The sequence below is a fragment of the Vibrio sp. MMG023 genome (assembly GCF_021654215.1).
Taxonomy (GTDB): Bacteria; Pseudomonadota; Gammaproteobacteria; order Enterobacterales; family Vibrionaceae; genus Vibrio; species Vibrio jasicida.
The window spans coordinates 230216-287455 of sequence record NZ_JAKFZP010000007.1; the positions used below are offsets into that span (position 1 = coordinate 230216).

The window sequence follows — 57240 nt, forward strand, 5'->3', positions numbered from 1 at the left end:
AGCGCTTGCTTCTCTGTTGTTTGTGAGAAAATTATGGATAAGACGATCTCCACGTCCCCTGCTGACACGCATCCGAGTGAGCTGTCGGCAGAAGAACTGATTGCCCAAGATGTGGGTGCTCGCCTGCCAACCGGAATCATGGAAAAGCTGATTGCGGGTTTGGCGTTACTTTGGTCTCTGTTTCAACTTTGGATAGCGTCTCCGCTGCCCTTTATTGTTGGCTTCGGTGTGATGAACGACACCGAAACGCGCGCCATTCACCTTGGCTTTGCCTTGTTGCTTGCCTTCTTTGTCTTCCCCGCTTTTAAGCGCTCCCCGCGCGATCGTGTTCCTGCCTTCGACATCATGTTGGGTTTGATTGCTTGTGCGTCTTCGCTGTACTTGTTTGTTATGTACGAAGCATTAGCACAACGTCCGGGCAGCTTAACTACTGAAGACTTTGTTACCGCGTTGATTGGTTTGCCCCTGCTTTTAGAAGCGGCGCGTCGAGTATTGGGCCCAGCATTGCCTGTGATTGCGTTGGTGTTTATCGGCTACAGCTTGGCAGGCCCATACATGCCGGGTTTGTTGTCCCACCGCGGCGTGCAGTTGGATGCGCTAGCTAACCACCAGTGGATTACTACAGAAGGTGTGTTTGGTATTGCACTTGGTGTATCGACCAGCTTTGTATTCTTGTTTGTCCTGTTTGGTGCGTTGTTGGAACGCGCTGGAGCAGGGCACTACTTCATTCAACTGGCATTTAGCATGTTGGGGCACTTGCGTGGTGGCCCTGCAAAAGCGGCCGTCGTTGCCTCTGGCTTAACGGGTTTGATTTCGGGCTCGTCCATCGCCAACGTAGTGACCACGGGTACGTTCACTATTCCTATGATGCGTAAAGTTGGTTTCTCTCCAGAGAAAGCCGGTGCAGTGGAAGTGGCGTCATCGGTGAATGGGCAAATTATGCCACCTGTTATGGGCGCTGCGGCGTTTTTGATGGTGGAATATGTCGGCATTCCTTACGTTGAAATCATTAAGCACGCCTTCTTACCTGCTGCTATTTCTTACATCGCACTGCTTTATATTGTTCATTTAGAAGCGCTCAAATTGGGCATGCAGCCAATTGATGCTGCACGTTCAAAACCTTGGCTAGCGAGACTCACGGGTTTTGCATTTGGTGCGGCGTTGATTTCTGGATTGTCGATGGCGGTCTACTACGGCTTAGGTTGGTTGAAGCCAGTATTGGGCGACTTTGTCCTACCGGGGATGGCGTTGATTCTCGCGGTGGTGTACTTGGCGCTGCTAAAAGTGGCGGCAAGCAATGAGCCGCTACCAGAAGAAGATCCAGATGCTCCGCTAGAACAGCTACCAAATACGCGCGCAGTCTTGTTGTCTGGCTTGCACTACCTGCTGCCTGTGGTGGTTTTGGTGTGGTGTTTGATGATTGAGCGTTTGTCTCCGGGGTTGTCTGCTTTTTGGGGCAGCGTGATTCTGGTGGTGATCGTTCTGACTCAACGTCCTCTGCTGACTTGGATGCGTAAAGACGGCAAACACGATTACGGTAACTTTAAAGACGGTTGTATTGATTTGCGTGAAGGCTTGATTGCTGGCGCGCGTAACATGATCGGCATTGGTATCGCGACCGCGACCGCAGGCGTAATTGTTGGTGCGGTATCGCAAACGGGTGTTGGCTTAGTATTGGCTGATTTGGTTGAGATGTTGTCGATGGGCAACTTGCTATTAATGCTGATGCTTACCGCCGTATTGAGCTTGATTCTAGGTATGGGCTTACCAACGACGGCGAACTACATCGTGGTATCGAGCTTGCTAGCACCTGTTATCGTCACGCTGGGTCAACAACACGGTTTGATTGTGCCGTTAATTGCGGTGCACTTGTTTGTGTTTTACTTCGGTATCATGGCGGATGTAACGCCGCCAGTGGGTCTGGCTTCGTTTGCGGCTGCGGCGGTGTCGAAAGGCGATCCAATCAAGACGGGCTTAACCGCGTTTTACTACAGTCTAAGAACCGCAGCTTTACCGTTCCTATTTATCTTCAATACGGATTTGTTGTTGATTGATGTCGATTGGGCGCACGGCATTGCCATCTTTGTTATCTCTACTATCGCGATGTTGATATTCGCAGCGGCGACGCAAGGTTGGTTCCTGACTCGTAACCGTTGGTACGAAGGCGTTTTGCTTTTGCTAGTGGCCTTTACTCTGTTCCGTCCAGGGTTCTGGATCGACATGGTGGTGGACCCGTACCAATCGAGCAATCCTGCCCAGTTGGCACAAACGCTTGAGCCGCTAGAAGAGGGCAGTGTGCTTAGAATGCGCATCAGCGGTGAAGATGCGGTCGGTAAGATGCGTGAATTCTCGGTGTTGTTGTCGGTTCCTGAAGGGGAAACCGGACAAGATAAGCTGGACGCATTGGGTATCGCTACTTATCAGCAAGGTGAACAAACCCTGATTGATATCGTCAGCTTTGCTAGCCCAGCAGAGGCAGCAGGGTTGCAGTTCGATCAACAAATTGTCGATGTGCGTGTGCCTGTTGAGCGTTATCGCAAAGAGTGGATGTGGATTCCGGCAATGTTGCTGTTTGGTGTTGTGATTTGGCTACAACGCCGAAGAGTAACTGCGCAGTTTGCTGCAGCACATTGATAATTAAAGATAAATAACCATAAAGTCCCGTTAGAGTTAAGATCAACGGGGCTTTTTTCTGTCTGGAATATTCGCCAATGTGATTGTCTAAGTCGCGGAATGATTAGCGTCTTCTATACTTTATGCACACGATGCCCATGTGACTTCAAGATGCAGGATTCAGAGCGTTGTCACTGATTCCCTCTTTACCGAGAGTAAGCAAGGAAAGCAACGAAGCGGAATAGCTAGCTCTTTCCAAGTTGTTTGACGAAGAAATTGCTTCAGTGACACGCTCCCGAAGGGCGAGTTGCCTTGGTTCGAATGCTTTGTTAACAATTTTCGATTTAGAACCACTAGACCTTTAAATTGTTGCCTCGCCTTCAAACCAAGTCATTCTCGCTGAACCAGCATCTCGAGGTTACTTGGGCATCAAAGAGTGTGAATATCTTTGCGCATCATTTGAACAAATTATCAACGCTCAAAATCGGATCTTAACCTTTCAGATCATCTTGTTGTTCGAAAGCGGAAAAATCCTACACTGATCACATAATTGAACACTTGGACAATATAAATGAGCGACGATATCGCGAAGAAATCCTCTTCGAAATCCAAACTGACCAAAATCCTTTTCCTTCTCGTTTGTGCTATCGGCTTCGGTGCGATGTACTGGTCTTGGCAATATTCTGATGGTCACCCAAGTACCGAAGATGCATACGTAAGAGCAAAAATCCTGTCTGTCGCTCCTCAGGTTCAAGGCCAAGTCATCTCAGTAGAAGCCAAAGACTTCCAAGTGGTGAACAAAGGCGATCTGCTATTAAAGATTGATTCTCGTCCTTATCTGCTCGCGGTCAAACAAGCGAAAGCGGCTTACCAATTGGCGGTTCAACAGCATGATGTGGCCGATAAACAGGTCACAGAAGCGGTCGCTGGTTTAGATGCAGCACGCTCAAACCTGACCGAAGCGCAGTTGGAGTACAAACGTACTAACTCGCTAGTGAAACGCAAATTAGCGTCTGACCAAGATTTGGATACTGCGAAGAACAAACTCGCTAATGCTCAAGCAAGCTTAGAACAAGCACGTGCAACGGTAGAAAAAGCAATCGCAAATCGTGGTGAAGAAGGCGCAGAAGCAGCGGTTGTTCAACAAGCGGCGGCGCAACTTGCACAAGCGGAATTGAACCTGAGCTACACCGACATCACTTCTCCTGTCGATGGCATCGCGGGTGAAATCAATACACATACTGGTTCTGTTGTCGGCATTGGCCAAACACTGTTCCCTGTGATTGTAAAAGACAGCTACTGGGTACGCGCAAACTTTAAAGAAACTGACCTAACGCACATCAAAGCAGGCATGCATGCTGAAGTCGTGATCGACATGTACCCAGACGTAGTGTGGGATGCGAAAGTGGAAGAACTGTCGCCAGCAAGTGGAACCTCTTTCTCTTTGATGCCACCAGAAAACGCAACCGGTAACTGGGTGAAAATCAAACAACGTTTCCCTGTGCGTTTGACGCTTGAAGTACCTGAAGGTGCGCCACAATTACGTGTGGGTGCAAGTTCTGAAGTGACTGTTGATCTGAAAAGTAACGCACAATGAGTAACGAGATTACGGCCGACAAACGGGGAATAGCCACCGTCGCCGTGATGCTTTCGGCCATCATGGTGCTGATAGACATGACCGTTGCTAACGTGTCGCTTTCGCACATGATGGGCGCGTTGGGCGCAACGGCAGACCAAATCACATGGGTGCTAACTGGCTACAGCATGGCTGAGGCGATCTTCATTCCGATGACCAGTTTCTGGGTATCGCGATTTGGTGAGCGCAAAGTCATGCTGGTGGCGGTCATCGGCTTTGTGATTGCCAGTGCTTTCTGTGGACAAGCGGGTTCACTCGAAGAGATGGTAGTGTTCCGTATTATCCAAGGTGCGTTTGGTGCTTCGGTTATTCCACTGGCGCAATCTACATTGGTTCAGATTTACCCTTCCGAGCAAAAAGGCAAGGCGATGGCGATCTTCTCCATCGGTATCTTGCTTGGTCCGATTTTAGGCCCGGTAGTGGGCGGTGTGATTACTGACAACATCAACTGGCGTTGGATCTTCTACGTCAACTTGCCATTTGGCTTGGTGTGTACTGCGCTGATTTATCGCTACATCCACATCAGCAACAAATCCAAACCGAACTTCGACTGGTGGATCATTGGTTATATGGCCCTCGGGGTCGGTGCGTTGCAGTTCGTGCTCGACAAAGGTAACGACGAAGACTGGTTCAACTCTCGCATGATCCAAACCGCAGTGCTGCTGGCGATCATGGGTTTGATCATGTGGATCTACCGCAGTTGGAAGACCAAGAGCCCCATCGCGCCTCTGTGGCTCCTCAAGGACAAAAACCTCATGGTCTCGTCCTTAATGATGGCGGTGGTGTCGATGGCCATGTTCGGCTTGACCACTCAACAACCGATGCTGCTCGAAAGCTTATTGAACTACCCAGTGTCCACCACAGGCATGTTAATGGCCCCACGGGGTTTGGCATCTGCCTGTATGCTGATATTGGTGATTGTGATTAACCCGCAATTCGACCCAAGGTTGAAGATTGTCTTTGGCCTAACCTGTATCGGTATTGGTAGTTACCTCATGACCTTGTACTCCATGGAAATCGATACCTTCTGGATCGTGATGCCAAGTATGATTCAGGGTATGGGCTTAGGTTTGACCTTCTCGACCTTATCGACACTGGCGTATATGACATTGCCAAAAGAGCAGTCAGTGGCTGGGGCGAGTATTTTTAACCTGTTCCGCACCATTGGTAGTTCGTTTGGTATCTCGATTGCGACTACATACCAATACCGCGATAGCCAACAGCAATGGCACGCTTTGGGAGAAGGCTTTAACCCTTATAACCCAGTGCTGCATGACTGGGCTGCGAAGCAGGGATTATCGATTACTGATCCTGCGGCACTGGAGCAATATCAGAACATGCTCCATCAGCAATCGCAAATGGTGGCCTTTGTGCACACCTTCCAATTGGTCGGGGTGATGTTCGTTATCATGATGCCGATGCTGATATTTATCCGCTCAAGGTAAACCTCTAAAGCTAAACAAAAGCGCCCTTAACTCAGCCAGTTAAGGGCGCTTTTTTATGTCTGACTTTTCTATCGGTTTTCGAGCAATTAACCGAAGGTCACTTCACTGAAATGCGGATTGTCTTTGAGTGCTCTCATCGCAATCAATTGTTCGGTTGGGAACGAAATGTGCTCACCATCGATATCCAAAAATAAGCACTCTTGTCGTTCAATATCGTAGCCTGTATCAAATGCGCTGCCTTGATGTTTCTCACCGTTTTTGAGGGTGATTTCCACGGTCAGATTAAACATACAGGCGATTTCAATAAAATCGTATTGGCTGCATGTCACCATAACTTTTTCTCCTTCTCTCTTCCTTATCAAGACCGATAAAGGACAGAAATACTTCTCTGAAACCTAATCTTCATCTTACGCGCTATTTTGGTCATGAAAAAGACATACAAGCAGGCTTAACTAAAACCATAGTTTAGTGAACAAGACGTAGATAGGACATGTCTGAAACGACACTTAAAAACACGTACTTGGCTCGTGAGCGCGCAACGCAATCACTGATTACTCCTCACACTTACTACGCGCAGTTGGCGCATCGCATTAACCACTCACCTCAATTTGAACATGGACGCGTCAAAGACAAGATGCCAAATATGCCAAGCCCTCAGTCTTTTTGGCAGGTGTGTTGGGCCTACATGGGCGGACGTTCGCCGCTCAGTCCCGATAACCAGTTGCCTTATTCATCGATAGAGCCAACGCGGTTTAAACAGCGACAACAAGCGATGCGAGTCACTTGGCTAGGGCATTCCACTTTGATGATTGAGACAGATGGCGTGCGCATTCTGACTGACCCTGTATTCGACTATGCGTCGCCGTTGATTGCTAAGGCATGGTTTGAGCGCAATATCCCCAATACAGCCGTACGTGATAACTTGCCGATTCCGGATGTCATCGTGATCTCTCATGATCATTACGATCACCTCGAAGCTTCGACCATACGTTACTATTCTGATAAATCCGTAACATTTTACGTGCCACTCGGTGTCGGTAAGCATCTGATTCGTTGGGGCGTGAGACCTGATAACGTGGTGGAATTTGATTGGTGGGAGAGCGTTCATTACGCCAACGTTGAGTTGATATGCACGCCAGCCAATCACAACTCAGGGCGCACTTATCTGGATAAGAATTCGACCTTATGGGCTTCTTGGGTAGTAAAAGGTCAGCAAGAGACCCTCTATTTCAGCGGCGACAGTGCGTACGATAGTCACTTTGCACAAATCGCCCAGCGTTGCGGTCCGGTTGATATCGCCTGTTTGGAAGTCGCGGCAGATGTGAAAGGCAACCAAGGTTATCCGGTTGAGAATTGGGGACACATGCAAGCGCATCACACCGTACGCGCATTCAAAGATCTGCAAGCGAAGAAGTTGCTACCTGTACACTGGGCAACGTATGAGTTGTTTACGCACAAATGGGATGAACCCATTGAGGACTTGATTGAACATTGCCAAGCTGATCACATTGAGCTGATTACTCCGATGGCGGGAGAGAGTTTTTACGTGGCAAAAGAATATAAAAATAAGCCTTGGTGGCAAGCCAATAAATTATGTGAGCAAGCTAGAAAAATACGGGTATAATATGACGGCGCTTCAATAATACCTCGGTTAATTTAACCAACTTTCTTGCTCCTTATAACAAGATTTTTACTGGTCATCGAATCAATAAATTACCAGTGAGTCACTATTTTTCTGTGATCCCTCACGATAATAAATCTCTGAGTACAACTTTTTGATACTTCTCACCTAATAAAATAACCTTCTGAGAGAAAACTTTTACTAAAAATCTTTGTGAACTTAATTTTACGCATCAAAACAATTATACTCGTCGCCATACTGATAAGGCTTAAAATAGCTGGTCAAAGTGTGAACGCAATGAGTAAAACTTGATCAGTTAACAACAGGTAAAAGTCTCATCATTGAAACCGATTTAATTGATAAAGAATGCTGGTGATAATTGGAACCAGCATCACAAGAGTAGGATTCTCTTGAATATATCATCAGGGATGCTGAAGAAATTAAAACAGGCATTGTTAGATGAATAATTCTGCAACGTATTTACTTGCTGCTCTACGAGAAAAAATTAAAGAGAAAGGGATTTGTTATTCCGATCTCTCTGCCGGAATGGGGATTCCTCTATCAACCATTAAGAGACAGTTACACAACACGTCTTTAGGGTTGGACAAAATACTCTCGTATGCCACTCATTTAGATACTGACTTAGTCGAATTGTCCATGCGTGGTAAACAGCTGCAACAAGAGAACGAGCAGTTTATCACTGACATCAACAGTGAAATATTTCACCAGTATCCGTACTTGTTTGATTTCTTGTATTTATTGCGTCGGAAGGAATGGTCTCCGCAAGATATTGCGAGCAAATACCAATTAACCCATACCTCGATCACCCTTTATTTTCGTGCATTGGAAATGATGGATTACATCGAGCTAAAAGGTGAGGACCAATACCGCTTTAAAGACCAAGGTCGCTTTATTTTCGAAGAAGGCTCTAAGCTCGATACTTTGTTCGCCAAGCGCTTTCGAGATGAAGTGTTCAGCCATGATGTGCGACCACCGATTTGCATGGGACGCATTGCTATTACTGAAGAGCAGGAAGAAAAATTGGCCAACGAGGTGTACAACAAACTGATTGAGTTTGATGTGCAGAACAAGAGCGGGGAATGCAGTAAGCGACTGAGAAATGTCTTGATGACTTACACGCCTGGCAATCAGATATTCCTTTCGGATACGATTCCGAATATTGACGGTGAATTATTAAAAGCCATCTCGATGGCGAATGAAAAATAGTGACTATTTAATCACAAAATAAAGAATTTATATTAAGTGGTTGTGTTTGATAATGAATGCATCAAGGACCCACTATTATCCAAAATTAATGACCTGTTATTTAAATAGGTCAAACGAAGAAGAGACAAATTAACCGATCTCTTCTCACATCCAAAAGTGAAATAAATAAGGCTGAGTCTTCATCATCGAAAATCGGCAGGGCACGTCTCGACCTTTTTTCTCCTGATCAGGACCAAAAGCCAATAAATGAGGGATATAACATGCACTTTAAGACTTCTTTATGTGCGATTGCTGTCGGGGTTGCTCTAACACTTAGTGGATGCAACAGTAGTGATAATGACTCGAATGTGGATGCGCCACTGAAAGCGGCTGAATTCCATAACACCATCGATCGTGCGGGTGTGCCAGTGGCACTGCGTGATCTTCATGGTGGTCACCTTCGCTACATTCCTATGTTCGATAACGGCTCGTGGCATGGTCACACACTAGACACTAAAGGTGGTGAAATCACCTTAGGTGGTACAGCGTTGCTAACGGAAGAATACGTGTCATTCATGGCTGCACGTTTTGACCGTTTGGCACTAACGGTTGATGGTCAACCTATGCCACTCAAATTGACAGAAGCTTACTCACAACCTGGCGCATTGATTCAAAAATACACGGGCGATAACGGCATCGAAGCGGAGCTCGAAATGCGCTTTGTGACAGACCGTACTTCTCTTGTTAAAACCACCATCAAGAACCCGAACAAGCTGGCTATTCAAGGCGAATGGGACGGCGAGTTGATGCAAGATTACCGCGCTGACGATGGTCAACTTTACAAGAACAACGACAGCACTGTTCGCAGTGTTGAAGATGCATACCCTACTTACTCACGTGAAATCGCCGCGACAGAAAACGGCGTAGAAGTGTCTTTTGGTGCGGTTCGTGACTCTTGGTCGTTATTAACTTCGGGCGATTCTAAGTTTGAAGTGACGCGTTCTATCAAACCAGAAACGTCGACCATCGATGATGACAAGAAAGGCTTCGTCCAAACGGCAGAGCTAGGTGATGGCGAAGAAATCACGCTCTACACGGCGTACACGCACGTTCAAAACACTGAAGAACAAACGGCTGAGTTTGCGAAGTTAGACGACGTGATGGCCGATCCAAAAGGCTACATGCATGATTCTGCAATGCGTTGGGAAGAGTACCTAGAAAACGGTCTAACCAACGATGCCGCTTCAAAAGAGCATGAATTCGTTGCTGTAAAAGCGATGGAAACACTGAGCGCAAACTGGCGTGGTGCTGCAGGTGCCATTGACCACGACACAGTAACGCCTTCGGTTACGGCGCCTTACTTCTCGGGCAACATGACATGGCCGTGGGATACGTGGAAACAAGCTTATGCGATGTCTCACTTCAACCCAGATGTGGCGATGGAAAACATTCGTACTGTATTCCAATACCAAGTGCAGTCTGACGATCCGGTTCGCCCTTGGGACGAAGGTTACTTGCTTGATGTAGTTACCTACAACTTGCCGGCAGAACGTTGGGAAGGCATGTCTGCGGAATACAAAAAAGTGTTCCCTCAAGCGACGGATGGTCTGAACTGGAATGAGCGTAATACCAAGCCATCACTTGCTGCTTGGGCGGTATGGGAAGTGTATACCGCACTGAAAGATGAGCATAACCGTCCAGAAGAAGCGCAAAAATGGTTAGAAGAAATGTATCCGAAGCTGGTTGCGTTCCACGACTGGTGGTTACGTGCTCGTGATACGAATAAGAACGGTATCCCAGAATACGGTGCAGCGAAAGATCCAATCCACACGGTTTTCGAAGGTGACGTGAATGACGGTTCTTGGGGACCAGATGCGTCTGTCGATGACATGAAGTTCCAATACAAAGACGAAGCGAATGGCGACAAGTGGATCAAAGAAACGGGCATCGAGAAATACAACGAATTGTTGACTTCTGGTGACTACACGGCAATGAGCATCCCTGCAAAAGTCGCAGCGGGTTGGGAGTCAGGTCGTGATAACGCAGGCGTGTTTGGCTTCATTGATACGATTGACAATCTACAAGGTATGGCTGAGCAACCAACGCAAGAAGAAGCGGAAGTGATTGACCAAATGGGGCGATACGCTCATAACACCAACGGCTTCGACAACACTTACGATATGATGATGAGTGAAGACGGTTCTGTCGTGACTTACCGTAATGATTCGGTTGAGAACATGGACAAGCTGGCTCAAGCGAAGAAAGACTGGGAAGTGAAGTTCAACGAGAACACCGACGACTCAAACAACCTGTCTGGTTACTCACTCATGCAAGAGTCAGTAGACCAAGCATCGTACTGGTATTCAGACAACCTGTACCTATCGCAAATTGCTGATGTATTGGGTAAAGCTGACAAAGCGGTAGAGTTCGCAGCGAAAGCCGCTGATACCAAAGAGTACATCAACCGTTGTATGTACGACGACACAACTGGCTTCTATTACGATATTGAAGTGGTACCAAATGGCCTTAGCAATCAGTGTGCAGGTCCAATGTTGGTGAAGCGCGGTATGGGGCCGGAAGGTTGGTCTCCACTATTTAACAACGCAGCAACGCAAGAACACGCGGACAAAGTGGTGAAAAACATGCTTGATACCAGCAAGTTTAACTCACCGAAGATCCCACTTGGCACGGCGTCGATGGACAACCCTGCTTACGGACCAGACATTTACTGGCGTGGCCGTGTATGGCTGGATCAGTTCTACTTCGGCGTTCGTGGCATGGACAACTACGGTTACGGTGTAGAAGCGCGTCAAATGGTTGATAAGCTGTTCCAAAATGCACAAGGTCTAACGGAAACGACGCCAATTCAGGAAAACTACAACCCTGAAACTGGGGCGGTACAGGGCGCAAACAACTTCTCTTGGAGTGCTGCGCACCTATACATGCTGTACAACGGCTTTGTGGGCAAGTAACACCTGTTGGTGAGTCACTAACACGGTCAAATATTAAGCGTTGCAGATGACCCCCCTAGCATCTGCAATCGCTTAATCTTCTTCAAATTAGGCTCAATAATATCAAGCCGGGTAGTGAAAATTGTCCGGTTTTTATAGAGTTATCACACTACTTTTCTGTAATTTCCTAAAATTGGTATGCAGGGCAAAATGCGCGACAACGCTGATTTTCCTTATAAAACAATCATTAATAACACCGCATTTCGTTCTGTCTATTTTCAATACATAACATTTATAAAATGATCATTTAGCTGTTTTGTAACAAAATATATGCTTCATAAATCAATGAGGTCGTTAAATATTCATACGAAAGCATTAAGAGTTGTCCTAACCTCGCCGCTGGCCAGCCGCTCCGAGCCGAAATCAATCCCAAACTCTACTCTTCCGCTTGAAGCCACCTCATTCCAAGGAGCGTATTGATAAATACCTCACTTTCTTAGTAGTCAGCATGACGTGTTGCGATGCAGCACCATCAAGGAAGGTGACATGAACTGTTTACAGACCAGCCTTTATAACTTGCTAGAAGACAATAACTTTGTACCCTCTAAAGAGTACAAAGCCTCGATTGCAAGCTACCTACATTCCGATTCCTCACTCACACCTCAAGCGATGGGAGCACTCACTGGCGAAATATTTCAGAGCAAGCAAACTATGGCGTATTACTTGTTACACAATGCCATTAATGAAGAAGAGGGCGCAGAGCGACTCAAAATGATCGCCACTCGTTACGCGCAAGGGGAAATGAAGCAGCAAATCATGCATCACTGCCAAAACGACAGAAACCACTCGGCCATGTACGCCAGCTTGATCCCTCTAACGGGCTACCAAACTGAGGTGTATCAGGAAGAGAAGTCGAGCGATTTCAGCAATGTCAGCCACTTTTACGACGACATTAAAATCCACCTTTTCCGAGCTCACTCTGTAGAACTTCGCTCTTGGTGTTTATTGGTCTCTCAATTGAGTTTTATCGACCAATCGGATATCCCGTATCTGAAAGAGATGCGACCGACCATTCAGCAGATTTTAGATGATGAGGTGAGGCAGGTTTCCTACACGGCGCAACACGTCAGCCAGTGGTTGGAAGAAGATCCGTCACTGTGCCAAGCCTTCACGCAATGCATGAGCCACACCTACCGAGAAACGTGGGATTACCTTGCCTCTATGGCGGAGTTCATGAGAGACAGTGCGCCTTACTTTATGGTCTAGGCACAGAACACTTGAGTTTAAAGGTTTGGCCGAGAGGCTCAACGTTGTTTGTACTGCGTTGGGCAATAGCCTCTGTTCACGTCTGGTGAGCGCAGTTTTAAGTGTTTGGTGTTGCGTCCAGATACACGTTGTCGCCAAAGCTTGAAACTGCGGGGTTTGAGGTGGCGACGCATCAGGCTGATAACACCATTTTCGCTCAAGCCGAATTGATGCTCAATGGCTTCAAACGGGGTTCGGTCTTCCCATGCCATTTCTATGATTCTGGATAGTGCGTCGTCGTTGAGGGTCATGGTGTGTTCCTAATCAGGGTTGCCTATTTAAGCTTAGGAACACACATACGTAATCAACGGCGAAACGGTTTAATTGGAAGCCGCTTTTAACCGATAAAATGAGGAAATAAAGTTAGGAATAGCAACGAGTTATTTCTGTGGTTTCAGCTCGACCACATTGCCTTCTGGATCTTCTAAATACACAGAGCGACCAAAGCCCTGTGCGCCATATCGTTCGGCAAACTCTTCAACGTGGACATTATGTTGATGAAGATATTTAAGCAACTCAGACTCTTCAAAAGGCGCAATTTGCAGACAGAAATGGTCGAGGTTACGGCCATCTTGGCTTGGCGATTTACCGCCTAACTTGCCGAGTTCACTTTCAAGCGTCACCAAATCAATGATGGCTGTGCCAGCACGTAACTGCGTCAGCCCTAAGTCGGGCAACTCCCGCTCGATAGGACACCCCAATAGATCTCGATAGAAACGGAGCATCGAATCGAGATTATCCGTTCTTAATACCACATGGTCGAGGGCTTTGATTTCAATGGGGTTGCGCAGGTTTGCCATGACGAGTTCCTTTTTCGAGCACTGAGAAAAGTATATGCACTAAACCAGCAAGCTGATCGCCAGAGCCAGCATGACAAAGCCAATAATGAACTCAAGTACCTGCCAAGAGCGTGCATGCTTAAAGATGGGGATCAATAACTTAGCGCCATAGCCAAGGCTGAAAAAGAACACGAAGGAAGCCGATACCGCACCCACTGCAAACTGCCATTTGTGTGGTTCATATTGAGTAGAAATTGATCCTAACAGCACGACGGTATCAAGGTAAACATGCGGGTTTAACCAAGTGAATGCCAAGCAGATCAGAGCCGTTTGCCATGCACTTTTGGAGGCATCACCTTCAGGATTCATCACGTGCTTTTGCGTCAATGCCGAGCGTAAACTGCTGAGACCATACCAAGTTAGGAATGCAGCACCAGCATATCGTGCGATGGTTTCAATCAAGGGAAACTGCTTCACTAAGTAGCCAAAACCCGCCACACCAAGGGAAATCAAGATCGCATCTGACAGTGCACAAATAAAGCACACCAGAAAGACATGATGCTGTTTGATGCCTTGTTTCAGCACAAAGGCGTTTTGCGCTCCGATAGCAAGAATCAGTGATATGCCAAGCGTAAAGCCAGCAAGGTAGGTGGTCATTCTCTCTTCCTTGAACATCGACCAAATATGGCTTCAAACCATAACTTTGTTGAAAATAGTCTGCAAGGGTTGCGGAGAAGCCTTGCTAGAATTACCTGATAAGATATTGACGTCGTAATTGTGAGAGTAGACCTCAATTTAAACCGTACTTTCACAATAAGTTGGCGTTCCCCATTACAATATGCCCATCCATATGAAAAAGGAAAAAACGATGAAAGCAGTTTGGTTGGCCGCAGGTGCATTAGCACTGAGCGGATGTTCGACAATGAACTCAGCAAATGATGTATCTCGCCCATCGGCAGAGATGTTCCCAGAGATGGAGAACATGACGAAGCACGTTTTCTATGTAGACCCAGCAAGCAACGAAGCAGATAAGCGCGTTGAGCTTGTGGTAGGCAAAATGATGGAAACAGACTGTAACCGCGTTTCTCTGGGTGGCAGTGTGAGCGAGCATTCGCTTGAAGGTTGGGGTTACACTTACTACCAAGTTGACGCTTCTCCAGCAGGCGGCATCTCTACACTAATGGCTTGTCCTGAAGACATGGAGAAGGTAGAAACTTTCGTTCAAATGCCAACACGCGACCTTTACCGTTACAACAGCAAGCTGCCTGTTGTGGTTTACGCGCCAGCGGATTTGGACGTGAACATTCGCGTTTGGGCACCTGAAGAATGATAGCTAAGCAGGCAAAAATTGCACTGACATTAGGTGGTTTGCTTGCGCTTGGTGGCTGTGCATCTACCGCGCCTGAGTATCAATACCAGTGTGACGACGGCCATCAGTTTGCAGCTAGCTTTGATCAGGAAAAAGCGCTGATCACCGTTGATGACGAGAGAGAGATTGAACTCAAACAAGTTCGCTCAGCCTCTGGCGCAAAATATATGTCTGATGACCAAATGCTAGTTTTGCACACCAAAGGTGACGAAGCGATTTTGATCGTCAACGAGATATCCCAAAGTGCATGTCGCGTGACGAAGTAATCGTTAAATTCAAAAGGCTTGGTTGATACCAAGCCTTTTTTTTCACGCTTTGTATGGTGGTCATATGTTTTCTGTGGCAATACGGTTGCAGCTTCCCTTTCTGGGTCAATCCACATCGAACAAATCCGCCTCTAGCACCCTCTTTTCTTCTTCGTAAAAACTACTTCGAAAGTTTAGGTCAAGTTACCTTATCGTAAGTTTAGGTGAGAGATTGTCTTATTTTATAAAATTTTAATATTCAATGTGTTACTAAGTAAACTCATCGAATAACTATTTGTTTCATTTATCATTTAAAGACTATGTAATTAATCAGGTTTATTTTTATTTTTGTCCAACCTTCGAAAACCTTTCCAATATCTGGCTTTCTATATTTGTTGTCTTAGCTTCTAAAATTCTCTGTTTAGTATTAATTTTGTTTATTCAAGGTGCTGATAATTATTAAGTTTATCTTTTATTTAGCATTTTTGGACTATGGCGTATTTCTTACAAAATTAAAATCCTTAAGCCAATAGTCGTAAGTGCGGAGTTGATATACATTCTCGTTTGGGAACATTCCCGCTATAAATATAAAAATGGAGAAATTATAATGAAAAACGTTCTTGGCTTCGTGACCCTTCTTGCTGCTTCTTTTGTTCACGCTGAAGACGCGATTACTTTCCCAACCGAGCAAGCTGCTGGAGGAAATGACGCGATTGTCTTTCCTACTGTGCAGAATCCCATTGTGTTGGTTGGTGGGTACGAAGTAGAAAATGGTGTTTTGCGTTCTCGCACTTACGACTGTGGGATTAATATCAGTGACTTAAACCTCTCTGCCCAGCTTGTGTGGGAAGGAGCGACACCTAAAGTGATGATTGTGGGTGACGATCTGATTATGTGTCGTTCACTGGCGAATAGTCCATTTGAGCTCGACATCAGTACGGTGTTAAATCAACTTCCGAACCACGATCTATATCGATTAGAGATCGCGAATCATGTCAACTTTCATCGATAGTTCGAGGAGAGAACATGACTTTTTACTCTTCGAATAAAAGGGGGGAGAAGGCCTGTGCTTGCACGGGCTCTTCGCGTCCCAAAGTGGCGATTTTCGGTGCTGGAATTTCTGGCTTAACTGTGGCTCATAACTGCATAAAACGAGGTTTTGAGGTTTCTGTTTACGACAAGGAGCTATACACCGGAGGAAAGTGTATCGGAACGGTAGATGAAGGGGGGAGGGTTCATGAACTTACTCATCGGCAGTTCTTCGCAAAAAACCACAACCTCATTAATTTTCTTAAAGAAATTCCTTCAGGGGCTGGCTCCTGTTTAGACTCGCTTTACCCTCAGAATATCGTGCAATTTTCTTGGGCACAAAGTAGCAAAACCATACAGTTTCAGCGTGGTTATTTTACGCGTTTAGAAAAACTGTGGGATGACGCAAAGTCCGCCTATTCAATGCATTATGCTCAAGTTCCTCTAACGGATACGTTTTGGTTTAAGCAACGATTGCAGCAAACGTATTCTACAGAGGAATTACTCGGTGTTTCCGTTAGAGATTTCTTCTGCTACGACTCAAGGCCACACCTTGCCGCTTTCCTTCGTTCAGTCTTGCTAGGTTGGATTGGAGCGACTGATGATACGCCAGCATTGGCGATTTTGGATTTACTCAACAATAAAGAAGGCGAGTTGCATACTTTGGCACCAGACGCCTACAGCTTGGGAATGCGCAAACCCATTAGTGACGCGCTTATTAACCCGTTGACTCACCATCTCCAAAAGCAGGGTGTTCAGTTTCACTTAGGCTACAAAGCGAAGGCCATCTATCCCAACAAAGCACGGACCCGAGTCGATGGTGTGCGACTACACAATGACTGTACCGTTCTCGCCGATTATTATGTCTTTGCGCTTCCGGCCCATGTTACTCACTCTTTACTTTCAGAAACCAGTTCAGCATTAAGTTATGATTACGTCTTGAGCCACGGTTTTCAGTTTTATTTTTCTCGAATCCCTGCTGAACTCAAAAATAGAACGGTTGGCTTAGTCCTCGATTCTCCCTGGGGATTGAGCTATCACGTGACCACCAGAAACACATCTCGAGGTGAGGTGGCGTGCTTATCGGTAACCGCGACTAAGCTTGATGATGCACTTGGGCTTTTGTATCAAAAGCCAATGCTATCTTGTACTGAAGAGCAAGTAAAAGATGAATTATTGTTTCAGCTTTTTGGGCAACTGGACCTACTCGAACATTCGGCTTACAAAGGATTTAGAGTTGGCCTTGGGGCAAAAATAGTCACACCTCAAGAGCTAGACACTTTGTACTCAGAGTACTTTCATGGTGATGTTTTTATCAATGAGCGTGGGCAGCCTCGACAGTGGGTTTTGCAACACGCCCTCACTCAACCTACCACTCAGAATACGCTCACAACAACAGTGAAAAACTTTTCTAACGTCTTTTTAAGCGGTGAGTATTTATCGGATCCCCGCCAAACTTGGCGAGTACCGGTTACGTTGGAGCGATGTATAGAAACCGCTAATTTATGCTCGGCGGATTTAGCCGAGTATGCAGACTCTGAACATGAGATGTGCCAATGAAGTCCCGAATTTATTCACCCTTGTCATCGGGGCTCTTTCTGTTGCTGTGTTTGGTGTACAGCAGTGGTTTTTATCTACTAGTGCAAAGTTCGATTTGGCTCGCGTTAGCATTGACAGTGCTGTTACCTGTGGTGTTCTGGCCGTTAACGCAACCGGTCGAAAATTCAGGAGAGATAAAGCGAATCCTCTGTTTGGAAACTGGCTTTAACGTGTTGTGTTTTTTAGCGGTGAGTAAATGGGTCAGCATCGAACATGTCGATAAGGGTTTGGTCGTATTTTTCGTTCTCCAGTCCGCGGGATTTTTATTGGTGCAGTTGAAAAAGCGGGCTTATTTGTCGATGTTTATTTCGATGGTACTGGCTGCGGCGATCGCCTACTGGGTACATTCAGGGATGCAAACCACACTGCAAGGAGAGGGGAGGATCGTCTTATTTGGAGAGCCTGTTCCTTGGCAATTAAAAGTGATTTACGGTTTGTGGCTGGCGCAATTACTGCTTGTCGAATATCGCTCTGTGTTGCCAAAACTGACGTTGGCTATCTGCCACATTGCGTCTTTTGTTATTGCGATTGGTGCGGAGGATTTCTTCCACGCCCGCATCGTGACAGCCAGTCACCTTCTTTTTCTCAGTCTGTGTTTCAACTTAAAGAGTTTAGATTGGGGCGGAAGTGAATTCGCAATATCGAATCGATTGAGCCGTTTCATTCAATTGCCAATCGTTAGAGAGCCATTTTCTGAGTTTTTACTTGGCGTTGTTGCTATCACTTATCTTGGGATTTTTCTAATGTAGTGCACTTGGGGTTATGTGTTTCTCACTAGCAACCCCCTCCAACTCCCCCTTGTATTGACATGGTTTGCTCAGCATTTGCATTTCTTGTCCAAGGGGGAGGGCTGTCCTTTGGTGCATTATCCTATTGCGTTCCAAGCTTTTGGTGTGATTTCGACGAGCCTAGGCTACATCAAGAATCTCGTTTTAACACGCTCCGACAGTTCCTCCCCTTTGCTCTCGATGTATTTTGATCGCCGAAGCTGAGACCAAGGGGAGGTTAGGTGGGGTTGTTTCATCAAAACTAACCAAAACAAAAAAGGGTTGGCACTAGGCCAACCCTTTCTGATTCTTAAGCATTCAATTATTCGTAATCAGACGCGTAAGTGTCTTCGTAAGAGTGTGAGTAGAACTCAAATAGGTTGCCAAACGGGTCTTCTAGGTAAACCATTTGTGCTTGCTTTAGCTCGTCTTCTGGGTGGTAGCGCATGATATCCATACGTACTTTACCGCCGAATTCTTCTACACGCTCGATTGCTGAAGCAAACTGCTCTTTTGGTAGTTGTAGACAGAAATGGAAGATACCTAGACGAGAAAAATCAACGTTATGACGCTCTTCACGGTCAACCATTTCGAACAGCTCAACGCCGATGCCGTCAGATGTTACTAGGTGAGCGATGTTGAAGCCTTTGAAGCCTTCACCGAATACGGCGATACACATACGACCGATTGCTGATTCGCGCTCTTCGATAACTTTTGTGTTGTTCATTACGATGCGAAGACCAAGCGCTTTAGTGTAGAACTCTACTGCTTTGTCCATATCGCCAACCATGATGCCTACGTGATTCATTTTCATAATTCTGCTCCAAAAAACTGTGATGTTTAATTCGTGTTTCGTTTCGATGGAGGTGAGTATATGGAGAAATTTTGATTACATGAAATTATCAATAATTTTTAAGATCATAATTTTTTGTTATTAAATGGTGGGGAGAAGGTCAAACAAGCGTATCCTGCATGCTTATCAAATAGTTATCTTATAAATTTCTTTGTGTTTTGAGCTGTTTTATATCGATCGTGAATGGTTTGGTGAGGTAAACTTCTGGCCGAAGTTGCTGCTAGTCATCTGTTTTTATTGATATTAACTAGTTGTGTTTGAACGTTGGTAGTTAGGGTTTTAGGCGAGCCTTTAATCTGAGCTCACATAAAAAGGAATAATAATTTGTACATTTGGAAAACATCAAAGCTGTCTGAGGAACTTAAAGACAACAAAGTGCCAGACAGTGATTGGATTAAATACGCTTTAATATTCTTAATCTTTTATACGGTGACACCGTACTTGATGTTCTTGGCGCCGTATGTAAGCAATGAAGTTATGATAACCGAGGCTATTGGTATCTTAGTCGTGTCCATTTTAGGTGTAGTTGTCACGTATAGAACGAACAATAGAGATGGTAAAACCTACATTCTTCGCTCTATCGCTCTATCTATCCCTTTGTCGTTTAGATTTGTCGCTTTATCTGTGCTTGTTGGGATGGCTATCGTCTCTTTCGACTTTGGCGCTCAACATTACTTTATTGTTGAATTACTTTCGACATTCTCTGTTATCGCTTTGCAAGCACTCTACTTTTGGCGCTTGAATGTTCATTTAAAGTACATCAACTCATAGCTTTGTACTTTCTACACTGGTTACAGGCTTTGTGATTAGGCATAAGACTGACTGACGATGAGCTCTCTTAACCATTTATGGCTTGGGTCATTGTCGAGTTGCTTGTTCCAAAGTAGAAAGAACCCACCAGGTTCCATTTTTATCGGGAGCGGTTTGATCACAATGTCTGATTTACCTTCGAACTCGCGGATGCTTTTGTAAGGGTAAGTCAGTATCAAGTCGCTCTTCTCACACAGTTTCACCGCGCTAGAAATGTCGGACATATTGACGGCGTTGTCGATGCGCAAGCGTTGCGTGTCGAGCACCTCATGTAATAGCCAGCTAGACACACCGCCAGTGATGACTTGGATATGGCGGTACTTCAGGAATGCGTCGAGATTCCATTCTTCCTCTAATGCTGGGTGTCCTTTTCTCAAGATACACGCCGAGGTGTCACGCATCAGTTCCGCATAATTTAGAGTGTCGGGGATGGTATCGACATGGGTTTTAGAACGATCATCAAACTCAAAGATACCCACACCGAAGTCAATCTCTCTTCTTTGTAATCGAGTAATGCTGCTGTTACTCCAATCTGCACTTTTGATGGTTATCTTTGGCGCACTAGACAACGCTTGAGGCAGAAAACGTGGGTAAATGGTGGAGTAGGCGGTTTCAATAAGATCGATACTGAAAACACGAGTCGATCGTTCTGGGTCAAACTCTTCTGGTTCACGAAGCTGATCAATTTGCATCAGAATTTGTTGCAGTTTGCTCTCCAATGCCAACGCTTTCGGGGTCGGCAATAAACCTTTGGATTCTCGCTCGAATAAGGGGTCATCAAACTCTTGGCGTAATTTAGTAAGCTGTTTACTGACGGCCGATTGAGATAAGAACAGTTTCTCTGCGGTTCTGCTCACGCTGCGTTCTTGCAGTAAGACGTACAGACAAATCAGCAGGTTCATATCATTTTTGATTAAGTGGGATAAATTTATCATGATATTCCTATCATTCAACTTACAAATTGAAGGGTATGAATAGAAACTATATCACTTAATTGAATTGAGCCAGAAATAGTGACTCGTTGCTCCACTTAAACAATCAAACTGTTGAGGTATTGACTAAGCTCTTTCCTAATCTCTAGCTCTGCTTCTGATAGGTATTTGGGTCTATGTGCACTAACCTCGGCAATGTTTTGTTCGCGAACTTGATGGGTATCGCCGATGGCGTCAAATACGCTGCGCAGCAAGTTCATTGAGTGCGACATCAAGGCTTCGCTTTCTTGTTGTGAGAGTAAAGGCTCCGCGTCAAAACCAAGCGCGTAGAGAATGTCGTTAAAGTGCATCGCATAACCTGAGCCAGAGACATCAAATGTGGTGCTTTTGATGCCATTTGGGCTTCTCTCCCACAGATACGGAGGATGCTTGAGTGTGCCAAAACCAATTGCAATGACGCGCTCTGAATAGTGCAGTTCCAACCTTCTATCCCAGATATCCCCCGCCTTTCCTGCATCAATCACTACTTCAATATTGCCCTCGGTCGATGTGAGTTCGCCTTCGACATAGAGATGAGTTTCAGCGCCTTGTGTGTACTCTAATTGCGATTCGTTAATACGTTCGGCACGGACTTGTTTAAGTTCAATCTGTGAGTCTTCTATGCCGAATTTCTGCAGGTAGCGAACTAACCCAGCAAGCGCATGAATGCCCATATCAAAGCCATAACCTCCGCCGCCGCTGGTGGCTAAGTTAAGTAGCTTTCTCGCGTTGAGTAACGCAATTCGGTTTTCAAAACGGAAGTCTTGGATCGCTTCATGATTGTCGATGGGGTTGTCGGCGGCAATCGCGATAATCTTGCGCGGGGCAGAGTCAGGTAGTGCGATAGATGAATCAGCAAAGAGCGCTTCCAACGAAGGAGAAACCAAAGCGGTGTCAATAAAGTAAAACTGTGCTCCGCGACGTTTAAGCTCAGGGCTGACTTGGTTGAATCCTTTGTCGATATCGGCCAAGGAGAAGGACGGTTTCTCAACCACAAACAACAGGTTTTGAATGTCGAGTGCATTACTCACTTGTTCAATAATGGAGAGGTGCGTACCAACCGGTGTTAAAACGAAGACCGCAGCAACATCAGTGTGTGAGTAAGCCTGTAAAAACGCATCAAGATCGGCGTAGCGAGCGGAGTAAGCGAATTGAAACTGCGATGCACAGGACTTGGGATGTTGAACTGCAGGGTCAATGGCGACGACATCGAAGCGAGAGCTTAAGATGTGCAGAAGGTTCTTATACAAACCCACCACAGACGATTTAGCGTTCCCCAATCCACCAAATACCAATACGACCTTGTTCATCACTTCCCCTTATCCCAATTGCACTCACCAACAGGCTAGCAAAAATACGCTCAGGAATAATGGGATAAACCCGGAATTTTAAGTTCTGTATTCGGTGAGTCATACAAAAAAGCCCACGCGATGGTGGGCTTCAATTGGAATGAGAGAGTGATTACAGGGCGATAAACAAGCCTGCTAGCGCTGCACTCATCATGTTGGCAAGGGTCGCAGCAATCACGGCACGGAAGCCAAGTTTTGCCACTTCTTGGCGTCGCTCAGGTGCCATTGCGTTAATCGAACCCAGCTGAATCGCGATAGAGCCGATGTTAGCAAAACCACACAATGCGAAAGTGATGATGATTTGGCTATGTGCTGAAAGGGTTTCTTTCACGTTGACGAAATCAAGGAAGGCCACGAACTCATTCAGAATCGTCTTCTGACCGATCAGTGAGCCAGCGGTTAGGATTTCATTCATCGGGATACCAGCAAAAAATGCCAGTGGAGCGAACAGGTAGCCAAAGATCAATTGCAACGTTACGTCTTCGTAGCCAAACCAGTTGCCCACGGTTTCAAAGCCTGCGTTGACCATCGCGATGACGCTGACAAAAGCAATCAGCATAGTACCCACTGCAACTGCTACTTTCACGCCGTTCATCGCACCAGAAGCTAACGCATCGACGATGTTGGAATCTTCGCTTTTCTCTAGCTGAATTGCGCCTTGATGTGCCGATACTTCACGTTCTGGCACTAAGATCTTCGCCATCAACAAGCCACCCGGAGCCGCCATAAAGCTCGCCGCGATAAGGTATTTCAGTTCAATACCCAGTGCTGCGTATCCGCCTAGTACGGAACCTGCCACAGACGCCATACCGCCAACCATTACTGCGAACAGTTCAGAGCGAGTCATGTTGGCCAAGAACGGACGGACCACCAAAGAGGCTTCACACATGGATAGGAAGATGTTGCTGGTTGCAGCAAGAGATTCGACTTGAGAAGTACCCAGTAGGCGATGGATAGCACCACCGATGACTTTGATAAGAGCTTGCATCACGCCCAAGTAGTAGAGCAATGAAATAATGGCAGAAAGGAAGATGATCAGAGGAAGAACGCGAATTGCGAAGATGAAATTGCCCGTTGCGAGTTCGCCAAAAACAAACCCGATGCCTTCGTCTGCGAATGAGAGGAGCCCGGATACGCCGTTGCTGATGGAGCCTAACATGGATTGCCCGAGAGGGAAGTAGAGCACCAGTGCCGCAAAACCGGCTTGAAGAGAGAATGCGCCGATTACGGTGCGCCAGTTGATGTCGCGACGACTATCAGAAAGTGCGTAAGCACACGCCAACAAGGCCAATACGCCGGCCAAGCTGAAGATGATTTGCATTATGTTACCTTGCTTATGTATCTGTTAATGAGCGAGCTAAGAATTAGGCGCACGCGTGCAGAGGCAACATTGCGGAGAGTGCAAAATGTTGTCTTTACCCGAAGTCGAATTCAAAGCCCGTAAACGCTGACAGTTACGCTGGGCCCTGTTCCGTGGGGCAAGTTTCCATTTTGCAGCCGATTGAAAGCTGGTTCGATTCCTAACTATTTGAGTCGGGAACCTATCTAACCGGCGCGGAGTATACGCACGGTTTTAGATGCTGACAACGGTTATTGGAGCGATTTTTTGTTGTACGAAAGCAAAGGCGCAATTGTTAATCAGCTAAGGCCTCAATCGCTTGTTGGACGGAAGTGAAATGGATTTTGATGATGCAGCGCTGTGCTTGAGCAAACTCGTGTTTTTGAATCAGCTCTGTCACTTGCTGCACGTTCAATGTTTGTGGCAACAGGCCCAATTCTACTGTGTTATGGCTACCCGTTTTTAATGCAAAGCAGTGACCTTGTGTATCAATCACAATATCATCCTGACCCCAAATCAAAGCTTGGCATTCAGCGTTTAACTGCTCTGGCGAAGCTAAGTACACCAGTTCGTCGTCGCCATCAAGTTTGAGTAAACAAGGCCATGTGATCATTGCGTTACCTTAATATTGGAGTGGGTCATTTAAAATCATCTACGCGCTAAATTAGTGGCGTAAGGCAAGTACGATACACAAAGCCTAAAGAGAGCAAAAGGCTTTCTGTCTTGCTATGTATTTAAGAGCTTTAGCTGTGCGTTTCTTTAGCTTTGCGTTTATTGAGAGAGGCTAAGCGTACTTACCAATGATGTGGATTAAGTCGTCTACTTGATGTGCCACATAATCGGGCTGGGCGCTCCAGTGCTCTGGTTGAGCGCCACTGTACGCCGCTGCTACGGCAATCACTTTGCAGCTGCCACCTAAGTGATGCTCGATATTCCGTGCAAACTGCGTGTCTGCCTCGTGGTCACCAATGTACATCAGCAGTTGTTTATCGGAGTGCCCAAAGATGGACTCGATGCATTTGATGCCACCAAAAGGATCCGGTTTTTGATGCCCATTGGACACATCATCTTAGCCCACGACAGCTTTAAACGGTGCATTGATTTGGTTGGCGCTGAGTACGTTACGAATGTTGGATTGCGAGTTCTGAGAGCAGACTCCGTGTGGCAGGTGTTCGAATGCGTTCACCACATCGGTAATGCCACTGAACAGATTCACTGGTGTTTGGTTTTGCTCTTGGTGCTCAGCCCACATGGTGCCCGCGATGAGCATCTCATCATGGGACAGACCATAGTAGTTTACGTACAGATCTTGCCAGTTTTTCGCCGCGTGATTGGCATGATGATAATCCGCTTCACTGCGTAGGTATTTCGGTAAGTTATCCCCGGTCAGGTGCGGCGCTACAACGGACAATATCGCTTTGGTGATGTCGATATTTTTCGGAACAGAATTTACTAGGGTGCCATCGTAATCCCACAATACGGCGTCTAACTTCATGCAAAACCTTTTGATACAGCGAAGGGTGAGTAGCTTTAAATCTTGCCAGTCTTAATGGGGAGATAATCAGATCTTGCTCATGTTTTCATAAGCTTGCTTTGAGTCGCTCGGAAGAGACAATAAGTGAAAGAATAACAAAAAGCCAGCAAGGTGATGGTTGCTGGCTTTCTAGTGCATGCTGCGTTGTACAAGGCGTTAAGCGATGTGCGACATCTCGTTTAGAGTGAAGGTGTCTACCGCGCCTTCAGTTGCTTTCATGTATTGCGCTAGGTGCTCGTTGTCCATGTGCGTGCGCCATAGTTCGCGTGATTCCCAGTTTTCGTAGAAAGTGAAATGCGCTGGGTTTTCGTTATCTTGGTGAAGGTCGTAGTTGATGCAACCTTCTTCGGCACGAGTGACATCAATCAGTTTAAGTAGCTCGGCTTTTACCAATTCTACTTGGTCTGCTTTGGCGATGATGTTAGCGACGATAGTCAATTTAGCCATGATGGAAATCCTCTGTTGATCGTGATGTATCGTGTTGACGAGGTAAAGATTAGTCGCGAATCACTAAATGATAAACAGCACAATGATTGATTTATTATCAAATATAAATTGATAATCGAACTTCAATCTTGTGCTAGCTGTGTTTAAAAACTGGACCCCGGCTGTTGTAAGAATTCCACTTCTTCTGCGGTGCTATCACGGCCTAAAATCGCATTGCGGTGTGGGTAGCGACCAAAGCGATCGATGATCACTTTATGCTTTAGTTCGAACTCGTAGTTCGATTCTCTACCTAGCGCTTTGAACAGCTTCTCTGCCTCTTCATGAATCCGCTTAGATTCACTGTGCATAAATGGCATGTACAGAAAGCTGCGTTCAACGTCGGTCAATTCTTGGTCTAAGCCTAGACGAATTGCCTCTTGTGCCAAAGCAAGCGCGAGAGCATCTTGAGCAAAAGCTTTTGGCGTATTGCGGTAAACGTTGCGAGAGAATTGGTCGAGCACGATGATCTCCGCCAGACGGCCTTGCGCTGTGTCTCGCCAGTCAAACAACTCAGATTGAGCGGCTTGTTCTAAGGTAGTGAGGAAGCGTGTTTCGATTTGTTTATCGACGTCGGCATTACTCACAAACCAGTCTTTTGGTTCCAGTTCTTCAAACCAGAAAGTCAGGATATCTTGGTACATGGTTGCTTCCCTGATAGAAAAAGAGCTAGGAGTATATACCCAAGTGACTTCAAGATGCAGGATTCAGAGCGTTGTCATTGATTCGAGAACAAGGAAAACAACGCAGTGTAATAGCCGCCTCTTTCCAAGTTGTTTGACGCAGCAATCGGGTCAATGACACGCTCCCAAAGGGCGAGTTGCCTTGGCTTGTATACTTTGTTGCCGATTCTTGATTTAGGCCCACTAAACCTTTAAATCGCCGCCGCGTCTACAAACCAAGTCATTCTCGCTGAACCTAGCATCTCGAGGTTACTTGGGTATAACCCCCAGCTCTTGGTTTCGCTTATCGACCGTAAGTCTCTTGGATGTAGCGCTCAAACTGCTCGCACATCTGCTCGTCTGAGAGCGAGTTGCTTGCTAGCTCTTTGCTGCCATCCACCACCTTGATGCTGGCATTTAAAGACGCCACTGGGGCACGTTCACGAGTTTGCAGCGAGGCAATTTTCTGCTGCTGAACTTCCCATGCTTGTTCTGGTGATAGGTTACACACGTCTGCCAGATACTTAGCGTTAAAGCCCTCACCCGTTAGGCTAACGATAGTCTCGTTGTGCGATAGGTGGTTGCCCGCATGCCAGTAATGTTTCGCCAGTAGCGGCCCAATCTCTGGGTTGTCTGTCAGGTAGCCAAACTTGTCGAGGAAATAAGCGCGAGTCTGGTAAACCGCCATGTGTGCTAGCAAGTAGCCGTGGTAGGCACACGCTGCTTCATCAGACAGAAGGTGTGGAATTGCCATCAATGGGCGTGGGCTGCATTCCAAACCAAGAATTTGCTTTTCACAATCGCGTGCCAGCTTAGTGATGCGTTCTGGCGTCAGCTCTTCATCGCTTAATTGGTAAAGCGCACGTTCAAAATACGGCACGACCAAAATGCTGCGTTCTTCGTACGCTTTGAATGGCTGACGGCTGTTGATCATCGCTTGAATGATCTCATCTGGTACTGAATTACCTTCTGCGTCCAACGCGTATTGTTTTAGCCAATCGGCATCGGTCAACAGGCTGTCACAGAACATGGATTGTGTTTCTGCGTATGCCATGGAAGTTGGTGCGAATTCTTGAGAGAAACACGGCGCGTTCATCTTAACGTTAGCGAAGTGCGCAGCGTGACCGCCTTCGTGGAACAGAGTATTGATGCCATCGTAGCCGCTGCCCACTTGGTCTGGTTTCGCGTTACTGGTGAAGTTCACCTGCGCGGCAACCCATTCGCCTTGGTTGTAGAACGATGGGATAGGACCATGGCAGAAACCGTTCGGGTATTTGCCTTTGCGGTCAAGTAGGTCTAGCGTCAGCTCTGCGCCTGAGTATTCGATGTTAAGACGACCGAACGATTCCACCCAGCGACGTAGCGACTTTGAGAACGGTACGTACGGGTCAAGGTCACGCATGACATCACCCGCAAACGAGTACACAAAGTTGTAGCCAGTCAGTGCGCTTTGACCTTTTTGCTTAGCAAGGTTTGCCAAGCTGCTTAGGTGAGCATCGCGCGTGCGCTGTTCAAAGTCATCTAAGATGCTGAACAGTTGCTCTGAGCTCATCTTTTCCGTCTTCTTCACTGAGTAGTCAAAGAAGGTTTCGTAGCCCAAAGAACGTGCGAATTGATTACGCAGTTTGATCAGCTCAATAAAGCCGTTTTGCAGCAACCATTGCTCAAGGTCGAGCAGCGTTTGGTGCGCAGATTGACGCACTTCTTCGTGATTATTGGCGCGAATGGTCGACGACAATACTGGCAAAGAGCCCTCGGTTTGTTCACCGTTTTCATTGGTAAACGTCAGAACGTGGTTTTGCTTTTTCTCGAACAACTCGGCTTCAAATGCAATCAGAGCATTCTTTTGTGCTTGAGCTTGTTCGCCTTCAATTGCATGCGATTCAAACGTTGCCAACCAGCCTTGCAGACCAATTTGCGTTTGCTGTTTCTCTTGTGGGTCTGCAATTGTTTCAGCCGCTTCAAGTTGCGCTTTGATAGCAGAGATTTGCTCGGCGTTGCTTAAGAAATTGGTCCAAGCGGTTTGTGCTTTTGTCGAACCATCGTGGTCGTCGCTGATACCCATGTACGTCTCCCAAAAGAAATCTTCTTTGGTGCGATGGATAGCGAGGTAACGTTGGTTTAGGTCGTTTAGGTATTCCGTTGCAGTCATTTTGATCCTTCAAATGTTTGCTTTATTGAGGTTTTTATCGTCATTGATTATGGCACGCATAAGTAGCAGAAAGGAATGCGAAATCCATTTGCCATGTTTATGGCTTGTAAACAGGAATTTACCGCACTTTTTACATGTGCAGACGTCAGTCACAAAATTTTTCCGTTTTTGATTAGTAATGGCCGTTCTCTATTTATAAAATTCGGTCTTTCGCAGTGGTGCTGAAAGTAAGGAAAACAATAATGAAAACAAGAATCGCAGCTCTAACAATGGGGCTAACCTTGGTGGGATGTTCAGCAACAACACCAACCAATGACCAAGTTTTTAATATCGAGGAAAACTGCGCCGTCATTATGAGTGAAGGAGTGACGCCAGAAGAACGTTGGAGCGCTTACAACAAGCTTATTGAAAGCTATGGCGACCATTATGTATCTGATAAGAACCGCTTGGAATTGGCTCGATGGAACTCATTTCGCCAAAAACTGATTCGCGATGAGAGTCATCAATTACTCAAAGAATTTATTGAAGTGAGTGACTGGGGCTGCGCAAATGGCAATTACCTTGAAGAGATGTACTTATTTGTGAAGGAAACACAAGCGAGCAAATCAGAGTAAGACCTGCGCCTTACTCGTCTTCATCCGATTCTTGATGTTGATTGATCTCTTTACCACACCCTAAACATTGGTTTGAGAGGTCGGTTGGCATCATGATGATCAAACCACAATGAGGGCATAAATCGCCTTGGTCGTATCGTCGCATTGTTCACCTTCTCATTATATGGTCTTTTGTTCTGTAATTTTAAACCAACACCACAGAAATTACGACATCAACAGCAAACTAAACCAATTTGCATATACTCAATGTGTTAGCGAATACAACGGAAGGTGTCATGTTAACTCCTCATAGACTGATTCTTGGTGCTGCGTTGCTGCCTGTATTTAGCGCGTGGGCGAATGCTGCTGAGCAAACCGCAGACGTGGTGTACATCAACGCTGGTATTTATGGTCATCCAAAAGCAGACGCTGTTGCCGTGCATGATGGACGGATTGCTTTTGTTGGCGATAAAGCTAAGGCACAAATGTGGGTTGGTGAAGGCACGGAAGTGGTGGATTTGACTGATACCTACTTGTTGCCGGGTTTTGTCGATAATCACAATCATGTGTTTGAGGCGGCTTCCGAAGCAGGCGGTACGTGCTTGTTGCAAGCTGGCACCTTGTTGGATGAGCAAATCCCACAACTGCAAGATTGTAAAGAGTTTGTCCAAGATGGCGAATGGTTGATGGGGTACGGTTTTACGCTTGATGCGACCTTGTCTGAAGAAAACCAGCGCACACCTCTCGAAGTGATCGATGAAGTCTTTCCTGAAACGCCGGTGGTGTTAATGGAGCAAACCTCTCACTCGATGTGGGTGAACTCTGCTGCGCTGAAAGCGGCGAACATTGATAAAAGCACACCTGATCCGCAAGGCGGCCGTATTCTCAAAGATTCGGATACCGGCGAGTTGAATGGCATCTTACTCGATAACGCTGGTGATTTAGTGATGGAACTGGCTTGGAACAGCATGAGTGCGCAGTTTGCGGTGAGCTACCAAGGTTTGTTGACTGGATTAGAAGAAGCTGCGCTCTACGGCATTACCACAATTGGTGATGGGCGAATGTACTGGAAGCGAGGTTGGTATGAAGTGTGGAAGAAGAGTGAAAAACGGGGTGATCTGACCTCTCGCGTCTCTTTGCGGCCATGGATCTATCCGACTGACAGCATGGACTCTCAACTGTCGTATTTGAAAGGCATTCAGTCCGACGATACTTCTCGCTTGGTGCTGGTGAACCAAGTCAAAATGTACAGTGATGGCATCTTCATCAATGGCACAGCCAAAACCCTTGCGCCTTATCTTGATACTTACCTGCCAGATTCTCCCTATGGTCTGAATTACATCTCGCCACAAGCGATGCCCGACTGGCTAAGCAAGCTTGATAAACTCGGTTACAGCGCTCACATTCATGCTATCGGTGACGGTGGTATTCGTGAATCACTCGATGCAATTGAGAAGGTGCGCAGTCAGGGCAATCAGCGACGTTATACTTTGACGCATGTCGAATTGGTGAACAGCAAAGACGTGCCAAGGTTCGCTAAGTTAGGTGTCACGGCAGACTTTCAAGTTGGTTCCGATTATGTGGCTTATCACGATCACCAATGGGCAGAAGCCTTCTTAGGCGCTACGCGAGCCAGAGCCTTGATGAACCTGCGTGCGCTTTACAATGCCAAAGCTAACGTGACGTTAAGCAGCGATTGGAATGTGCATGATCTGAACCCATTGGTTGGTATCTCCAATAGTTTGGTGATGGGTGAAACCGGATTGCCAAACGTCTCAGCTGCGATCGATGCCTACACAATTCATCCGGCTTACAGCTTGGGTTTAGAAAAGGAAATTGGCTCAATAGATATCGGGAAATCGGCAGACTTTGCTGTATTGGATCAAGACATCACCCAACTGAAAGCGGAAGACATCGCCCAAGCTCGCGTCCTCATGACGGTGTTGAGAGGGGAAGTGGTCTACGAGCAATTGGATGACGAATAAGCCGAGCGATAACTCACTCGGCTGAAAGGTTGTTGTCTTGTTGAAGCGTATTTAGAGACTATTGCTCAGGGTATTCGCCCATACCTTGCGTTTGCCCTTCAGCTTTCCAATGCTCGCCTGGGTCAAAGGCTTCATCGCATAGATCGACGGTGTAGCCCATTTCGGTAATTTCTTTCAGAGTGAGGTTGTCAGCAATTTTGGCAATGTCGCCCGCCTTGTTCCGCAGTTCCATGGTTTCCCTCCGGTCACTGTTTGGTTGTCGGTTCAAGTCGCGCCAAGCATAAAAACTTGGGTGGCTCGGTTATAAGTATAAGCAGTGATGAAGGACTTTTTGGGTTAATAGCCATAATTTATTTAAGGTTAATTGGTCGGTATAACACTTTGGCGTCGATACCAGTTCAATATCATGGCGATAGAAGACAAAGTGTGATTTATTGACGCCTCAATCGTGGAGATTTTAGGAACGGAAATGGTGATTCTCGACCACACACTCGCGCAGCAAATCGTCGATCGCACCATGTCGATCATTGGTCATAACATCAATGTGATGAACGCGGCAGGGACCATTATTGGCAGCGGCGATGCTGAGCGTATTGGTCAAAAGCACGATGGTGCAGTGCTGGCGCTGAATCATGGTGACTCACTAGAGTTGGATGAGCAAAGTTGCCAATCATTGCAAGGCGTGAAACCGGGCATCAATATGCTGCTGCACTTTAAAGGTGAAGTGGTGGGCGTGGTGGGTGTCACTGGCAACCCTAAACACATCCGAGCGTTCGCTCAGTTAGTGAAGATGACAGCGGAACTGACGATTGAACAAGCTTCGCTGGTGGAGCAATTGCAATGGGACCGCCGCCATCAAGAAGAGTTTGTCTCAGCATGGTTGAACCAACAACTTAGTGATTCTGAGCTGCACGATTGGGCGCAGCGCCTTTCCATCGATTTAGCAACACCCCGAGTTGCTGTCGTGATCGAGCTTAAAGCAGAGAATGCGCCTGTTAGTTTGAACAGCGTGCGCGGCCTCGTTGACGTGTTGTATCGCTCTGAAGATAAGCCGTTGGTGGCGATCATGTCGATGAATGAAATTGTCGTTCTCAAGCCTTTACGTTCCTCTTCTTCGAATAGCGACCAAAGTGTGCTTGAGAGTATTCAGCGCCGCTTAACGGCCAATCAGATTGATGATGTCCGTCTCGCGATTGGGCAACGTTTTGATCGCGCACAGCAGCTTCCTCTATCCTACCAAAGTGCCAAGCAGGTGCTTGCTGTCGGTCGTCGCTCTCACCCAGAACAAACCATGCTTAGCTTCTCTGAATATCGCTTACCTGTGTTACTCGCTCCTTTAGCCGATTCTTGGCAAGGTGAACAACTCGCTCAAGCGATGTCAACTTTGGTTTCGGCAGACAAATCTGGACAGTTGATAAAAACCTTAGAGGCGTATTTTCAAGCCAATGGTAACGCCAATGACTGTGCTAAGGCTCTGTATATTCATAGAAATACCTTGAGATATCGTCTGGATAAAATCAGTGAAGTGACGGGCATTTCGACGCAAGATTTTACGGGATTGACCGAGCTGTATATCGCAAGCCAGTTAAGAAAGCTAAATTAGTTAATTGTGCAAATGCACAAAATAATTCAAACATAGTCAGTAGTGTTTGGATGTTTGACTAAAGAATATGCCGAATTTTTAAGTGAGAATAGCCACATTGATGACCTGCGACTTGTCGCTCGCAGCGTGCTGTTTTCAGGAGAATGAAATGAAAGTTGTGATTGCCCCAGATTCGTTTAAAGAGAGCTTGACCGCCAAGCAAGTGAGCGACGCGATCAAGAGCGGTTTGTCTCGTGTTTGGCACGATGCAGAATTCGTCACGGTACCTGTTGCTGACGGCGGTGAAGGGACCGTTCAATCTTTGATTGATGCGACTGAGGGTGAGCAGGTTTTCGTGACCGTAAAAGGCCCACTTGGCAATGATGTGGAGGCGTTTTACGGCATTCTAGGTGACGGTGAAACCGCAGTGATCGAGATGGCAGAGGCAAGTGGTTTGCACCTTGTGCCAAGTGAGCAACGTGACCCGAAAAACACCAGCAGCTTTGGTACTGGTCAGTTAATTCTGAATGCGCTTGATCGCGGTATTAAACGCTTGATCATCGGCTTGGGTGGCAGCGCAACCAATGACGGCGGCACGGGTATGCTAGCGGCCTTGGGTGTTAAGTTTCTGGACAGTGCTGGTCAGCCAATCACACCCAACGGTGGCGGTTTAGTTGAGCTAGCAAGCATTGATGTGTCTGGGCTCGACGCTCGCTTAGCGGACTGCGAAGTGTTGGTGGCATGCGATGTGGACAACCCATTGTGTGGCGAGAAAGGTGCATCCGCGATTTTTGGTCCGCAGAAGGGCGCGACACCGGCGGATGTTGAGCTGCTAGATTCTGCTCTAAGCAAATACGGTGAACTGACTGAGCAAGTGACAGGCAAGCATGTGCTGACTCAAAAAGGCGCGGGCGCTGCCGGTGGTATGGGCGCAGCGTTGCTTGGTTACTTACCAGCACGACTGAAGCCGGGTATTGAGATAGTGCTAGACACCGTAAAGCTCGCAGAGCACGTAGCAGACGCTGATATTGTCTTTACTGGCGAAGGCCGTATTGATCACCAAACAGTGCATGGCAAGACACCAATGGGGGTGGCGAAAGTGGCTAAAGAGTATGGTTTGCCTGTCATTGCCCTAGCAGGCTGCACAGGTGATAACTTCCAAGCAGTCTACGAGTGTGGCATTGACGCGGTATTTGTATGTGTACCACGTGCAATGAGTTTGCCAGAAGCTATGGAAGAAGCCGACGTGAACCTTGCGAACTTGGCCGAAAACGTAGCCAGATTGTGGCAATTACCTCGCTAACACTCTGTGTTTGGTTGAGCAGATAGCTCAGAGAACTCATATCAAAGCCTCCCAATTGCGGAGGCTTTGTTGTTTCTAGTGCTGAATGTTTGGAACGGAATGCTTGGAACGAAATGTCTGGAGCGATTATTTAGCGTGTTGAGCAATCAGTGTTGCCAGCGTTTCCATCGCGGGGAGCCAGTTTTTCTCCGCTCCAAAGTTCGCTACGCTGAGACGAATGCAGTTTTGATACTGTCCCTGAGTGCCAAATACCGAGCCGGGCAGGATACTGATTTTGTGTTCGTTACAGGCTTGATAAAGCGCATAGCTGTCAGTTTTGGGTGGTAAGCGTAACCAAAGCAAGAATGAACCTTGTACTGCATTGATTTGATAGCGATTCTTTAGCTCAAAGTGTGCATCCAAGCATTGATTGAGCATCTGCAAATATCGTCTCACGTTGGCTTGGTAAACACGGCACATACGTGCAGTGTGAGTGCGGTATTTGCCCGAGGTTAGGAAAGTGCCCACCGCCGATTGCATCAAGTTCAAACTGCCCATGTTTTCACATAACAGGTATTGCTCGACTTGAGCGCGATAACGTCCCGCCAACATCCAACCAATACGAAGGCGTGAATCGAGCGTTTTCGACAAGGAGTTGACGTAAATCACTCGTTGCTTCTCGTCCAATTTGCGCAAGCTTGGCAATGGCTGGTCGTAACTCAACGCGCCAAACACGTCATCTTCAATGATTGGAATATCTCCAGAAACCTTAAGCAGTTGCTCACGCCTTTCAAGGGGCATCATTGAACCTGTTGGGTTGGTGAAGTTTGGCGTGACAATAATGACTTTGATCTCCCACGTCGCCATGGCCTTTTCTAGCGCGTCTGGATCCATACCATCACGAGGGCAACTAGGGATCTCGACCACTTGTAAACCGAGAGATTCGAGCATCAACAAGTTGCCGAAATAGCAGGGCGATTCTACCGCCACAATATCTCCAGTCTGTGTTGTTGCTCTAAGGGCAAGACTGATCGCTTGCTGTGCACCATGGGTGACCAAAAGATCATCCACGTTTGCCGGCGTTCCCAGATCTTGGGTGATCTTCGCCAGCTGTTTGACCAATAAATCATCACCCGGTGGCAGTTGGTAATGGCTGGAGATATGGCTTTGTTGGCGACTCTGGCGGCCAATTTCGGCATACAGGCTTTTGATGGCTGGCGCATCAATATTTGGGTGTGCTGAGCCGGTCGGAAGCAGCTCTTGATACTCGGGGTGAGTGAGGATTTGTTTGCACACCGAGAGCAAGTCCACGCGCGTAGGCTTAGCGATCTTGGCTTCATGTCGCTCGGTGGGCTTTACTCGATAACCAGATTTTGGCACCGAATAAACCATGCTTTGTGCTTCTAGTTCCTGATAAGCGCGGATCACCGTGTTCTTGCTTACCTTGAGTTCAGTGCTCAATTGACGGATGGAAGGCAACTTGTCGTTTGGCTGATAAACCCCATTGCTGATCGCTTGTTTGAGATGCTTCTCGACGATCAAATACTTATTGGCATCAAGTGTACTTGCTAAATCTGTACCCATAAAAACACTTCCATCTGTCACTTTTTGAAAACACTGTACCTAACTACATTAGCAACATTCGAGATTAAAAACATTCAAGATTTAAAAGTAAGTAGAGTGAGGGCGAATCATGTTAATCAGAGCCATTCCTTTTGTGTTCGTGATCCTTTGGGCTTCTGGGTTTGTTGGTGCGCGATTTGGTTTGCAATACGCCGAGCCTGCGACCTTGTTGTCGATTCGCATGGCGTTCAATGTCCTGTTGTTTTTGGTGATTGTGGCTTTTCTGCGTCGTCGCATTCCAACGGGAAAAGACTTTTGGCACAGCTGCGTTGTCGGGATATTGATTCACGGCTTTTACCTAGGTGGGACTTACTTCGCCATCAGTTTGGGGATGCCGGCGGGCTTAAGTTCGCTACTAGTCGGGATACAACCTATTTTAACGGCCGTATTGCTGGTGGCGTTCGCTTCTGAGCAGTTCAAACCATCACAGTGGATTGGTTTGTCCTTGGGGTTTGTCGGCATTGCTATGGTGCTCATGGGCAAGATGGAGTGGCAATCCGATTTGCACAAAACCTTAGCCATTGGTGTGTGCTTGTCGTCGTTGTTTGGTATTACGCTTGGCACTTTGTATCAAAAGAAATATTGCCAACAAGTGGATATGGTAGGCGGCGCGACCGTGCAGTATTTAGCGGCGTTGGCCATGTTCTTACCAATCGCGATGCAGTTTGAAACCATGCAGGTGCAATGGACGACGGAATTCATTCTTACCTTAATCTGGCTTGTGGTCGTGCTGTCTTGTGTGGCGATTCTGTTGCTGCTGTACATGGTGAAGAATGGCGCAGCATCGAGTGTTGCTTCTGTGTTCTACCTTGTGCCTCCGACCACGGCGCTTCAAGCTTGGTTTGCCTTCGGTGAGTCGTTTGATTGGATGGGCATTATTGGCTTTGTATTAGCGGCGACGGCGGTCTACTTAGTGGTGAAAAAGCCTGATCTACCAATGTTTAAATCAAAGGTTGCAAAGCAGAAACGTAAAATATACCTAAATTAGGTAGGGACATTTGCGTGCCAGAGAGTACAATCCGGCTCCTTAAATGTTTGTGGAGTCGGATGATGACCGTCAAGCCAGATCGAATGAGCGCGATGCGCAATATCATTGAACAAGTGAAAGCAGAATTGCCGATTTATGAATCGGAGACCTTTGTTTGTGGTCCTGAGGGTAAATGCATTGGTTGCCCTAAAAAACTGTTGGAAATGGTCGATTCTGAACTGAGCTATTGGGAATCTGCAATGGATCGTGGTATCACGCCTCAGTTTGATGAAATCCGTCGATTCGGCAAAATGTGCACCAGCGTACGCCGAGGTTTAATCCGCAATAACGTGCCGTTGCTCAACGCCTAATCAACACTTTTTCGACATCCCCCTCATTACCTTGTCTTCATTGATTAAACGAAGACAAGGGGCTCTCATGCGCAAATTCTTTTTCTCTGCTGTTTTGTTATTACTTGCTTTCAGCTCTGGCTTTGCGGGTTACAAATGGTTCACTGACAACCAATATGGCGAAGCGGATCTTGCTGCGGGTCAGCAGTATTTTGAATCTTACTGTGTCTCTTGTCATGGTGGCAAAGGGTATGGAGATGGATTGGTGGCCAAGGCGACGAACATCAAGCCCGATAATATTTTTGATGAACTGACCAACCCATTCGGAACAAAAGTGGAGTTGATAGGGACGGTATTGGAAGGAGAGAATGGTCAAAGCGGTGCAATGCCACCATTCAAATCTGTGCTGAGTGAAAAGCAAGTAAATGACATTTTTGAATACATCAAAAGTATTAACTGATCTAAATTCTTATTTTAGAAACAGTTACTTATTGTTTTTCTGTGTGCTTCAAGGCTTTGAATTCTGTCGAATTTTTACGTTACTTTAGCCGCTAGTTTCAAGGTAATTTGGCGGTCACTCTCAAGTTCTCGATTCCCTCGTTTTTTCTTATCATTTGCGCGTTTCTCTGCGTAATTTCAACGATATATTGGCTCGATTCTCACATGGATGTGGGAGCGAACCCCCTATCATCTGTCTGAGCGCTGAGAGTCAAAAGTGAAAACAAAAGGATTTACGTTGATGGAAATCACCATCGTCTTAGCAACCTTGGGTTCCATCGCTCTCGCTGCCTTGCCAATTCTGCTCGATATTCACCGTCAAGCTTACGTTTCTATGCTGCACAGTTCGCAGTCTTCTCTGGGGACGTCTCTTAAGTTCTTCCATGCCAAAGTGATGATTGATGATGCGCAGGAGCGCAGACAAATGACGTACATTGATCATCAAGTGAACATGCTCAGTGGGATGCCAGAAGCAAGTGCAAATAGCATACGAGCGTTGTTAGAGATTGGTCTGCCTGCCAAAGGCAACTCACCCATTGATAAGCCATGTAAAGGCAGCGACTTTTGCATTATGGGGAATCAATTCCCAAACAGTGCCTATTTTGTTGCGATTCCTGAGTATGAGTTCGCTGATCGTTCTGGCTTAGATCGTGTGGTGTATATTTGGCCGCAAGGGTACACCTTGGAACGTGAAGCGTGCTATTTCTATTACGTTAATCAAGCGTCGACGCGCTCGGTGGTTAGAGGGCATGTTACAGAAGGTTGCTAGACATCAAGCAAACTGACGCGAGCAAAAAAGTACAAAGCCCTAAGTGCAGAACTCAGGGCTTTGTTTATTCTTGGGTTGGAAAAACTTAGCAAAGCGCTAAATCTCTGCGACCAACTTTTTTAGCAAGCGAAGCATCTCTTTTTGCTCTGCTGGCTCTAGCGGACTCATCAGCTCTTTATTAACAGCCAGTGGGATTGGCACCAAGGTTTCTTTGAGGCTTCGTCCTTCTTCCGTTAGATAAATACGGAACGAGCGGCGGCTGTTTGGATCGGGATGGCGCTCTACCAAACCTAACTTCTCCAACTTGTCTAAGGTACGAGTCGTGGTTGAGTTTTCTACCTTAGATTTCGCTGCGATATCGCGCTGCGTCACGCCTTCTTCTTCCCACAAACACATCATGGTCGGCCAAAGTGCAACGGTAAGTCCGTGCTTTTTGAGCTCGGCTTCAAATCGTTTCGCTGCATCGTGTGCAACGACATTGATCATCCAGCCAAAGCTGTCTTGTCTGTCAAACTGTTCGCTCATTTTCTTACTCTTATGATAAAGCAACGATTGCCATGGTAACCAATGTTGCAGCAACTAGCACCCCTAAAGCACGGCTTTGTGGCGCGAGATAGACAATTTTCTGTTCCGTGATGAGTGCCTGCTTGTTCATTTGGGGTTGTTTACCTGTGATCATCGCTTTCAACAAGGGTTTACCTCTTAGTTTATAGAAAAGGATCGCACCAACATGTAAGACGATCAGTAAAGGCAAAAGATCGGCCAAGGTCAGGTGTAACCACTCAATCCCTACAAATACGTTGTCGTTAAGCCAAACATCGGAATACGGCCACGTATCGAATAAGCCGCCAAGCGCCATTCCTGAGATACATTGAAGCATCAATGTCGTCAGCAGCGCCGCCACCATCCAGCCGCCTGCAGGATTATGACCTACAGTCGCCGCCGATTTACCTTTTAAGTAAGTAATGACACGTTTAGGCGAGCGGAGAAACTGTCGAAACAAACTGGTTTCGCTGCCGATAACTCCCCAAGTCAATCGCCATAACAACAAAGTGAATAACGCTAATCCCAATTGAACATGAGGCCCATTGCCAGACAATCCAGATGCCATCAAAGCCATAAACAGTAGGGCTTGAGCCCAGTGATAAAGTCGCGTTGCTAAATCCCAAATTTTCATAATTACCTCGATCTTTTCTCGGTGTGATGATCTTCTTTACGGTAATTTACACAACAATAGTTGCGTACGCAATGATTGTTGTGTAAATTTATTTGCAACCACACAGCAATAACGAAAAACCAGGAGTATGAAATGAAAAAGACATTGGCACTGATTGCACTTTTACCGACCATCTTTGTATCAACAACAGTGCTTGCCCAAGACTTCAGCGCTCAAATTAAATCGCGTCAGAATGCATTTGAGCAAATAGAGTCCCTGTCGAAACAAGCCGGCAAGACATTGAAAGGCAGCAATACCGATTGGCACGCACTAGAGCAGATTGGTCTTGAACTCACTCGTCATAGCGTACAGCTGCAACAAGCGTTTCCAGAGGGAAGCCAAGCTGAGAGCAAAGCGAAGAAAGAAGTGTGGAGCAAACCAGATAACTTCAATCGCTTGATGCTACAAATGGATGAAGGGTTTGCACAGTTATATCAAGCTGCGCAGAACCAACAAATTTCATCGGCTGAGGCAGGACTTAAGCAGGCTCAGAGCACTTGCCGAAGCTGCCATCGTGCATACCGCAGTCGTTGGTAATCAAGCGATCCACAACATTGAATTTATATTGAAGCAAAAAAGAAAATCGTTAAGTGAAAGGTAACCTTATGAAAAAACTCATTCTATTAAGCACGCTTACTGTGGCTTCTTTCTCTAGCTTTGCTGCTGATTACGGCGTGGAACTGGCTTGGAACACCAATGATTCGGAACAGGTTCTCAAAACATTGCCAGAACAGAAAGTGGCCTTTAGCCAACTGATCCAACAAGGTGATGTGAAAGACATGTTTGTTTTACCAAGCAGTATCGATGGTAAACCAGTACAGATTTTGCGTTTCGTGTTGTCGGCTAATAACGAGGCGGAAGTTGCGACTAAATTGCAGGACTTACCTATGTACCAGCAAGACTTGGTGAAGATCGCGAGCATTCAACCACTAGGCGCCAAATGGTTAGATAACACGCCAGAAAGTGATAACTACAGTGTGACGTTGCGTTGGAAAGAGGGCATTGAAGCGTTAGAAATGGACCGTGTATTGGGTGTCGACTTGCAGCGAGTGATCAGCTTGAACAACTCTGGCTTAGTCACCTCGTCTTACATCAATACCCAAGTGTTGGACAATGGTGTTGAGCGTCCGATTTACTCCGTCGCCGTATTGGCGAAAGATGCCCAACAGGCGCAAAACCTGATGTACTCTTTTGAAGCGGTACAGCTTGGGTATGCGACTTTTGAAATTGAATACTTGGGTAAAAAGTTGGATATGAAAAGCTAACTAAGCCTTTATGTTTAAAGGTCTAGATACAGACGCAGCATGTCTTTGTGCTGGATACCGTTCTCCCAAATTGGTTCTGGGTAGTGGAGTAAGAAGTGATCTTTATCCACGCTCTCTACCCTGAAACCCAAACGTTGATAGTAAGTCAGTTGATAACCAAAGGTTCCTGTGCCCAGCACCAACTTTTCGTATGATTGCATCTTCAGTTCATCAATCACAGTACGCAATAATTGAGTGCCAATCCCTTGCTGTTGATGTGTTGGTTCTACAGATACATTCATGATTTCAGCTTGAATAGAAGATCCAGATAAAGGCAAAACGACACAAGCACCAATGATCTTTTTTCCTTCTAACGCGACAAATCCCAGTGATTCTTCTAGATAATGCTTGACGTTATCTTGGTCTGGATCGGCTTCTAGCAATAAAGCCATTGGAATTTGGTTGGGCGCTAAAGTTTGGAATGTAATCATCATCGGCTCAGTGAAATTGGTCAACTTATTGAGTATAGCGAACGGTTAGATGAAAAAGAATTTTCTGTCAGTCTATGTGCGTTTCAACACCATTTTTTGGCTCATTAGATATTTCCCATTGGGCAGCAGCACTTCACCTAATTCGCCACAATGCCCGAAGCCAAACTTCTCATACAGAGCAATCGCAGGGTGGTTGGTCTTGTAAACATTCAACGCAATAGTGTCATAGCCATATTGCCAACCGCTTTGAATGGCGGTGGTAAGTAGCTTCTTTCCTAACCCTTGGTTTCGATAGTGGCGGTCAATATGGATGCCAAGAATGCCCGTCTTAGCGAATTCTCCTCCTTCATAGCCACACATTTCGGCTGGAAAGATTTCGATGCTGCCAACTAGGCGTTTTCCATCGAAGGCCACAAATTGGGGAATGGATTCTATTTCTACACGAGTGATTACCTCACTCAGCATCGCTTTGTCCGGCGCTGGCGAGCGTAAGTATTCTCCTTCCTCATAAACGCGATTCCAGAGCGAAATAAAGTGGTCAATGTCGTTGACGGTAATCGGTCTAATCTGCATTCATCTTCCTTGATTGGTGCATAAAGTTTAGTGGCTTAGTGTATTTGTGCGTATGTCGGTTAGGTGCTTAGCAACTTGGACAAACAACGTATTTGATTTGGGATGGGTTTGTTTGGCGCTGGGAAGTCTTGAGGATTGAACCAAACGACGTTTAACCCTGCGTCCATTGCTGGGTAAATGTCTTTTTCTGGTAAGTCGCCAACCATGGTGAGTTGGCTCGGCTCAACGCCCAGTTGTTTTGCGACCGTAAGATAAAAATCAGGCTGATTCTTGGCAATCCCAAGGTTAGCAAAGCAAAAGTAGCCAGAAAGGTATTGGTCGAGTCCGACTCGTTGAAAGGCTTTTTGCACATCTTCCATCGCGGAATCTGAAGCGCTAGTCGCGATATAAACTTGGTGATGTTGGGTAAGTTGAGCCAGAGTCTCTTTGGCTTGAGGAACGGTTTCAACGTGTTCCCAATCGCACATTTTTCCTTGTGCGTGAGGAAAATCGACCATCAAGGTGTTTCCCCAATCGAAAAGATAAATCATGTTCGAATCTCCTTTATACCCAAGTAACCTTGAGATGCTTGGTTCAGCGAGAATGACTTGGTTTGTAGACGCGGCGGCGATTTAAAGGTTTGGTGGACCCAAATCAAGAATCGACAACAAAGTATACAAGCCAAGTCCCTTACTATTTGTAAAGAGGGCCCTTCGGGAGCGTGTCATTGACTCGCTTTTTTATTAAACCAATGGTTGCTTCAAACAACTTGGAAAGAGCTAGCTATTACACTGCGTTGTTTTCCTTGACCTCGAATCAATGACAACGCTCTGAATCCTGCATCTTGAAGTCACTTGGGTATATCCGTACATCATATCGTCTTTTCGAAAAGGGAAGGAAAGCGCGAAAGATAAATGCGATTCACGTTAGCTTTAACGCTGAAATTCGCTTAAATGCCGTGATCGTTACAAACACTTCATCATAAGACGGGAGTTGGGAACAAAGCCCAGTTTGTCGTAAAACTGCTGCGCATTGTGGTTAAACTCCATGACTTCCAAGCGGACTTGAGTTGCACCTGACTCGCGTGCCCACTGCTCAACGGCCGTCATTAAGGCTCGGCCAACGCCTTTTGACTTCTGATTTTCATCGACGACGATGGTGCCAATGCGGCAAATCGGGTCTTTGATTAAAAAGCTGATAGTTTCATTTTGGGTAATGGTCGCAGTGATAAAGCCAAGTGCTTGTTGACCTTCTTCGGCTATGAGCACCAATCGAGCATCATCGGCCAGCGCATCTGCGAGAAAGGTTCTGTCTTCTTCAGAAGGTGGTACAAAAGTGTGTGGCGCATGACGAAAGTGAAGTTCGCTAATTTGCGTGTTTAATACAAAGAGTGCGTCGAGATCGTTGGGTGTTGCTGATCTAATTTTCATTACTGTTCCTTAATTTCCGCCAGCTAGATCGATAAACGAACCTGTGACATAAGAAGCTTCATCACTGAGTAGCCACGCGATGGCATTGGCCACTTCATCTACCGTGCCTCCTCGCTTAAGAGGGATTTTTTCACGGAGCCTGTCGACTCGATTCGGCTCGCCGCCATCGGCATGGATATCGGTGTAAATACAGCCGGGGCGAACACCATTTACACGGATGTTATGCTCCGCCAACTCTAGCGATAACCCTTTGGTGAGCGAGTCCATTGCGCCTTTAGAGGCGGCGTAATCAACGTATTCAAATGGTGCACCAGAGCGGGATGCGGCAGAAGAAACATTAACAATCGCATTGCCAGATTCAAATCGTTTTGCTGCTTCTCGGCAACAAAGAAAACAGCTCGTCACATTAGTGTTCATCACAGCTTGGAATCGCTCAAGGCTCATGTCCGCAAGACGAGACTGGGTGAATAAGATGCCCACGTTGTTGACGAGGTGAGTGACCTTTCCGAGTGCTTGTTCGGTTTGTTCAAACAATGAGGGTACCTGTTGCTCATCGGAAACATCCGCTTTGATGGCGATGGCTTTACCGCCAACCTCCTCAATCTCACGAACAACTTGCGCGGCAGCCCCGGCTTGCGAGCGATAGTTAACGCATACAGCATAGCCTTGTTTGGCGAGTAATTTGGCGGTTGCGGCTCCGATGCCTCGGCTTGCGCCTGTGATGATGACTACTTTCTGCAAAACACATCCTTATTTTTTGTCGTGAATATTATTTTTGTAATGAATAGAGCTTATCTGCGTACCTTTTCTCACCTATTTCATAGGCTTCGGGGATGGTCTCGATGAGTTTGAAGCCACATTTTTCCAGCACTCGTTCAGAGCCAATATTGCCCTCTGTGACCGTGGCGGAAAACTGAGAAATCTTGTGCTGCTCAAACGCCCACTCAATCACACAGGTAAGAGATTCCGTACCAAACTGTTGGCCATAAAATTCTGGCAGCAATAAATACCCGACTTCAGCAATACCATCTTGCAATACAAAGCCAGTGATGCCGATTGGTCGTGCGCTTTGTTTTTCATAAATCACCAAACACAACCAATGCTCGCTTTGCGGTGTCCATACAGGTAACCGTGATTCGAACTTTTGGCGTATTTCGTCTTCGGTCGGCGGGTCAAAACAAAGCGCGATGATTTGTGGCTCGCTACTCAAGCGGCGATACAGAACCCAATCACTTTTCGTTAGCGGTTTAAGCTCAGTTCTTGGGGTGGAAATGGGTAGAGATAACACGTTTGAATCGCCTCCATGTGATCGAGTTTTCATATCTCACACAAACATATCAAAAGTGCTTTGATAAACAACATCTATTGTTATTGCGAATAGGTTCGGTCAAGAAAGATTTTTCGGAAATATGGAATATGCCAAGGAGTCTCTCAATAACGAAAAATAAGTCACCACCTAGGGTGTACGTATGACTCAGATCAATTACCAGATACTACTAAAGAGGTAAATATGCGACAAAGCATGTGAATTTGTGAGTATTTATTTCTAATTATGTCAATTAAAAAACGTTATATCGCCGCAATGGTGGCAGTGGGTATTGGTGTGGGCTGGCTAACTTTAGGTGGCACCGCAGCAGTGATGCATTACACATCGGACACTGAGTTCTGTCTCTCTTGTCACTCTATGGAAATCCCTTACAAAGAGTACCAAGGCTCAGTGCACTTCAGTAACGCCAAAGGTATTCGCGCAGAATGTTCGGACTGTCACATTCCGAAAGAGCCAATGGATTACTTGGTCACTAAGATCCGCGCTTCAAAAGACATCTACCATGAGTTTGTAACAGGTAAGATCGACACGCCAGAGAAGTACGAAGCACACCGAACTGAACTTGCAGAGATGGTTTGGGAGCAGTTCCGTGAAAACGATTCGGCAACCTGTCGTTCTTGTCACGACTTCGATGCAATGGAAGAGTTCGAGCAATCACGTGATGCGGCGAAGATGCACGCATACGGCAAAGCGAATGACCAAACGTGTATCGACTGTCACAAAGGCGTAGCGCACTTCGCTCCAGAAGCGGAGCTTGATAGCAAAGCGTTTGAAACACTGATGAGCTTCACAACCAAAACAGCAGCCGATGCGAAAGTGGTTTACCCAGTGACATCTATCAGCATGGGTGATTTTGGTACAGTGAACCCAACAACCAAACTGAACGTTGTGAAAGCGGAAGGTGACAACCGCACCGTTAAGATCAATGCATTCCAAATGAAAGGCGCTGAGCAAGTGCTTTACATGGGTGAAGGTCAACGCGCGATTGTTGCAACACTATCTGAACAAGGCCAACAAGCAGTTGAAGCTGGCGAGTTCAAAGCAGACGTATACGGCAACGAGTGGCGTCCTGTTTCTCTAACGGCAATGATCGATTCTCCAGTGGTTGATACGCTAGAGCCGGTTTGGTCATACGCAGAAGAGTTGGACAACGTTTACTGTGCAACTTGTCACGCGAAAATTCCTTCAAATCACTTTACTGTGAACGCATGGGGTCCTGTAGCGAAGAGTATGGGTGATCGCACTGATATTTCAGCAGAAAACCTAGAAATTTTGACTAAGTTCTTCCAGCACCACGCGAAAGATGTGGTTGGTCACTAATAGAGAAATAGAAGGATAAGATTATGACTAATTTAACTCGTCGCGGATTTCTAAAAGGCACAGGTCTTACTGCTGGTGCTCTGGCTTTCACTTCATTGACGCCAATGAGCGCGCTTGCGTCTGATAAGCGTGGTTCAGGTGTACTTACAGCGGGTCGTATGGGCCCAATGCTGTGTGAAGTAAAAGACGGTAAGCTGATTTCAACCACGAACGCATTGCCACAAACGGTACCAAACAGCCTTCAAAATACGGGCCCTGACCAAGTTCATACGAAAGCTCGTGTTAAGTACCCAATGGTACGTAAAGGCTACTTGGCAAACCCATCAGCGCCAGAAGGCGTGCGTGGTAGTGATGAATTCGTTCGCGTGTCTTGGGATGAAGTTTACAAACTGATTCACGAGCAACACATGCGCATTCGTAAAGAGCACGGTGCTGAATCGGTGTTTGCTGGTTCTTACGGTTGGCGTTCAAGTGGTGTGTTGCACAAAGCACAAACGCTTCTACAACGTTACATGAGCATGGCGGGCGGTTACTCAGGTCACCTTGGTGACTACTCTACGGGTGCTGCGCAGGTGATCATGCCGCACGTGGTAGGTTCTATTGAAGTTTACGAACAGCAAACGACTTACCCTGTGGTTCTTGAGAACAGTGACGTTGTGGTGCTTTGGGGTCTTAACCCAATCAACACACTGAAAATCGCTTGGAGCTCAACAGACTGTGCGGGCCTTGAGTTCTTCCATCAGCTTAAGAAGTCAGGTAAGACGGTTATCGCTATCGACCCAATGCGTTCAGAAACTATCGAGTTCTTCGGTGACAACGCACAGTGGATTGCTCCGCACCCTATGACGGACGTGGCGATGATGATGGGTATCGCGCATACGCTTGTGAAACAAGGTAAGCACGACAAAGAATTCCTAGCAAAATACACCACAGGTTACGACGTATTCGAAGCTTACCTAATGGGTAAAGAAGATGGCGTTGAGAAGTCTGCTGAGTGGGCATCTAAGATCTGTGGCGTGCCAGTTAAGCAACTTGAGCTGCTTGCAGATATCTTCAGCAAAAACCGCACAATGCTAATGGCGGGCTGGGGTATGCAGCGTCAGCAATACGGTGAGCAACGTCACTGGATGCTGGTAACGCTAGCTACCATGCTGGGCCAAGTTGGTCTACCGGGTGGTGGTTTTGGCTTCTCTTACCACTACTCAAACGGCGGTAACCCTTCACGTGATGCGGGTGTACTTCCTGCTATTTCTGCTTCTCTAGGCGGCGGTTCTTCTGCAGGTAACGACTGGGCCGTTTCTGGTTCTGTTAACGCGTTCCCAGTGGCACGTATTGTTGAAGCACTAGAAAATCCAGGCATGAGCTACCACCACAATGGTCATGACTTAACGTTCCCTGAGATCAAGATGATTTGGTGGGCAGGCGGTGCGAACTTTACTCACCACCAAGACACTAACCGTCTGATCAAAGCGTGGCAAAAACCAGAGCTTATCGTTATCTCTGAACCATACTGGACAGCGGCAGCGAAGCACGCGGATATTGTTCTACCTATCACCACATCGTTCGAGCGTAACGATATGACCATGACAGGTGACTACAGTAACCAACACCTAGTGCCAATGAAGCAAGTGGTTGAGCCTCAGGGCGAGGCGCGTAACGACTTTGATGTGTTTGCGGATATGTCAGAACTTCTAGCTCCGGGTGGTCGTGATGTTTACACCGAAGGCAAGACTGAAATGGAATGGTTGTACGGCTTCTACAAAGCGGCGCAACAAGGCGGTCGTGGCCAACGCATCGCAATGCCAAACTTCAGCAAGTTCTGGGAAGATAACCAGTTGATCGAGATGAAGTGGAACGAGAAAAACGCACAGTTCGTTCGTTACGCTGAATTCCGTGAAAACCCAATCATGAACCCACTAGGCACACCAAGTGGTAAGTTTGAGATCTTCTCTCGCACTATCGAAGGTTACCAGTTAGAGGATTGCCCTCCACACCCAACATGGTTAGAGCCAACAGAGTACACGGGTAACGCAACTGATGGTGAACTTCAGCTGATGACAGCACACGCAGCACACCGTCTGCACAGCCAGTTCAACTACGCGAAGATTCGTGAAGAGTACGCAATTGCGGACCGCGAACCGATCTCTATCCACCCTGAAGATGCAAAAGCGCGTGGCATTAAGACTGGCGATCTTGTTCGCGCTTTCAATGGCCGTGGTCAAGTTCTGGTTGGTGCATTGGTGACTGATGGCATCAAGCAAGGCTCTGTGTGTATCCACGAAGGTGGTTGGCCAGATCTAGACCCGAAAACAGGCATCTGTAAAAACGGTGGTTGTAACGTTCTAACGCTCGATATTCCAACCTCTCGCCTTGCGAACGGTTGTGCGGCTAACTCTGCATTGGTTCGTATCGAGAAGTACGAAGGTCCAGTGCTAGAACTAACCGCATTCACACCGCCTAAGAACGGTTAAGCATGGTCTAGAACCTAAGATACAAAACTAAAGAAGCCAGCAACTTGCTGGCTTCTCTTTTATCTATTTTTCAGATCTTTACTTGGTCGTTAAGGCAACGAAAGGCGCTTTTTTAGTAACTTGAAATGCAGGCAGCAAAGTAAACACGACGGAGACAAAAACCACTGAACCAATCAAATCCTCAATCCGGTGCATGCCGAGCCACAAGCGACTGTACGCCACGCCCATTGCCCAAACCCATAGGGTAGCAGCAGAGAAGTAGCACTTGTTCTGCAAAAATAACCCACCAAAGAAGGCTAAACAGATAGAAACGAAAATCGTATGACCAGATGGGAAGGAATAGTCTTTTTCACCTTGCCAGTGACGAGTGCGCCATTCACTGACTTTTTCGGAGATCTCACCAATCACACTCGCTTGCTGAGCGGTTTCTAGTTGATAAAACGCTTCTGGGTGTTCAATTAATTGCTCTGCAGCAAGCAATTCGGTGTAGGGACGTGGGCTTTCTGTCATAAGCTTCAAGCCTGTTTTGCTGGCAAAACCAATTACCAGTAACAATCCCAGCATGGAGAGTTTTTGCATCCAATCAGACGGGCTAGGTTTGTAGCGGTAAAGCGACAACACCAACAGCGTGAGAGTGATCAAAAAGCCTTTACTGCCCGCAGAATCGGTTAGCAGAGTAAAGATAATGCCAGTGCCGTCAGAAACGTGAGAAGTAAGATCGTGATACGAGGCAAACAGCGAAAGTGGGATGATGCCAAGAATGAACAAGGCGAGCATCATCAAACCGTATTTTTTAGTTTTCATGAAAAGTCATACAGCAGTCGAAAATAGGCGGCTATCTTACGACAATCGATGTGAAAAACTTATCAACGCTCTGTCAATTCGGTCTTGTTTATTTTACTTCTGATCTCCATTGGGGAGAGGCCAAAGTTGCGCATCGTGAAACGATTGAGTGAGGATTGAGATTGAAAGCCTAACCGCTCAGACAAAGTAACAAGAGGAATGGAAGTGTAGGACAAGACCTCGTAACACTTCTTTTGTTTGAATTGGTTTAGCAATTCATCAAAAGTTTGCCCTTCTTGTTTGAGTTTGCGGGCAAGCGTCCAGCGAGAGTAACCCATTAGATTGAGTAGCTTGTTCGATGCACGGACCAGAGAATCATGATGATACAGGCGCTCCAATGTCAGCATCACGAGTTCTGTGGTGCTTAAATCATTCAACAGCTCCAATTGAGAAAGAGAGTGTTGTAGTTGACGTTTGAGGTGCTGATCTAACAAGGGGTTGTTGGTGTTGAGTTGGCGCTGAGCAAAGGGAGCTTTCAATATGAGTAAGTTTTGTGGGCCGGTGTAGATAGAGATACCACTCGTTTGTTCAAAGTCTTTGATATTCGGAATAAATTTATTGGACTGAATTCGCATTGAATCAGGCGGAAGAGACAAGTTAGTGAGTGCCTTAGCAATAAAACACAAGTTAAGTATAGGGCCATAAATGTCGATAACCCCTTCATCTTGTACGTAATGGACAACAACATCACCTTGCGGTGTTATCCGATAATACAAGCGGTCACGTGAGCCCATAATCGGCTTGAACTGAACGTGACGGTGAATGGCTTCTGTCGCATTTGGTGCATTGAGGACGTAGGCAAATTCTGGATAAGTGCTCAATAGTTCAGAGATTGAAATATCATGAGCGGGAAGAGGAATTTCATATTTCGCGACAATATAACACAGCTCTTGAAAGTGCTTCTCTGAGACGTGCTGAACCTTATCCAAGCGATGATTTAATTTGGATAATTCATCACTTATCCCTTCAATATGTTTGTGTTGCGCGAGATAAGTGTAGAGCCGAGTGTAAACATGATGGTGGATATATTTCATACAGTTCAATGCAGCATGGCTTGGCGCGTAATTTGATCGCAAGCCATGCTGTGTTTATTGCGTTGCTACCTATTCATGACGTTAGTGTAGCAACGAAAGTTAGTAGCTAAGACCATATCCAAATGGGTATAGCGTGATTGACGGATCTTCTTCATAAGAAGGAACATCTTCTTTACCTTTGGCAACCACCTCATCGGTCGACTTTGGAAGGCCGAAAGGTAACTTACCCTCTGGTTTCAATTTACCGGTGATGACATCAAAAAAGACAGCGTCCGATGTACCGAAGTTCGCCAGAATGATTGGCAACTGATCGTTGATATTACCTAGGGCTGCTGGACGAATCATGAATACATCAAAAATTACTCGCTTACCTGAGTTGATAGCCTGATTAATAACACTATAGACATTGCCACTATTGTAAATACAAGCTCCTAGGTTGTCGGTCAAACCCTCATAACAAAGTTGTGCAGATTCTCCCGGTTCACGGTCAGGTTGCGTTTCGTAAGGACGTAATTGGAAGTCTTCCTGTGCTACAAAACCAAGCTCGCCAGACGGCATAGCGACCCCAAATGGGAACCATGCCGTGGCGAGAGTGGCGGGGGTTTGCGTACGAATAATGATGGTGTCAGCATCTGCCATGTTTTCTGCGACGTTTAAGCCATATTGTTGTGCGTTGTCGACAATGCTTGGTTGCTCTGTACCGCCATAGTTGGCGTAGACATACACTTTACCTAACTCCTCTACTGATAAAGGCAATGCGTTGTTGTCGTTTTTCAACAAGGTAACGGAGCGTCCTTGAGATTCAATACCCAGCTCTTGGAACTCTGTTTTACCGACCACATCATTGACCTTGGCGACATCAACAAATGGGTCTTCAAACAAACCTTGTTTGAACTTATTCGTCAGGATTCGATTTACCGATAAGTCGATGCGCTCTTGGGTCAGACGCCCGCTCTCAATATTCGCAAGCAATAAAGCAGGGTCATCGATACCCCCAAATTGGTCAATACCCGCATCGACAGAAGCAGCGAAACGCTCTGTTGAATCTTCGTCTTCTTTACCCCAAGGCATACCTAAGTAAGTGAACGGATTCTTCTCTGCATCTTCATGTGTGATGATCCCAGTTCGACATGTATCGACACAATCGTTAGCGACTAACCAATCTGATAGCAACACGCCATCGAAGTTTTCTTCGCCTCGAAGAATATCGGTCATGATGTATTTGCTGTAACCAAAGCCAACATTACCTTCACTTTCCGGCAGTTGTTCATAAGGAATTCCGTAATAAGGCATCACGCCCGCAACGCCAGCTTCAAAAGCGCCTTTAAATGGAATGCGGTGGTAGTCAAAGTTGTTGCCCGGATAAACCTGATAGCGGCCAGCGAAGTAGTGTGCATCCGCGCCATTTTCTTGCGGACCACCACCTGCAAAATGTTTTACGACCGCCCAGACTCCATCTTTCGTCAGCTCGGTATTGTTGTGTTGTAAACCTTGGACATAGGCTTTAGTCATTTCTCGTGACAACTCGGCGTTTTCACCAAATGTACTGTTCACTCGCCCCCATCTTGGTTCAGTAGCGAGGTCAGCGGTTGGGTGGAGTGCTTGGTTGATGCCGACGGCTAGGTATTCTTGACGAATGACATCGGCGAAGGTTTTCGTGAACTCAGCATCGCCGATCGCGGCTAGGCCGAGTGCTTCCGACCATTGTGAAAAATCGCCAGAAGAGACTGAAGTTCCTAATGCGGCATTAAAGTGGTTGCGTGGGTCGGTTGAAATAGAAACAGGAATCCCTAAGCGAGTGTGCTCCGCCAATTCTTGAGCATGATTATTATCTTCTGCCATCAGAGTGGCATCGCCTTCTTGGCGAGTTATAAAGGTATTGAGGAAACGTTCTTGAATTAATGTGGTGTTGGTTATGCCATCGCCTTTAAAAACGAGTCTTGAGCTATCGCTGCTGAGTACGAATGTTCCGTGCATCATCAAGCCTGCCTTTTCGGCGTTGCTCATTTGTTGAGTAAGATTCTCTGCGCGTTGTTTTGGGCTCAGTCGCCAATCCTCATAAGCGTCTAATTCGCCATTCTTATTATGATCCTTAAAGGTTAGCCCGTCGACCTTGAGAAGATTGAGCGTTTTGGTTTCCAATATTGGTATGGTGATTTGTTCTGAATCTGATCCACAACCGCTAATGAGTAGGGTAGGCAGCGCAAAGACTAAGAGGTTTTTTCCAGAGGTTTTCATCGTTATTGCCTTTTGTTATCTTGTTTGGCGCAGTATGACTCTGGAGGTGAAGGAAAGTATTTCCTTTAGGGAGCAAGGTTTTGGCGTTCAGGTGCAGAATAGGGAAAGTGTGAGATTCTGTCAGAATGATTAGTGTGATGAATATCTCGGTGCAAGAGAAGAGTCTACTTCTTCTTTGGTTTTCAATCGGTCTTTTAGAGTAGCGAAATACAGAGATCAAAGTGCTCATCCATAAGCGCTTTGTTCTGGAGTGATCAGGGTTAGCGCATCAACCCTAATAAATATTCCGATGCTGCTTTGGGATCTTCCGCGTGGCAAATTGCTGAAACCAAAGCCAAGCCATGAACACCAGTGGCGCTAAGCTGCGGAATGTTACTTTCGTTAATGCCGCCAATGGCAACAATCGGTAGAGAGGTCGTCTCTAACGCCATCTTCAAACCATCAACACCCCAATGTTTTTTTGTGTTGGTTTTGGTCGGCGTCGCGAAGATAGCGCTCAAACCGATGTAATCAATCGGAAGAGAGTCCGCTTCTGCAAGCTGCTCTTCATTTTCGATGGATAAGCCGAGGATTTTGTTTGGTCCAATCAACTCACGAGCGATAGTTGCGGGCATGTCTGATTGCCCGAGGTGAACCCCATCAGCATCGACAGCCAGTGCGACATCTACGCGGTCATTGATGATTAAAGGCACATCGGTATCTTTAAGGATGTCTTTCACGGTTTGAGCACGTTCGATAAACGCACGCACATCGCCGTGTTTTTCGCGGACTTGTACCATGGTCACGCCACCTTCCACGGCTTTTCTCACAACACGCTTTAGTGTGGCTAAATCTTGTTGGTCATCGGTGACCAAATATAAACGATAGGCGTTCATTTTGTTTCCTTTGGGCCTCTCAAGGCCGGTACTTGTTAGAGAAAGCTTAACTCACTTGGAGTTTTAGGCGTTTGGCCAGCGTTTCTTCATCCAACTGGTAAAGCTCATCCAACAGGTTCATTTGCAGGCTACCTGGCCCGCGAGCTTGTTCCGCTGCAATCTCGCCAACAACGCCCAGTACCGCCGCTGCAGCAAGTCCGGTGTTATCACCAACAGCAGCAAAAGCACCTGTAAGAGCCGTTAGCGTACAACCCATTCCGGTTACGTATGGCATCATCTCGTGACCATTGTTCAGTTGCACGGTTTGTTCCTTCGTGACGATGTAATCAGTCTCGCCAGAAATCACCACGCTCGCGCCATACTCTGAGACTAAGAAGTTTGCTGCGCCAAGAGCTGCGTCGCTGCTGTCTAACGCATCGACGCCTTTGCTTTGTGCTTGCTCGCCAGCGAGAGCAATGATTTCTGAAGCGTTACCTCGGATGATGAGTTTATCTGCAAGGCGTGCGATCTCACGTGATGTCTCGGTACGCAGTGAGCTTGCTCCGCAACCGACAGGGTCGAGTACCACGATTTTATCATTGGCATTGGCTTGCTCTACGGCATAGCTCATACGCGGTGTCCAAACGCTGTCTAAGGTACCGATGTTGATAACCAGTGCGCCAGCGAACGACATCATCTCTGCCATTTCCTGCTTGGAGTGCGCCATGATTGGAGAAGCACCAATAGCCAATAGGGCGTTTGCCGTGTTGTTCATCACCACGTAGTTAGTGATGTTGACGACTAATGGCTTTTGCTGGCGTACTGCGGTTAATGCTTGGGTGATTTGTTCAATTAACATGAGACTCCTCCGATTAATCTTGCTGAGCGTTTAGACCTTGTTGCCAGAATGCCACTTCCATACGTGTTGCGGTTTTGAATACCTGAATCAGGTTTTGACCGCGTTGGCTGTTGATATCGATTTCCGCCAATAACTGGTTAAAGTGTTCTGCCCCTTTTGCGACACCAGATTGGAACTCTTCACCACCGTAGAGGTTGATCCAACTTGCGTATGGATTGCCTTCGAGTACTGTCTTTTCATCTTCAATCAGCATCTTACCGATAACGGCATAACCGATAGAGCAAGGAGCAAGTGCTGCGTAAAGATCAACAAGATCACCCGTCATGCCAGCATCCAATACGTAGCGGGTGTAAGCCACAGTGCCGAAATCTTCTGGCTCGTTTTCTAGGTCGGATTCTGTCAGTCCCCATTGCTCACAGTAAGTCACGTGGTGGGCGATTTCAGAATCTAGCAATGCATGTACGCTTGGTAGGGCACGGCGCATGTCATCCAAAGTACGTGCTTTGTAGATCGCTAATGCGTAAGCTCGTGCGTACTGTTTTAGGAAAAGAAAATCCTGCTTTAGGTAATGCAGAAAACAAGGCTGAGCCAGAGTGCCTTGCGCCAATTGCTGCACGAAAGCATGCTCAGTGTATTCTTGCCAATCTTGGCGGCAAGCGTCGATCAAATCTTGGTATTTCATTATGGGTATCTCGTTATCAAAAGACCCTAGGCTGAGATCCTAAGGTCAGTAGAATTAGTCAAAGTTCGGTACGTAATCTTTCGCTTTTGGCAGTGTTTCGATGATTTGTTGTGAATACATAAACTCGGCGTAATCATCGTAGCGTTTCAGATCTACTGCAGATGGACGAAGAGCGAAACGAGTTAGCGTGTCGTTCCAAGCGCGTTGGTTAAGCTCGTTGTTGAGGGTGTCTGGTGAATAAGCCACGAACTCTTTCCACGACTCTTTTGGATGGTTAACGATGTAAGTGGTTGCTTGCTCTAGTGCTTTATTGAATGCCTTGATGGCTTCTTTGTCGTAGGTTTTTGCATTGGCTACGAAGACCAACTCGTCATACGCTGGTACTCCGTGCTCTTCAGGGAAAAAGGCCTTAGCTTTATAACCTTCTAGTGCCAGTTGGTTGGTTTCGAAGTTACGTAGACCGCCCCAAATCGCATCCACCTTGCCAGACGCAAGAGACGAAGATAGCGCCCAACCTACGTTGATGATTTGTACGTCTGAAAACTTCACGTTCTCTTGAGCTAACATAGTACCGATTGTTGCTTCTTCGTTGCCTGCGATCGCAATACCGATCTTCTTGCCTTTCAAGTCGCCAAGGTTTTCATTTTTACCGTTGTCCAACACCATCAACGTGTTGAGTGGCGTAGCAATCAAAGTCGCAGAGCGGATTAGTGGCAAACCAGCCGCGACATCGATAGTTAGGCTTGGTTGGTAAGAAATCGCCATGTCGACTTTACCCGCCGCGACCAACTTAGGTGGTGTGCTTGGATCTGCGGGCTCCTGAATGTTGACCTTCAAACCTTGCTCTTTGAAGTAACCACGCTCTTTGGCAATCACGATAGGACCATGGTTTGGATTGACGAACCAATCCAACATCAGTGTCATTTCTTTTTCAGCGGCAAGCACGTTGGTTGATACCACTGAAGCGAGTAGAGTAGCAGCGCTCATAAGTTTGTTTTTATTCACGGGTTCTTCCTTTTCTTTCCCAATTTTCTTTGGTTATTTTCTGCAATTACTTGCTTTCCCAAGGGATGGCTTTTTTCAATAATTTATCGGTAATGAAGTAGAGTGAGATAGACAGCACGGCGAGGATAAACAGCGCCGCAAACATCTCATCAATGATCATGCGAGCGTTGGCTTGGAGCATCAGATAACCCAAGCCTTCACTTGAACCTACCCACTCACCGACCACTGCTCCAATTGGCGCAATAACGACGGCAACACGAATACCTGAGGCTAACGTTGGTAGTGCGGCTGGCAATTGAATATGACGAAGTAGCTGCCATTTAGACGCGCCCATGGTCTTGGCAAGATCGAGGTAACCTGTTGGTGTATTGCGCAAGCCGTCGTAGCAACATGTCGTGACGGGGAAAAAGATGATGATCGCCGCCATGACGACTTTCGATGCAATGCCGTAACCGAGCCAAAGCATGAGTACTGGCGCGATAGCGAACACAGGGATCGCTTGGCTAGCAATCAGCATGGGCAGTAACCAACGCTTCAGCGGTTCGAACATCAGCATTTGCAATGCGAACAGCAAACCCATAGATAATCCAAGCGCCAAGCCAAGTAAAATCTCTTGCGCGGTAACCCAAGTATGCTTGAGCAGGACATCGTAACGAGTGACCAATCTATCCAGCACTTCAATTGGTGAAGGTAAGATGAAGCTTGGCATATCGAATATCACCACGACCAACTGCCACAATCCCAAGATCACCGCCGTGCTGATCATTAAGCGCAGAGCCGGATGGGTCACGCGTTCTTTTTTACCAATGCGTGCCGAAACGGAGTTGTACTGAGTCATATCACTCATAGTCTTTCTCCAATTGATCCAAAATCGCCTGTTGTAGCGCGGCGCACTCTCCATCGAGAACTCTTGGAGGCTTGGAGTCCGGAACGACCAAGTGCTGAGCTTGTGCAGGTGTGCCTTGCAACACATAGAGTTGGTGAGATAATCGCACCGCTTCTTGTGGGTCGTGGGTAATCAGAACAACCGTCTTATCTTTCAGTAATTCGGCAGACAAGGTTTGCAACTTATGGCGAGTAACCGCATCCAACGCAGAGAAAGGCTCATCCATCAGAACCAGAGGTTTGTCTTGCATCAGAGTGCGAGCAAGGGCAACACGCTGTCTCATGCCGCCAGAGAGCTGAGCTGGCTTAGCATCCGCGTAATCGGCAAGCCCCACTTGTTTGAGTAAAGTCAGTGCTCGTTGTTTATTTTGCTCTGGTGCTTGGTCTTGAGAAAATCGAGAACTGAGGCAGACGTTGTCTAA

The 57240-nt window shown here is 46.6% G+C and carries 57 protein-coding genes and 1 pseudogene (1 of these 58 running past the window's edge); 25 read left to right on the top strand and 33 right to left on the bottom strand.

Annotated elements, in window-relative coordinates; translation table 11 throughout:
• Nucleotides 1-33 precede the first annotated feature (33 nt).
• The 3 genes from L1076_RS22080 to L1076_RS22090 all read left to right on the top strand — a co-directional run bounded on the left by L1076_RS22080 (nt 34) and on the right by L1076_RS22090 (nt 5694).
• Entirely contained in the window at nt 34-2634 is a 2601-nt protein-coding gene (locus L1076_RS22080; protein ID WP_237304478.1) for a TRAP transporter permease, read from the top strand.
• Between the two features lie 550 nt (nt 2635-3184).
• Nucleotides 3185-4210: an HlyD family secretion protein gene (locus L1076_RS22085; protein WP_038869708.1), complete on the top strand. Its 1026-nt coding sequence runs from the start codon at nt 3185-3187 to the stop codon at nt 4208-4210.
• Entirely contained in the window at nt 4207-5694 is a 1488-nt protein-coding gene (locus L1076_RS22090; protein WP_038869705.1) for an MDR family MFS transporter, read from the top strand. The genes L1076_RS22085 and L1076_RS22090 overlap by 4 nt, the downstream gene beginning before the upstream one ends.
• 86 nt (nt 5695-5780) lie before the next feature.
• Here L1076_RS22090 and L1076_RS22095 read toward each other — a convergent pair whose 3' ends face one another.
• Complete coding sequence (locus tag L1076_RS22095) at nt 5781-6026, bottom strand: Rho-binding antiterminator (protein ID WP_038880258.1); 246 nt, start codon at nt 6024-6026, stop codon at nt 5781-5783.
• Between the two features lie 158 nt (nt 6027-6184).
• Here L1076_RS22095 and L1076_RS22100 point away from each other — a divergent pair, with 158 nt between their 5' ends.
• The 4 genes from L1076_RS22100 (at nt 6185) to L1076_RS22115 (ending at nt 12738) form a co-directional block, all read left to right on the top strand.
• A complete protein-coding gene (locus L1076_RS22100; RefSeq protein WP_237304479.1) occupies nt 6185-7318 on the top strand; it encodes an MBL fold metallo-hydrolase in 1134 nt (377 codons plus the stop codon).
• 456 nt (nt 7319-7774) lie between these two features.
• Complete coding sequence (locus tag L1076_RS22105; RefSeq protein WP_038880264.1) at nt 7775-8542, top strand: transcriptional regulator; 768 nt, start codon at nt 7775-7777, stop codon at nt 8540-8542.
• A gap of 260 nt (nt 8543-8802) precedes the next feature.
• Entirely contained in the window at nt 8803-11493 is a 2691-nt protein-coding gene (ygjK, locus tag L1076_RS22110; protein WP_237304480.1) for an alpha-glucosidase, read from the top strand.
• Between the two features lie 525 nt (nt 11494-12018).
• On the top strand, nt 12019-12738 hold the full coding sequence (locus tag L1076_RS22115) for a GTPase (protein ID WP_186176740.1): 720 nt from the start codon (nt 12019-12021) through the stop codon (nt 12736-12738).
• A 38-nt stretch (nt 12739-12776) separates the two neighbouring features.
• Here the strand turns inward: L1076_RS22115 and L1076_RS22120 are convergent, their stop codons facing one another.
• From L1076_RS22120 to L1076_RS22130, 3 genes are all read right to left on the bottom strand, one after another.
• Complete coding sequence (locus L1076_RS22120) at nt 12777-13028, bottom strand: TIGR03643 family protein (RefSeq protein WP_054756617.1); 252 nt, start codon at nt 13026-13028, stop codon at nt 12777-12779.
• A 129-nt stretch (nt 13029-13157) separates the two neighbouring features.
• Entirely contained in the window at nt 13158-13577 is a 420-nt protein-coding gene (locus L1076_RS22125) for a VOC family protein (protein WP_237304481.1), read from the bottom strand.
• Between the two features lie 39 nt (nt 13578-13616).
• On the bottom strand, nt 13617-14213 hold the full coding sequence (locus tag L1076_RS22130) for a LysE/ArgO family amino acid transporter (RefSeq protein ID WP_005434851.1): 597 nt from the start codon (nt 14211-14213) through the stop codon (nt 13617-13619).
• A 211-nt stretch (nt 14214-14424) separates the two neighbouring features.
• Between L1076_RS22130 and L1076_RS22135 the strand changes: the two genes are divergently transcribed.
• The 5 genes from L1076_RS22135 to L1076_RS22155 all read left to right on the top strand — a co-directional run bounded on the left by L1076_RS22135 (nt 14425) and on the right by L1076_RS22155 (nt 18547).
• Complete coding sequence (locus tag L1076_RS22135; protein WP_038880282.1) at nt 14425-14886, top strand: ecotin family protein; 462 nt, start codon at nt 14425-14427, stop codon at nt 14884-14886.
• On the top strand, nt 14883-15191 hold the full coding sequence (locus tag L1076_RS22140; protein ID WP_009706806.1) for an MliC family protein: 309 nt from the start codon (nt 14883-14885) through the stop codon (nt 15189-15191). The genes L1076_RS22135 and L1076_RS22140 overlap by 4 nt, the downstream gene beginning before the upstream one ends.
• 586 nt (nt 15192-15777) lie before the next feature.
• Nucleotides 15778-16182: a hypothetical protein gene (locus L1076_RS22145; protein ID WP_038869686.1), complete on the top strand. Its 405-nt coding sequence runs from the start codon at nt 15778-15780 to the stop codon at nt 16180-16182.
• Nucleotides 16183-16196: 14 nt separating this feature from the next.
• A complete protein-coding gene (locus tag L1076_RS22150; protein WP_039974342.1) occupies nt 16197-17759 on the top strand; it encodes an NAD(P)-binding protein in 1563 nt (520 codons plus the stop codon).
• Entirely contained in the window at nt 17756-18547 is a 792-nt protein-coding gene (locus L1076_RS22155; protein WP_042601124.1) for a hypothetical protein, read from the top strand. The genes L1076_RS22150 and L1076_RS22155 overlap by 4 nt, the downstream gene beginning before the upstream one ends.
• Nucleotides 18548-18887: 340 nt before the next feature.
• Here the strand turns inward: L1076_RS22155 and L1076_RS22160 are convergent, their stop codons facing one another.
• Nucleotides 18888-19379, bottom strand: a complete 492-nt coding sequence (locus L1076_RS22160) for a VOC family protein (RefSeq protein WP_038869680.1) — start codon at nt 19377-19379, stop codon at nt 18888-18890.
• Between the two features lie 363 nt (nt 19380-19742).
• On the opposite strand from L1076_RS22160, the gene L1076_RS22165 reads away from it, so the two are divergent.
• Nucleotides 19743-20189, top strand: a complete 447-nt coding sequence (locus tag L1076_RS22165) for a hypothetical protein (RefSeq protein ID WP_033005077.1) — start codon at nt 19743-19745, stop codon at nt 20187-20189.
• A gap of 35 nt (nt 20190-20224) precedes the next feature.
• Here L1076_RS22165 and L1076_RS22170 read toward each other — a convergent pair whose 3' ends face one another.
• The 8 genes and pseudogenes from L1076_RS22170 to L1076_RS22205 form a co-directional block, all read right to left on the bottom strand.
• A complete protein-coding gene (locus L1076_RS22170) occupies nt 20225-21163 on the bottom strand; it encodes a LysR family transcriptional regulator (protein ID WP_038880296.1) in 939 nt (312 codons plus the stop codon).
• A gap of 95 nt (nt 21164-21258) precedes the next feature.
• A complete protein-coding gene (locus tag L1076_RS22175; RefSeq protein WP_237304482.1) occupies nt 21259-22509 on the bottom strand; it encodes a hypothetical protein in 1251 nt (416 codons plus the stop codon).
• A gap of 151 nt (nt 22510-22660) precedes the next feature.
• Entirely contained in the window at nt 22661-23869 is a 1209-nt protein-coding gene (locus L1076_RS22180) for a NupC/NupG family nucleoside CNT transporter (RefSeq protein WP_038868149.1), read from the bottom strand.
• Between the two features lie 313 nt (nt 23870-24182).
• Nucleotides 24183-24500 (bottom strand): DUF4144 family protein, encoded by a 318-nt coding sequence (locus L1076_RS22185; RefSeq protein ID WP_054756624.1) that lies wholly within the window; start codon nt 24498-24500, stop codon nt 24183-24185.
• A 171-nt stretch (nt 24501-24671) separates the two neighbouring features.
• Nucleotides 24672-25382 (bottom strand): annotated as a pseudogene (locus L1076_RS22190) (HAD hydrolase-like protein).
• Nucleotides 25383-25577: 195 nt separating this feature from the next.
• The gene (locus tag L1076_RS22195) at nt 25578-25868 is read right to left on the bottom strand and encodes a putative quinol monooxygenase (RefSeq protein WP_005435368.1); all 291 of its coding nucleotides are present in this window, start codon (nt 25866-25868) and stop codon (nt 25578-25580) included.
• Nucleotides 25869-26011: 143 nt separating this feature from the next.
• Nucleotides 26012-26548, bottom strand: a complete 537-nt coding sequence (locus L1076_RS22200; RefSeq protein ID WP_063344614.1) for a DUF924 family protein — start codon at nt 26546-26548, stop codon at nt 26012-26014.
• 322 nt (nt 26549-26870) lie between these two features.
• Nucleotides 26871-28718, bottom strand: coding sequence for a M3 family metallopeptidase (locus L1076_RS22205; protein WP_237304483.1), 1848 nt, complete (start codon nt 28716-28718; stop codon nt 26871-26873).
• A 242-nt stretch (nt 28719-28960) separates the two neighbouring features.
• Here L1076_RS22205 and L1076_RS22210 point away from each other — a divergent pair, with 242 nt between their 5' ends.
• Entirely contained in the window at nt 28961-29332 is a 372-nt protein-coding gene (locus L1076_RS22210; RefSeq protein WP_033005074.1) for a hypothetical protein, read from the top strand.
• Between the two features lie 10 nt (nt 29333-29342).
• Here L1076_RS22210 and L1076_RS27035 read toward each other — a convergent pair whose 3' ends face one another.
• On the bottom strand, nt 29343-29477 hold the full coding sequence (locus L1076_RS27035; RefSeq protein ID WP_258070912.1) for a hypothetical protein: 135 nt from the start codon (nt 29475-29477) through the stop codon (nt 29343-29345).
• Nucleotides 29478-29607: 130 nt separating this feature from the next.
• Between L1076_RS27035 and L1076_RS22215 the strand changes: the two genes are divergently transcribed.
• Nucleotides 29608-31296, top strand: a complete 1689-nt coding sequence (locus L1076_RS22215; RefSeq protein WP_237304484.1) for an amidohydrolase — start codon at nt 29608-29610, stop codon at nt 31294-31296.
• A gap of 58 nt (nt 31297-31354) precedes the next feature.
• Here L1076_RS22215 and L1076_RS22220 read toward each other — a convergent pair whose 3' ends face one another.
• On the bottom strand, nt 31355-31528 hold the full coding sequence (locus L1076_RS22220; RefSeq protein ID WP_009706819.1) for a hypothetical protein: 174 nt from the start codon (nt 31526-31528) through the stop codon (nt 31355-31357).
• Between the two features lie 237 nt (nt 31529-31765).
• Between L1076_RS22220 and L1076_RS22225 the strand changes: the two genes are divergently transcribed.
• On the top strand, nt 31766-32899 hold the full coding sequence (locus L1076_RS22225) for a sugar diacid recognition domain-containing protein (protein WP_237304485.1): 1134 nt from the start codon (nt 31766-31768) through the stop codon (nt 32897-32899).
• A 148-nt stretch (nt 32900-33047) separates the two neighbouring features.
• The gene (locus tag L1076_RS22230) at nt 33048-34181 is read left to right on the top strand and encodes a glycerate kinase (protein WP_237304486.1); all 1134 of its coding nucleotides are present in this window, start codon (nt 33048-33050) and stop codon (nt 34179-34181) included.
• 126 nt (nt 34182-34307) lie between these two features.
• Here the strand turns inward: L1076_RS22230 and L1076_RS22235 are convergent, their stop codons facing one another.
• Nucleotides 34308-35744 (bottom strand): PLP-dependent aminotransferase family protein, encoded by a 1437-nt coding sequence (locus tag L1076_RS22235; RefSeq protein ID WP_045455902.1) that lies wholly within the window; start codon nt 35742-35744, stop codon nt 34308-34310.
• Between the two features lie 109 nt (nt 35745-35853).
• Here L1076_RS22235 and L1076_RS22240 point away from each other — a divergent pair, with 109 nt between their 5' ends.
• The 4 genes from L1076_RS22240 (at nt 35854) to L1076_RS22255 (ending at nt 38367) form a co-directional block, all read left to right on the top strand.
• Nucleotides 35854-36771 carry a DMT family transporter gene (locus L1076_RS22240; RefSeq protein WP_237304487.1) on the top strand — a complete coding sequence of 306 codons (918 nt, stop codon included), beginning with the start codon at nt 35854-35856 and terminating at the stop codon, nt 36769-36771.
• 62 nt (nt 36772-36833) lie between these two features.
• Nucleotides 36834-37121 (top strand): hypothetical protein, encoded by a 288-nt coding sequence (locus L1076_RS22245; protein WP_009706824.1) that lies wholly within the window; start codon nt 36834-36836, stop codon nt 37119-37121.
• 67 nt (nt 37122-37188) lie between these two features.
• Complete coding sequence (locus L1076_RS22250) at nt 37189-37560, top strand: cytochrome c (RefSeq protein ID WP_237304488.1); 372 nt, start codon at nt 37189-37191, stop codon at nt 37558-37560.
• 279 nt (nt 37561-37839) lie between these two features.
• On the top strand, nt 37840-38367 hold the full coding sequence (locus tag L1076_RS22255; protein WP_239032796.1) for a hypothetical protein: 528 nt from the start codon (nt 37840-37842) through the stop codon (nt 38365-38367).
• 96 nt (nt 38368-38463) lie between these two features.
• On the opposite strand, the gene L1076_RS22260 is transcribed toward L1076_RS22255, so the two are convergent.
• On the bottom strand, nt 38464-38892 hold the full coding sequence (locus L1076_RS22260) for a MarR family transcriptional regulator (protein WP_005435347.1): 429 nt from the start codon (nt 38890-38892) through the stop codon (nt 38464-38466).
• A 10-nt stretch (nt 38893-38902) separates the two neighbouring features.
• Nucleotides 38903-39544, bottom strand: a complete 642-nt coding sequence (locus L1076_RS22265) for a cytochrome b/b6 domain-containing protein (protein ID WP_237304490.1) — start codon at nt 39542-39544, stop codon at nt 38903-38905.
• A gap of 132 nt (nt 39545-39676) precedes the next feature.
• On the opposite strand from L1076_RS22265, the gene L1076_RS22270 reads away from it, so the two are divergent.
• The gene (locus L1076_RS22270; protein ID WP_104038503.1) at nt 39677-40120 is read left to right on the top strand and encodes a cytochrome c; all 444 of its coding nucleotides are present in this window, start codon (nt 39677-39679) and stop codon (nt 40118-40120) included.
• 68 nt (nt 40121-40188) lie between these two features.
• A complete protein-coding gene (locus L1076_RS22275; protein WP_237304491.1) occupies nt 40189-40848 on the top strand; it encodes a hypothetical protein in 660 nt (219 codons plus the stop codon).
• 14 nt (nt 40849-40862) lie between these two features.
• Here the strand turns inward: L1076_RS22275 and L1076_RS22280 are convergent, their stop codons facing one another.
• The 6 genes from L1076_RS22280 to L1076_RS22305 form a co-directional block, all read right to left on the bottom strand.
• Nucleotides 40863-41318: a GNAT family N-acetyltransferase gene (locus tag L1076_RS22280; protein WP_038868185.1), complete on the bottom strand. Its 456-nt coding sequence runs from the start codon at nt 41316-41318 to the stop codon at nt 40863-40865.
• 72 nt (nt 41319-41390) lie between these two features.
• Nucleotides 41391-41891 (bottom strand): GNAT family N-acetyltransferase, encoded by a 501-nt coding sequence (locus L1076_RS22285; protein WP_237304492.1) that lies wholly within the window; start codon nt 41889-41891, stop codon nt 41391-41393.
• Nucleotides 41892-41950: 59 nt separating this feature from the next.
• Nucleotides 41951-42421 carry an HAD family hydrolase gene (locus L1076_RS22290; RefSeq protein ID WP_237304493.1) on the bottom strand — a complete coding sequence of 157 codons (471 nt, stop codon included), beginning with the start codon at nt 42419-42421 and terminating at the stop codon, nt 41951-41953.
• 414 nt (nt 42422-42835) lie between these two features.
• Nucleotides 42836-43300, bottom strand: a complete 465-nt coding sequence (locus tag L1076_RS22295; RefSeq protein WP_237304494.1) for a GNAT family N-acetyltransferase — start codon at nt 43298-43300, stop codon at nt 42836-42838.
• 9 nt (nt 43301-43309) lie between these two features.
• Complete coding sequence (locus L1076_RS22300; protein ID WP_237304495.1) at nt 43310-44041, bottom strand: SDR family oxidoreductase; 732 nt, start codon at nt 44039-44041, stop codon at nt 43310-43312.
• 28 nt (nt 44042-44069) lie between these two features.
• Entirely contained in the window at nt 44070-44621 is a 552-nt protein-coding gene (locus L1076_RS22305; protein WP_054756647.1) for a GNAT family N-acetyltransferase, read from the bottom strand.
• Between the two features lie 231 nt (nt 44622-44852).
• Between L1076_RS22305 and L1076_RS22310 the strand changes: the two genes are divergently transcribed.
• On the top strand, nt 44853-45947 hold the full coding sequence (locus tag L1076_RS22310; RefSeq protein WP_042601151.1) for a NapC/NirT family cytochrome c: 1095 nt from the start codon (nt 44853-44855) through the stop codon (nt 45945-45947).
• Between the two features lie 23 nt (nt 45948-45970).
• Nucleotides 45971-48418 carry a molybdopterin guanine dinucleotide-containing S/N-oxide reductase gene (locus tag L1076_RS22315; RefSeq protein WP_237304496.1) on the top strand — a complete coding sequence of 816 codons (2448 nt, stop codon included), beginning with the start codon at nt 45971-45973 and terminating at the stop codon, nt 48416-48418.
• 78 nt (nt 48419-48496) lie between these two features.
• On the opposite strand, the gene L1076_RS22320 is transcribed toward L1076_RS22315, so the two are convergent.
• The 9 genes from L1076_RS22320 to L1076_RS22360 all read right to left on the bottom strand — a co-directional run.
• On the bottom strand, nt 48497-49222 hold the full coding sequence (locus L1076_RS22320; RefSeq protein ID WP_237304497.1) for a phosphatase PAP2 family protein: 726 nt from the start codon (nt 49220-49222) through the stop codon (nt 48497-48499).
• A gap of 62 nt (nt 49223-49284) precedes the next feature.
• Nucleotides 49285-50295, bottom strand: coding sequence for a helix-turn-helix domain-containing protein (locus L1076_RS22325; RefSeq protein WP_237304498.1), 1011 nt, complete (start codon nt 50293-50295; stop codon nt 49285-49287).
• Between the two features lie 99 nt (nt 50296-50394).
• On the bottom strand, nt 50395-52533 hold the full coding sequence (locus L1076_RS22330) for a glycoside hydrolase family 3 N-terminal domain-containing protein (protein WP_237304499.1): 2139 nt from the start codon (nt 52531-52533) through the stop codon (nt 50395-50397).
• Nucleotides 52534-52793: 260 nt separating this feature from the next.
• Entirely contained in the window at nt 52794-53408 is a 615-nt protein-coding gene (gene thiE, locus L1076_RS22335; protein ID WP_237304500.1) for a thiamine phosphate synthase, read from the bottom strand.
• A gap of 46 nt (nt 53409-53454) precedes the next feature.
• Complete coding sequence (gene thiM, locus L1076_RS22340; protein ID WP_054756657.1) at nt 53455-54246, bottom strand: hydroxyethylthiazole kinase; 792 nt, start codon at nt 54244-54246, stop codon at nt 53455-53457.
• Between the two features lie 13 nt (nt 54247-54259).
• Nucleotides 54260-54928 carry a thiaminase II gene (tenA, locus tag L1076_RS22345; RefSeq protein ID WP_045383249.1) on the bottom strand — a complete coding sequence of 223 codons (669 nt, stop codon included), beginning with the start codon at nt 54926-54928 and terminating at the stop codon, nt 54260-54262.
• Between the two features lie 54 nt (nt 54929-54982).
• Nucleotides 54983-55933, bottom strand: a complete 951-nt coding sequence (locus tag L1076_RS22350) for an ABC transporter substrate-binding protein (RefSeq protein WP_237304501.1) — start codon at nt 55931-55933, stop codon at nt 54983-54985.
• 46 nt (nt 55934-55979) lie between these two features.
• Nucleotides 55980-56780, bottom strand: coding sequence for an ABC transporter permease (locus tag L1076_RS22355; protein ID WP_237304502.1), 801 nt, complete (start codon nt 56778-56780; stop codon nt 55980-55982).
• Nucleotides 56773-57240: the 3' portion of an ABC transporter ATP-binding protein gene (locus L1076_RS22360; protein ID WP_054756659.1), read on the bottom strand. 288 nt of this gene lie beyond the right edge of the window; only the last 468 of its 756 coding nucleotides appear in the window; the start codon falls outside the window, past its right edge; the stop codon is at nt 56773-56775. Before L1076_RS22360 ends, L1076_RS22355 begins: the two co-directional genes overlap by 8 nt.

Excerpts from the sequence above, each read along its gene's own strand:
- L1076_RS22080 (WP_237304478.1), top strand. The coding sequence starts at position 34 with ATGGATAAGACGATCTCCACGTCCCCTGCTGACACGCATCCGAGTGAG.
- L1076_RS22085 (WP_038869708.1), top strand. The coding sequence starts at position 3,185 with ATGAGCGACGATATCGCGAAGAAATCCTCTTCGAAATCCAAACTGACC.
- L1076_RS22090 (WP_038869705.1), top strand. The coding sequence starts at position 4,207 with ATGAGTAACGAGATTACGGCCGACAAACGGGGAATAGCCACCGTCGCC.
- L1076_RS22095 (WP_038880258.1), bottom strand. The coding sequence starts at position 6,026 with ATGGTGACATGCAGCCAATACGATTTTATTGAAATCGCCTGTATGTTT.
- L1076_RS22100 (WP_237304479.1), top strand. The coding sequence starts at position 6,185 with ATGTCTGAAACGACACTTAAAAACACGTACTTGGCTCGTGAGCGCGCA.
- L1076_RS22105 (WP_038880264.1), top strand. The coding sequence starts at position 7,775 with ATGAATAATTCTGCAACGTATTTACTTGCTGCTCTACGAGAAAAAATT.
- ygjK (WP_237304480.1), top strand. The coding sequence starts at position 8,803 with ATGCACTTTAAGACTTCTTTATGTGCGATTGCTGTCGGGGTTGCTCTA.
- L1076_RS22115 (WP_186176740.1), top strand. The coding sequence starts at position 12,019 with ATGAACTGTTTACAGACCAGCCTTTATAACTTGCTAGAAGACAATAAC.
- L1076_RS22120 (WP_054756617.1), bottom strand. The coding sequence starts at position 13,028 with ATGACCCTCAACGACGACGCACTATCCAGAATCATAGAAATGGCATGG.
- L1076_RS22125 (WP_237304481.1), bottom strand. The coding sequence starts at position 13,577 with ATGGCAAACCTGCGCAACCCCATTGAAATCAAAGCCCTCGACCATGTG.
- L1076_RS22130 (WP_005434851.1), bottom strand. The coding sequence starts at position 14,213 with ATGACCACCTACCTTGCTGGCTTTACGCTTGGCATATCACTGATTCTT.
- L1076_RS22135 (WP_038880282.1), top strand. The coding sequence starts at position 14,425 with ATGAAAGCAGTTTGGTTGGCCGCAGGTGCATTAGCACTGAGCGGATGT.
- L1076_RS22140 (WP_009706806.1), top strand. The coding sequence starts at position 14,883 with ATGATAGCTAAGCAGGCAAAAATTGCACTGACATTAGGTGGTTTGCTT.
- L1076_RS22145 (WP_038869686.1), top strand. The coding sequence starts at position 15,778 with ATGAAAAACGTTCTTGGCTTCGTGACCCTTCTTGCTGCTTCTTTTGTT.
- L1076_RS22150 (WP_039974342.1), top strand. The coding sequence starts at position 16,197 with ATGACTTTTTACTCTTCGAATAAAAGGGGGGAGAAGGCCTGTGCTTGC.
- L1076_RS22155 (WP_042601124.1), top strand. The coding sequence starts at position 17,756 with ATGAAGTCCCGAATTTATTCACCCTTGTCATCGGGGCTCTTTCTGTTG.
- L1076_RS22160 (WP_038869680.1), bottom strand. The coding sequence starts at position 19,379 with ATGAAAATGAATCACGTAGGCATCATGGTTGGCGATATGGACAAAGCA.
- L1076_RS22170 (WP_038880296.1), bottom strand. The coding sequence starts at position 21,163 with ATGATAAATTTATCCCACTTAATCAAAAATGATATGAACCTGCTGATT.
- L1076_RS22175 (WP_237304482.1), bottom strand. The coding sequence starts at position 22,509 with ATGAACAAGGTCGTATTGGTATTTGGTGGATTGGGGAACGCTAAATCG.
- L1076_RS22180 (WP_038868149.1), bottom strand. The coding sequence starts at position 23,869 with ATGCAAATCATCTTCAGCTTGGCCGGCGTATTGGCCTTGTTGGCGTGT.
- L1076_RS22185 (WP_054756624.1), bottom strand. The coding sequence starts at position 24,500 with ATGATCACATGGCCTTGTTTACTCAAACTTGATGGCGACGACGAACTG.
- L1076_RS22195 (WP_005435368.1), bottom strand. The coding sequence starts at position 25,868 with ATGGCTAAATTGACTATCGTCGCTAACATCATCGCCAAAGCAGACCAA.
- L1076_RS22200 (WP_063344614.1), bottom strand. The coding sequence starts at position 26,548 with ATGTACCAAGATATCCTGACTTTCTGGTTTGAAGAACTGGAACCAAAA.
- L1076_RS22205 (WP_237304483.1), bottom strand. The coding sequence starts at position 28,718 with ATGACTGCAACGGAATACCTAAACGACCTAAACCAACGTTACCTCGCT.
- L1076_RS22210 (WP_033005074.1), top strand. The coding sequence starts at position 28,961 with ATGAAAACAAGAATCGCAGCTCTAACAATGGGGCTAACCTTGGTGGGA.
- L1076_RS27035 (WP_258070912.1), bottom strand. The coding sequence starts at position 29,477 with ATGCGACGATACGACCAAGGCGATTTATGCCCTCATTGTGGTTTGATC.
- L1076_RS22215 (WP_237304484.1), top strand. The coding sequence starts at position 29,608 with ATGTTAACTCCTCATAGACTGATTCTTGGTGCTGCGTTGCTGCCTGTA.
- L1076_RS22220 (WP_009706819.1), bottom strand. The coding sequence starts at position 31,528 with ATGGAACTGCGGAACAAGGCGGGCGACATTGCCAAAATTGCTGACAAC.
- L1076_RS22225 (WP_237304485.1), top strand. The coding sequence starts at position 31,766 with ATGGTGATTCTCGACCACACACTCGCGCAGCAAATCGTCGATCGCACC.
- L1076_RS22230 (WP_237304486.1), top strand. The coding sequence starts at position 33,048 with ATGAAAGTTGTGATTGCCCCAGATTCGTTTAAAGAGAGCTTGACCGCC.
- L1076_RS22235 (WP_045455902.1), bottom strand. The coding sequence starts at position 35,744 with ATGGGTACAGATTTAGCAAGTACACTTGATGCCAATAAGTATTTGATC.
- L1076_RS22240 (WP_237304487.1), top strand. The coding sequence starts at position 35,854 with ATGTTAATCAGAGCCATTCCTTTTGTGTTCGTGATCCTTTGGGCTTCT.
- L1076_RS22245 (WP_009706824.1), top strand. The coding sequence starts at position 36,834 with ATGACCGTCAAGCCAGATCGAATGAGCGCGATGCGCAATATCATTGAA.
- L1076_RS22250 (WP_237304488.1), top strand. The coding sequence starts at position 37,189 with ATGCGCAAATTCTTTTTCTCTGCTGTTTTGTTATTACTTGCTTTCAGC.
- L1076_RS22255 (WP_239032796.1), top strand. The coding sequence starts at position 37,840 with ATGGAAATCACCATCGTCTTAGCAACCTTGGGTTCCATCGCTCTCGCT.
- L1076_RS22260 (WP_005435347.1), bottom strand. The coding sequence starts at position 38,892 with ATGAGCGAACAGTTTGACAGACAAGACAGCTTTGGCTGGATGATCAAT.
- L1076_RS22265 (WP_237304490.1), bottom strand. The coding sequence starts at position 39,544 with ATGAAAATTTGGGATTTAGCAACGCGACTTTATCACTGGGCTCAAGCC.
- L1076_RS22270 (WP_104038503.1), top strand. The coding sequence starts at position 39,677 with ATGAAAAAGACATTGGCACTGATTGCACTTTTACCGACCATCTTTGTA.
- L1076_RS22275 (WP_237304491.1), top strand. The coding sequence starts at position 40,189 with ATGAAAAAACTCATTCTATTAAGCACGCTTACTGTGGCTTCTTTCTCT.
- L1076_RS22280 (WP_038868185.1), bottom strand. The coding sequence starts at position 41,318 with ATGATTACATTCCAAACTTTAGCGCCCAACCAAATTCCAATGGCTTTA.
- L1076_RS22285 (WP_237304492.1), bottom strand. The coding sequence starts at position 41,891 with ATGCAGATTAGACCGATTACCGTCAACGACATTGACCACTTTATTTCG.
- L1076_RS22290 (WP_237304493.1), bottom strand. The coding sequence starts at position 42,421 with ATGATTTATCTTTTCGATTGGGGAAACACCTTGATGGTCGATTTTCCT.
- L1076_RS22295 (WP_237304494.1), bottom strand. The coding sequence starts at position 43,300 with ATGAAAATTAGATCAGCAACACCCAACGATCTCGACGCACTCTTTGTA.
- L1076_RS22305 (WP_054756647.1), bottom strand. The coding sequence starts at position 44,621 with ATGAAAACTCGATCACATGGAGGCGATTCAAACGTGTTATCTCTACCC.
- L1076_RS22310 (WP_042601151.1), top strand. The coding sequence starts at position 44,853 with ATGTCAATTAAAAAACGTTATATCGCCGCAATGGTGGCAGTGGGTATT.
- L1076_RS22315 (WP_237304496.1), top strand. The coding sequence starts at position 45,971 with ATGACTAATTTAACTCGTCGCGGATTTCTAAAAGGCACAGGTCTTACT.
- L1076_RS22320 (WP_237304497.1), bottom strand. The coding sequence starts at position 49,222 with ATGAAAACTAAAAAATACGGTTTGATGATGCTCGCCTTGTTCATTCTT.
- L1076_RS22325 (WP_237304498.1), bottom strand. The coding sequence starts at position 50,295 with ATGAAATATATCCACCATCATGTTTACACTCGGCTCTACACTTATCTC.
- L1076_RS22330 (WP_237304499.1), bottom strand. The coding sequence starts at position 52,533 with ATGAAAACCTCTGGAAAAAACCTCTTAGTCTTTGCGCTGCCTACCCTA.
- thiE (WP_237304500.1), bottom strand. The coding sequence starts at position 53,408 with ATGAACGCCTATCGTTTATATTTGGTCACCGATGACCAACAAGATTTA.
- thiM (WP_054756657.1), bottom strand. The coding sequence starts at position 54,246 with ATGTTAATTGAACAAATCACCCAAGCATTAACCGCAGTACGCCAGCAA.
- tenA (WP_045383249.1), bottom strand. The coding sequence starts at position 54,928 with ATGAAATACCAAGATTTGATCGACGCTTGCCGCCAAGATTGGCAAGAA.
- L1076_RS22355 (WP_237304502.1), bottom strand. The coding sequence starts at position 56,780 with ATGAGTGATATGACTCAGTACAACTCCGTTTCGGCACGCATTGGTAAA.